Raw genomic sequence first — 55,000 nt, 5'->3', positions numbered from 1 at the left:
TGACGCTATCCGTGAGGAGGTGACCGGCGAACGGCATCAGCTGATCGAGGTGTTGGCCGACCGCATCGCTCGCCGTCTGCTGCGTGACCATCCCCGACTGGAAACTGTCACCGTGCGTGTTCATAAGCCCTTTGCGCCGCTGCCGGGCGTGTTCCGCGACGTATACGCCGAATTGACTCTGCGGCAGGGGGAATGAGCGAGGCGGCCTTTATCGCGTTGGGCGCCAACCTGGGTGAGCCCCTGGCGACGCTCCACCGCGCGCGCGAGCACCTAGCGTCATTGGGGACCCTGACCGGCACGAGTGCGCTTTACCGAACTGTGCCGGTCGGCGGTCCTCCGGGACAACCCGACTATCTCAACGCAGCTGTGCGGCTGCAGACTGAGCTTTCTCCGCAAGAGCTGCTTGCCGCGCTGCACCGCATCGAGGCGCAGGCTGGGCGCGTTCGCCGGGAGCGCTGGGCAGCGCGCACGCTCGATCTCGACCTGATTCTGTACGGGGCGCAGGTCTGCGATACCCCAGGGCTCACGCTGCCCCATCCCCGCGCCTGGGAGCGCGCTTTTGTGCTGGCCCCGCTGGCGGACCTCAGTCCCGCGCTGGTGCACCCCTTAACTGGAGAGACGGTCGCTGGAGCCCTGGCCCGCCTCGGTCTCGCCGGCGTCACACGCGAGGTTGCGGAGTGGTAGTGTCCTCTCTCCAGGCTGCTCGGGGTATCCTGGCTTGACATGAGCGAGTTGACCTCTTCCAAACGTCACGGCGGCCTGGGCCGTACCCTGCTGTGGGTCGCTATCCTGCTGAGCCTGCTGCTGCTGGGCTTCGTGACTGCGCTGACCGTACGGGCCAATCCCTACTACAGTGACCCCGCTGCGAATGGCATCAGCAAGTTCAAGTTCCTAGAAGCCTGCAAGGAAGGGCTCCACGAGGCCCAGCAGCTCACCACCCTCAAGACTGTTCTCCAGCAGGCCGGACAGCTGCAGCCCAACCAGAACCTGGTGGCCGAACTTGCCGCCGAACCGGCCGAGCGGGTGCGCAGTATCCAGACAGTCCCCGGTGGGGGTTGGACCCTGACCACACCCGCCGATATCCGCATCGCGGGACAAAGTGCCCCCTTGGGTCAGCTGCCCGTCGTCTGCACCCACGACAAGGCCCAGGGCCGCACCGACGTGCAGCTGCAACTGCCGGGCGGGCTGTAAGGCCCCTACAGCACGGCGTTCAGACCACTGAGGCACTCCTCTGCGATCGCGCGGGCGAGGGGGTCACGAGTGGAGCGGGCGTAGCTCACGCCCAGGTGCAGGTGGCGCTGCCCGGTTTCCGCTCCCACCAGCGCGAGTGTCTGGTAAAAGGCGAGGTGCGTGTGGGCCAGCAGCACGTCGCGCGTGCGCTCGGGCGGGAGGGTGCGCAGCAGGCTCAGGGCCTCTTCGTAGGCCTCGAGCGCCCGCTCCTGATCCCCCTCGACGGCCCACTCACGACCCAGTTGCAGGTGGCGGGCGGCAGTCAGGTAGGCGGGCCTCATGAACAGGATTCTAGCGTTGCAGGCCGCCTGCCTCGCCTTCCCCGCCCAAAGTGGTCAGGGGAGCGCCGTGCAGCCGGCCCGCGCTGGGTCCTTTACTCGCGCCGGGGTGGACGCGGCCCGCGGTCACCACCCCCGCGGGCGGGGCGGGGCTCGCGGGGAGCGATCTTGCCCTCAAGTTCCGGGCGGATCAGGTCGATTTTGCCACGTTCGTCGATGTTGGCGATTTTCACCCGCAGCTTGTCACCCACCTTGAGAACGTCCTCAACGGCGTTGACGCGCTCTTCGCTGAGCTGAGAGATGTGCAGCATGCCGTCTTGGCCGGGGAACAGGTTGACAAAGGCGCCAAAAGGAGCCGTCTTGACGACGGTGCCCTCGTACTCCTCGCCCACCCGCGCCTCCTTCGTGAGGCCCTCGATTTTCTGCCGCACCGCCTCGGCGGCTCCGCCGTCCGCACTGAAGACGCGGATGGTACCGTCCTCCTCGATGGTCACCTGCGCCCCCATGGCTTCGAGTTCGCGCACCTGCTTGCCCCCGGGCCCGATCACCTTGCCGATCAGTTCGGGATTGATCTTGAGGGTGAGGATGCGCGGCGCGGTCGGAGAGAGTTCGGGCCGCGGCGCGGGCAGCACCTCGGCCATCTTGCTCAGGATATGCAGCCGACCTTCGCGGGCCTGCGCGAGCGCTTCCCGCATGATCGCAGGGGTGATGCCGCCCACCTTGATGTCCATCTGGAGCGCTGTGATGCCCTGGGCGGTGCCGCAGACCTTGAAGTCCATGTCACCCAGCGCGTCTTCCAGGCCCAGGATGTCGGTCAGAATGCGGTACTTTTCGCCCTCCATCACCAGGCCCATCGCCACGCCCGCGACCGGAGCCTTGAGGGGCACACCCGCGTCCATCAGCGAGAGGGTTCCGGCACACACCGTCGCCATGCTGCTCGACCCGTTTGACTCCAGCACCTCGCCCACCACGCGGATCACGTAGGGAAAGTCCTCAAAAGCGGGCAGCACGGCGCGGATCGCCTTTTTGGCCAGGTTGCCGTGGCCCACCTCACGCCGCGACTGCCCGCCCATGCGCTTGACCTCGCCGGTCGAGTACGGCGGGAAGTTGTAGTGCAGCAGGAAGCGGTCGGAGGCCTCACCGGTCAGGTCGTCGACCAGCAGCTCATCGCGCTCGGTGCCCAGCGTGGTGATGCCCAGCACCTGCGTCTCCCCACGGGTGAAGATCGCGCTGCCGTGCGCGCGGGGCAGGGGCCGCACCTCAATCCAGATCGGGCGCACCGTCTTGGAATTGCGGCCGTCGGCGCGCAGGTCCTCTTCCAGGATCAGCCGGCGCAGTTCCTGCTTCTCTACCTTGGCAAAAGCCGCCTTGAGCGCCACGATACTCTCTTCGGCACCCTCGACCTCACCGTCCGGCAAACGCTCCTCGATCAGGCGGTCGCGCAGCGCCTTGAGGTTCGCGCTGCGTTCCTTTTTCTTCACGGTGAGCAGCGCGTCCCGCAGACCTGCCCCCCGCGCGGCCTCGGCCAGCTCCGGCACCAGGTCCGCGCTCAGGTCGCCCTCCGCCAGAACGTTGAGTTTCTCGCGGCCAACCTCCGCGCGCATCCGCTCGATCAGCTCCAGCACGCCCTGCATCTCGCGGTGCGCGAACTCGATCGCTCCCACCAGCGTCTCCTCGTCGACCTCCTGCGCGCCCGCCTCCACCATCAGCACGGCGTCCCGCGTGCCGGCGACCACCAGGTCGAGGCTGGAGCGAATCAGCTGATCGGCGGTGGGGTTGACCACGTACTCACCCCCCACCAGCCCCACGCGCACGCAGGCGGTTGGCCCCTGCCAGGGAACGTCGCTGATGCTGAGGGCGGCCGATGCCCCGATGGCCCCCAGCACATCCGGAAGATTCTGCTGGTCGGCACTCAGGACGGTGATGATCACCTGTGTCTCGTGCCGGTAGCCCTTGGGAAAGAGCGGCCGGATCTGGCGGTCAGTCAGGCGCGCGGAGAGAATCGCTCGCTCGCCGGGGCGGCCCTCGCGGCGGTGGAAGCTTCCCGGAATCTTGCCCACCGCGTAGTGGCGTTCCTCGAACTCCACGGTGAGGGGCAGAAAGTCGAGGGGGCTCGTCTCCTCGCGGGCTTGGGCGGTCACCAGGAGCAGCGTGTCACCGTAGCGCAGCGTGACGCTGCCGCTGACGAGTTTCGCCAGCCGGCCGGTCTCGATGCTCAGCTCGCGTCCGCCCAGCAGCGTGGTGTAGGTCTTGGCAATCACCAAACGATTCTAACGCGCGGGCTGGTCGAAAAATGGATGCAGAAAAGGCCGTTTCGGTGGGTGCGCAGGCCAGAACGTCCGTATGGGTTCCGCGCCTGTGTGAGTGTGGTGCTGGAGCGGGTGACGACGCGCGCGTAGACTCCCCCCATGGCCGCCTTCACCCGTGAAGTTCTCCTCACCTGCCCGCTCGACTGCCCGGATGCCTGCCGCTTAAGGGTCACCCTCAGCCGCGGTGAGGACGGCGTGGAGTGGGCCGTGAAGCTGACGGGCGACCCGAGTCATCCCTATACCAAGGGCTTTGCCTGTGCCAAGACGGTGCACTACCCAGCTCGGCAACACCACCCACAGCGGCCGCTGTACCCGTTGCGGCGGGTGAATCCCAAAACGGACCCCGAGCCCCGCTTTGAGCGCGTGACCTGGGATGAGGCTCTGGACGATATCGCGGCCCGCCTGCAAACCCTGCTGAACACCCGTGGCCCCTCGGCCATCTTGCGCTACAACTACGCGGGCACGATGGGCCTGATGGAGGGTTCACACGCTCACGCCCTGTGGCGTGCGCTGGGCACCCCAGAACTGGACGAGACGATCTGCGCGACCGCGGGTACGGCGGCCTGGGCGCTGGGCTACGGCGCCCGCTACGGCGTCGATCCCCTGGATGTGCCGCATGCTCGCCTGATCGTGCTGTGGGGCATCAACGCCCTCAGCACCCACAGCCACCTCACGCCGCAGATGACCGCTGCCCGTAAGGCGGGAGCGCGCATTCTCCACATCGATCCGTACCGCAACCGCACCAGCCAGTACGCGGATACCCACCTCAAGCTGAAGCCCGGCACCGATGCCGCTCTTGCCCTGGGTGTGATGCACGAGCTCTTCGCGCACGGCTGGACCGACGAGGCGTACATCCGGGAGGCGACGCAGGGCGTGGAGGAGCTGCGCGAGGCGGCGCAGGAGTGGACCCCCGAACGCACCGCCCAGGTCACCGGCCTGAGTGTGGAGGAGGTCCGCGACCTCGCCCACGCCATCGGCACCACCCGGCCGACCTACATCCGGGTGGGCTACGGCATGACCCGGCACGAGCACGGCGGTACCAATCTGCGCGCCGTGACCCTGATTCCGGCTCTGACCGGCGACTGGCGGTACCGGGGCGGAGGCGTGGTGCTGAGCACCAGCGGGGCCTTCCCGCTCAACCGCTCGCGGCTGGGCGGGGCACACTTGATTCGTGAGGACGTGCCGCACGTCAACATGAATGAGCTCGCCAGCGCCCTCGCTCCCGAGGCTGGCCTGGGTGCCCTGATCGTCTACAACACCAACCCGGCCGTGGTGGCGCCCGACACTCAGCGGGTACGGGCCGGGCTGGCGCGGAATGACCTGCTGCTCGTCGTGCTGGAACAGGCGATGACCGAAACGGCGCGGCTGGCGGACTACGTGCTGCCCGCCACCACCTTTATGGAACACCCCGACGTGTACACCAGCTACGGCCACCACTGGCTGGGCTACAACCCCGCCGTGTTGCCGGCACCCGGCGAGGCTCGCCCGAACAGCTGGGTGTTTCAGCAGCTTGCCCGCCGCCTAGGTGTCACCGAGCCCAGCGTGTACTGGACGGTGGACGAGCTGCTGGCCGAACTGCTGAACACCAGTCACCCGTACCTGGCGGGCATCACGCCTGAACGCCTGAAGGCGGAGGGCAGTGTGCGTCTGACGCTCCCCGATCCCTTCTTGCCCTATGCCCACGGCGCGCAGACACCCAGCGGCCGAGTGCAGCTCGCGCCCGCGCCGAGGTACCGCGAACCGCGGGCGGTGCTCAACGCCGAGTATCCCCTGCGCCTGCTGACTCCCCCGGCCCACCACTTCCTCAACAGCACCTACGGCAACCTCCCCAACCTCACCCGCGCCGAGGGAAGCGAACCGCACGTGCTGATCCACCCCGCCGACGCGGAAGCCTACGCCCTGGCCGACGGTGAATACGCCGTGATCAAAAGTGAGGTGGGGCAGGCCACCCGCCGCGTCAAGGTGACGGAGGCGGCTCAGCCCGGCGTCGCCGTCGTGGAGGGGACGTGGTGGGGCCTCAGCGCCCCGGACGGCACCAGCATCAATGCCGTCACCGCGCAGACGCTCACCGATCTGGGCGGGGGAAGCACCTTTCACAACACCCGCGTTCGGGTCGAACCGGTGTTGCCCCAGGAGGAACCCCGCCCGAGCGCCCAGCGTCTGCTGGCCCGCTAGCTTCTCGGGCCCTCCAGCATCCGCGCCCAGCCCTCCGGGTCTTCCCCCACCGTGAGCACCTTGCCGCCGCGCACCAGCGGCAGGCGCAGCAGCTCCGGCGTCTCGAGGATCCGGGCGATGAGGCCTTCCTCGGTGGTGCGGAGGTAGGCGAGGTTGCTGCGCTCGTACGCCTTGCTTCCGGTGTCCAGCAGCGCGTTGAGGCCGAACTTCTGGACAAAGCGGGCGAGTTCGCCACGGGCGATGGGCCTTTGCCCGAGGTCCACGAACTGCACCTTGACCCGCCGCTCCTTGAAAAATCTCTCGGCGGCACGGGTGGCGGCACTTTTCTTGAGGCCGAACATCTGGACTTGTGGGGCGGTCATGCGGCAAGTGTAGCGAGGGGACAGAGCCCAGCAGCCCTGGCTTTCGCGGGCGCCGCTCTCAGCCCTCACGGCCTTCAGTTCGTGTAGAGCCCCAGCCCCTCGTCTGCTTGGCCCACGGGTAGCCCGAGGTGGTCGTAGGCGTGCGCGGTGGCGACGCGCCCACGTGGGGTGCGCTTGATGAAGCCGAGCTGAATGAGGTAGGGCTCGTACACGTCCTCCAGCGTCAGGGCGTCCTCGCTGATGGCGGTGGCGAGCGTATCCACGCCGACTGGGCCGCCTGCAAAGCGGTGAATCAACGTTTCGAGGTACTTCTTGTCACGCTCGTCGAGGCCCGCTGTGTCCAGGCCCAGCCGGTCCAGGGCGTCCTGCGCGCGGGCAAGTTCGATGGTGGTCTCGCCCGCCACGTCGGCATAGTCGCGCACCCGGCGCAGCAGCCGTTTGGCAATGCGCATGGTGCCGCGCGAGCGCGCGCCGATCTCGATGGCCGCTTCCTCGCTCAGCCCGAAGCCCAGCAGGCGGGCATCGCGCAGCAGGTTGATGCCGATTTCCTCCGGCGTGTAGTACTCCAGGTGCTCGATAATCCCGAAGCGTGAGCGCATGGGCGCGGTGATCAGGCCGGGACGGGTCGTTGCGCCCACCAGAGTAAAGCGCGGCAGCGGCAGCTCGATGGTGCGGGCTGCTGGGCCCTGCCCCAGCACGATATCCAGCTTGAAATCCTCCATCGCCGGATAAAGGTGCTCTTCGGCCACTCGGCCCAACCGGTGAATCTCGTCGATAAAGAGCACGTCGCCCTCCTCCAGCGAATTGGTGAGGATGGCGGCGAGGTCCCCGGGCTTTTCGATGGCAGGTCCCGAAGTCACCCGGATATTGACGCCCAATTCGTAGGCGATGATGTGGGCCAGGGTGGTTTTGCCCAGGCCGGGCGGCCCAAAAAGCAGCGTATGATCCAGCGCCTCCCGTCGGCCTTTGGCCGCCTGAAGGTACACGCTGAGCTTCTCTTTGAGCCGCGCCTGGCCCACGTACTCCGCAAGGCTTTTGGGGCGCAGGGCGGCGTCGAGCGATTCGGTCATGGGCCTATATTACGCTATTTCCGAAATCGAGGAGGGAGGGAAGGCAGGGAGGCTGCCTCAGCGGCTGTAGAGGCGCAGCAGGGCCGGTAGGTCGTGCTCGAGAGCCCCCCCGATCACTTCGGCGTTGTTGTACACGCGCACGAAACGGCCCTGCGGGTCCACCACGCTCACCTGGTCGCCGTGGATTCGGGCGGCCACGTTGGCTCCAGCCCGAAGCTCGGTGGTCTGGGCCTCGTGGCCGTGCTGTTCTGTGTGGCCTGTATGGCTTTGCGGGGCAGGTTGCGGCTTGACGTTGGTCACAAACATAACCCGCGCCGCCTCATCGATGGTGGCAGCGTTTCCCGTCAGGCCGGTAAAGGCGGGGTCGAAGCGGTTCAGATAGTCGCGCAGCACCTTTGGGCGGTCATAGTCCGGGTCCACCGTGATCAGTTGCACCTGCACCCGCTCCCGCTGCTCCGGCCTGAGGCCCGCATAGATGTTCTTGAGGGCGGCCAGCGTTGCCGGGCAGACGTCCGGGCAGCGGACAAAGCCGTAGAACACCAGCCGCAGTTTTCCGCCTGAGTCGTTGAGGGTGGTGGCCTGTCCCCGGTCGTCCACCAGCCGGAGCGCAGGCAGCGTGACCGGTGCGTCCAGCGCCGTACCGCCGGTGGGAAGCGGGGCAAAGCTGCGGAAAAGCAGGAGACCTCCCAAAACCGCCGCCAGGGTAAGGAGCGCCGCCGTAAGCCACTTCATGGGATGCAGGCTAGGGGAGGGGAGAGGGGCGGGGTGTCCCTGGAGGCCACCAGCTTCAGCGACCGGCAACAAAGGAAGCGGGGAACGCTTTTGCACGTTCCCCGCTCTGTGACCGGGCTGGAAGCTGGCGCTTCCTCACCAGGCGTAGAAGATCGCCACGATCAGGAGCCACACCACGTCGACAAGGTGCCAGTAGAGGCTGGCCGCCGTGAGCGAGCCGTGATTGTACTTGTCCATCTTGCCGGTTAGGGCCTGGTAGTACGGCAGGGCGATGCCGGTCCCGCCAATCAGGATGTGCAGGCCGTGCAGGCCGACGATGATAAAGAAGCACGACTGCCAGAGGTTCTGTTTCCAGTCGCTCTCGGTGCCAAACAGCGCAAACTCGTAGACCTGGAAGATCATAAAGAGTGCGCCCAGCAGCAGCGTGATAAAGAGGCCCAGCCGGAACCAGGTGTAGCGGCCGTGGTGATGATCCTGCTCGGCCTTGTGGACCACGAAGGAGGAACTCACCAGGATGAGCGTATTCAGCGCGGCCAGCCAGATGGAGGGGCGCAGCGCGGGCGGCTCGGCAGCCCCGATAAGGCGCAGGTACACGTATCCAGCGATCAGCACCCCAAAGAGCCCGACTTCGGAAATGATGAACCAGGCCATTCCCATAAAGCCGTTGTCATACTTCGTGAGGTGATGGTGCTCGACCGGCACCGCGTATTCACGGGTGCCCGCCCACTTGAAGAGAGCGTACAGGAAGAGGGGAATGCTGAGGTACAGCAAGACCGTCGCGATCTGGAAATTCAGACCAGCTTCCCCAAAGGGGCGCAGGCCACCTGCCGGCGTGTAGTTGGTAAACCAGCCGAACGAGAGCCCGTAGCCCATCAGCAGCAGCGAGAGGGCGGTCATGAAGGGCCAGATGGAGTCGACCGGCAGGTGAATGCTCTTCGGATCGAGGGGGATCAACCGCTCGCCGTTCTTCTCCCAGTCGTAGAGGGGCCGCTCCGTCGGGAAAGTGCGGGGGAACTCGTGGGCGAAGTTGTAGGGCGCCGGGGGCGAGGCGGCCGTCCATTCCAGGGTGAAGCCGCCCCAGGGGTTGGGCCCGGCAGTGATGGGCCGCCGCAGGCTCTGGAGCATGTTGTAGACCCAGACAATGCCGCCCGCCAGCAGCGTCAGGGCACCCAGCGTCGAGATGAAGTTCAGCTCGGTCCAGCCAAAGTTGCCCGCCGGGTAGGTGTAGTAGCGGCGGGGCATCCCCAGCAGACCCAGGATGTACTGCGGCAGGAACGTCATCCACGAGCCCACCATGATGAGCCAGAAGTGCCACAGCCCCAGCTTCTCATCCAAGAAGCGCCCGGTCATCTTGGGCCACCAGTAGGCGATGCCTCCAAAGGCCAAGAACGCCGTGCCAAACATCATCACGTTGTGGAAGTGCGCCACCACGTAGTAGGACATGGTGACCTGGTAGTCAAAGGGAATCATGCCCAGCGAGACGCCGGTAATGCCGCCCACCAGGAAGTTGAAGATAAAGCCCACCAACCAGTAGGTCGGTGTTTTCATCAGAATGCGCCCGCCCCACAGGGTCCCGATCAGGTTAAAGATCTTGACGCCGGTGGGGACGGCCACGAGCAGCGTAGCGATGGCAAAGGCGATCTGCCAGGACTCGGGCAGCCCGACCGCAAACATATGGTGGGCCCACACCAGCAGCGAAACCAGCACGATGCCCAGCAGCGAGTACACCATCACCCGGTAGCCGAACAGCGGCTTGCGCGCCATCGTCGAGGCGATCTCCGCACCGATCCCCAGGTAGGGCAGCAGCATCACGTACACAGCGGGGTGCGAATAGAACCAGAAAAACTGCTGCATCAGGATGGGCGTGCCGCCGATGCCGGGGTTGAACATCGAAAGGCCCAGCTTGATTTCCAGGTACGTGACGAGCGCGGCGGCAGTCAGGCCGCCCAGACTCACCAGCTGAAGGAGGCTGGTCGCGAAAATCGACCAGGCAAAGATCGGCATCTTCCACAGGCTCATGCCGGGCGTTCGCAGGTTGATCACGGTGGCCGCGAAGTTCGCACTGCCCAGCAGAGACCCGATCCCGTTGAGGATCACCGCGACCATAAACACGCTCACGCCGGTTTGGTTGGCGTCCACCGAGAGCGGGTAGTAGAAGGTCCAGCCGACGCCCGGCAGCCCCCCATTCCACAGACCCGCCAGCAGCAGGATGAGGCTGAAGACAAACAGCCACACCGCAAAGGTGTTTACGCGCGGCAAGGCCACGTCACGCACGCCAAGTTGCAGCGGAAGGAAGAAGTTCCCGAACCCAAACAGCCCAATCGGGATCAGGAAGAAAAAGATCATGATGCCGGCATGCGCTGTAAGCACCTGGTTATAGGTGTTCCCCACCAGCAGTGTGAGGTCGGGCAGCGCCAATTGCAGGCGAAGGGCGACCGCCAAAAGGCCAGCCAGGCCAAAGGCGAAAATGGACGTCATGATGTACAGCAGGCCGATCTTTTTGTGATCGGTGGTCATCATGTAGTCCTTGATGACCTCCCACGCTCCCCGTTGGGTGGTCACAGCGGTGGGCGGCGGAGCAGGGTGAACTGTCACGGGTTGCCTCCTTGCGCAAGAGTTTCAGTGTCCACGACCGGCACACCACGCCAGTAGTCGGCTTCCTCAGGCAGGCGCAGGCTCCGCAGGTAGGCGGCGATATCGGCGATTTCCTGCGGGGTCAGCCGCCCGCCCTGCTGGACCTTCCCGTTCACGGTGTACGTGCTGCCGTCGTAGGGGGGCATCAGGCTGCCGGGCTTGAGGCGGGGGCTGTTGGCGATCCAGGGAATGAGGAGCTCCCGAGCGCGTTCACCCTCCCACATCCCTGCACCCAGCGTGCGGCGCGTGCCGAAGAAGCTCAGGTCGGGACCCGCCGCACCCGCCGCCGGTGTGCCCTGCACGCGGTGGCAGGCCGAGCAGGCCAGGGCACCCGTCGCGGGCTTGCCCTGCATAAAGAGGTTGTACCCACGCTCCTCGGCACTGCCGGGGGCCGGGGTCGGCGCGCGGTAGGCTCGGGCCGCCGCCAAAAAGGACTCGTACCGGTCAGGCGGCAGCGCAATCACCTTGTAACGCATGTTGGCGTGGCTGGCGCCACACAGCACGTTGCAGTTGCCCTGGTAGACGCCCGGACGGCTGGTGTCGATGGTCCAGGTTTTCTGGGTGCCCGGGGTCGCGTCGCGCTGCCCGCCCAGGTTGGGTGCCCAGAACGCGTGGATGACGTCGCCGCTCGTGATGGTCAGGGCGACTCGCCTTCCCGTGGGCATCACCATCTCGTTGCCGTTCGTCACGTTGCCGCCTGCCGCTGCAGGCGCGCCCGGATAGCCGAAGTTCCACCAGAACTGCTTGCCCAGCACGTCGATCTTTTCGGCATTGGCGGGCACGGGGTTGAGGCGAGCCATCGAGCGCACCGTGAGCACGCTCAGCAGCATCACGATGAGCACGGGCACCACCACCAGGACCGTTTCCAGCCGGTTGTTGCCGTGGAACTGCTGCGGGGCGGCATCGTTATGCTCCTCACGGAAGCGGCGGACAGTGTAGAACAGCGCCCAAGATACCCCTACAAAAATGATGATCGAGAGGGCGATGGCCGGGATGCTCATCCACAGAATCTCGCGGTTGTACGCGGACGCCATGTCGCCGAAGGTCAGCAGCTGCTGAGACTGACAGCCGGTCAGCAGCGTCGCCCCCATACCCAGCAGGCCCGCCTGTGCCAGTCCACGCGGGAGCCTCTTTCGGGGTCCGCGCCAGTGACGGCTATGGTTGGTGTTCAACTTCACTCCTTTCTTTGCCTCCCAGTCTAAAGCGTTGCCTGGAGTTTTGCGCCCCCCAGCGCCGCCCTGCTGCGCGCGTCTTCACGTGCGTTCGACCGATCGGTCAGGCATCTTTAGCATGAGAGCAGATGGGGTGCCGGGCAAGTGTCCTCATCTGCTTTTGGGGAGCGGCTCGGTTTTGGCGGCGGGCAAGGGCCCTCACGCCAGCAGCGCCCGGTCCACGGCTCCAGCCACAAACAGCAGCGCGAGGTAGAGCATGGAGTAGAGGTAGAGCGGCACCGCGACCCGCCGCTCGACCTGCCGCCCGGCCATCACGTGGCGGTAGAGTGCCCACGACCGCTGAAGCAGGGGCCAGCCCAGCGCGAGGGCCGACAGAAAGTAGAGCCAGCTGACCTCTCCCAGAAACACCGGCATCACCGACAGCACCACCGTGTAGATGGCATAGAGGCCGATCTGCGCGACGGTCAGCCGGTCACCGTGCACGACGGGCAGCATGGGAACTCCGACCTCGCGGTACTCCTCCTTGATCATCAGGGCAAGCGCCCAGAAGTGCACCGGTGTCCAGAAGAAGATGATCGCAAAGAGGAACCAGGCGAAGAGGTTGAGGTTGCCGGTGACCGCCGCCCAGCCCACAAGCGGCGGGAAGCATCCGGCAGCGCCTCCCAGCACGATGTTGTGCCAGGTGGTGCGCTTGAGCCACAGGGTGTACACGACCACATAGGTGAGGAAGCCTGCCAGGCTCATCCAGGCGGCGAGCGGCGTGGCCCACACCCACAGCAGCACAAAGGACAGGACCTGCAGGGCCGTTCCGAAAAGAGCTGCGTCACGGGTGGAGATCAGGCCGCTGGAGGTCGGGCGCGCCGCTGTGCGCTTCATCTTCAGGTCGATGTCGCGGTCGATGATCATGTTAAAGACGCCCGCCGACCCGGCCGACATGTAGCCCGCCAACGACACCACGACAAGAAGCCACAGCCCTGGCCAGCCGCGGGCCGCCATAAACATCGCCGTGACGGTGGTCCACAGCAGCAGGCTGATGACTTTGGGCTTGGTCAGGGCCAGGTAGTCGCGCCAGGTGGCCCGCTCGGGGTACGCCGGGCTGGGGGCGCTCGGCGGCGTCATGCGGTCCACGGTCATGCGGCTCCTCCCGTTCGGAGGGCGGTATGACCGCGGCGCAGCGCCGTGAGGGCTTCATAGCTGAGCAGCACCGCCACGAGCCACATAATGCACGCCAGCAGCAGGTGGGTGAGCTGCATCCACGCCGGGGCCTTGAGGGCCACATTCACAAAGCCCGCCAGCATCTGCACGCCAATCACGCCAACCAGCGCCGGGCCCCAGCGGTGCACACCGGGAGACGGCCGCAGGCGGCGCAGCACCCCCACCATCCAGATCAGGTACACGCTGGTCAGGACCGCCAGCAGGGGGTGAATGACGCGCAGGTTCTCGATCAGGGTCGCTGTAGCGCCGAAGTCGCGCCGCACCGTGTCCAGCGGCGTGCCCGGAGCCGGAGCGAACAGCAGGTCGCCCAACGCCGTGACGGCGCCTGCCATGCCCAGCAGCAGGGTTAGCCCCAGGCCCAGCACGATCAGGCCCAGCACGCGCCCCTGCCTCCGCAGCCGCAGCACCGGGCGCCCCGAGGCCCACAGCGCCGTGAGGAGCAGCGCGCCGAGCAGCAGGAAGGTATTGGCCAGATGTACGCCCTGCACCAAGCCGCGGGCCGGGTCGGTCGAATCGGCGGTCAGACCCAGCAGGACCTGAACGCCGCCCACCAGACCTTCGGCCAGGATCAGCAGAAAGCTCAGAACCGCGCCCAGGCGTGCCGCGTGGCCCCTCGGGGTGGTGAGAAAAGCCAGGGCGATCAGCGCGAGCGCCAGCAGGCCACTTGCCCCGCTGGTCAGGCGGTGGCTGAACTCGATGACCGTGTGGAGCTGCGGGCTTTGCGGGACCACCACACCGTTACACAGCGGCCAGTGGTCGCCGCACCCCGCCCCAGCGCCGGTGATTCGCACCACGGCTCCCCACAGGATCACCAGCACGTTGTACGCAAGGGCCCCCCAGGCCAGCCGGGGCAGCCAGCTCCCCGCTGAGGAGCGGGGCACCGTCCAGACACTCCTCATACGGATTCCGTTCGCTTCCCTGACCTCCGCGCCGGATATCCAGGGTTCCACGTCAACCGTTTCAGCGGAGTCCGCATCACTTCACTTCACCGTCCTTCCGACCGCCTAGGGGGTCAGCTTCGTTCCTGCATTCTAGGCAGGCCGGAAGGCTGAAGATTGTCCCCTGCCCAGCCCTACGGACACTCGCCCCGGCTCCTGCCGTCTACAATCCACCCGTGGCGGCGATCATCAACCAGTGGGCGGTCATCACCATCGTTCTCAGCGGCCTCACCCTGCTGGTCGGCGTCTTCTTGATTCGGCGGGGAAACCGCGAGGCGCACATGCGCGCGATGCTGCTTGCCAGTGGGCTGGCCACCCTCTTCCTGGTGCTGTACCTGACGCGTCTGGGCTTGGGGTACGAGAAGCGGTATGTGGGCCCGGCGGAGTGGCGCGGTGCCTACTACTTCCTGCTGATCAGCCACATCATCCTCGCGGCGGTAAACCTTCCGCTGGCGCTGGGTGCCCTTTGGAATGCCTGGAAGGGGTTGCGGGCGGCGGGCAACCTGGAGAGCATCGGCCAGCCGCCCGCCCGCACCTACTTCAACCGGCACCGCGCCTGGGTTCGCTGGACCGTTCCGGTGTGGCTGTATGTGGCGGTGACTGGCTGGATCATCTACCTGGTGTTGGGGCGCTGGGGCGAGGTGATCCACGGGTAGGGGCGCCGCTTCCCGGCACTTGGCTCCGGTGTGCTGACCGCCGCAACCTGGTAGCTTGCCTGCATGAAACGCACTGTCCCCGACCTCCAGAGCGCGCAGGAACCGCTGGTGATGGTCACCGCCTACGATTACCCCGGGGCGCGGCATGCCGAGGCTGCCGGGGTCGACTTGATTTTGGTGGGTGACAGCCTGGGAAACGTGGTGCTGGGCTACGACTCGACTGCACCGGTCACCCTGGACGACATGATTCATCACGCCCGAGCGGTGCGCCGGGGAGCGCCGCAGACGTTCCTGGTCGTGGACCTGCCCTTTGGCACCTACCACACCGGCGTGACCGACGCGATGCGCAGCGCCGTTCGGGTGATTCAGCAGACCGGGGCCGACGCCCTGAAGCTGGAAGGCGCCACGCCCGAGGTGCTGGAGGTTGTGGAGGTGCTCGCTCGCAACGGCATTCCCGTGATGGGTCACGTGGGCCTGATGCCGCAGACGGCTACGGCCCAGGGGGGACTGCGGGTGCAGGGCCGGGACGAGGCGAGTGCCCGCCGTACCCTGGAAGGCGCGCTGGCGCTGGAGGCCGCCGGGGCCTTTGGCGTGGTGCTGGAGGCCATTCCAGCTCGCCTTGCTCGCCTGATCACCGAGCGGCTGCACGTGCCCACCATCGGAATCGGCGCCGGGGTGCACTGCCGGGGGCAAGTTCTGGTGTATCACGACCTCTTGGGCCTCTATGAGGGCGAGGAGAAAAAACTGGCCAAGCGCTACGCCGAACTGGGCCGTGAAGCCCGCGAGGCCATCGCCGCCTACGCCGCCGAGGTGCGTGCCCGCGCCTTTCCAGGCAAAGAACACAGCTTCGTGATGAAAGACGAGGTGCTGGGGAAGCTGTATTGAGGGGCCAGCTTCCAGCAAGGACAAGAAGAAGCGTTCGCTCAGGCTTCGGCGAACGCTTTCTTTGGCTGGAAGCCGGCTGCCCTCTAGTTCCAGCGTCCCCCGCGCTGCTGGCGCACTTCGGGTTCCGGCGCGGCGTACGTTTCCTCGGCGCGTGAGAGCTTGCGGCGGCCGTAGAGACCTTCGAGAATGAACTCGGCGGCGCTCACCCGCGTCGCGTCGTCACTGCTGCTCGCCACCTGGGCGGCAAGGTCGCTGAGGCCAGGCACCTGCCGCGCGGCCCTGAGCGCGCTGGCGGCGTCTCCAGCCTGCGGAAAGCGGAAGACGTTGCCCGCCTCAAACCACTTCTCCAACTCGCGGGTATCGGCACTGGCGCAGCGCCGGGCATACACGGCCCCGGCGGCCTTGCGGATCACGTCGCGGGCCACGTTGTCGGCGCCCTTCAGTTCACCTTCGTACTCCAGTTCAAGCTTGCCGGTGATGGCCGGAAGGCCCGCGTACACGTCGCTGACACGCACCACCGGGGGGTCACCCGCCACCAGCGCTCGGCGCTCGGCATTGGCCGCCGCGAGTTCCATCAGGCTGATGGGAAGGCGCTGCGAAACGCCACTCAGCTTGTCCACGCGGGCGTCCTCGCGGGCCTGAAAGGCAATCTCCTCAATCAGTTCGGCGATAAAGTCGGGGACCGCCACCTCAGGGGCCCGCACCGCCTCCTGCGCAGTGATGTCCATGCCGAGGCGCACGTCTTGCGGGTAGTGGGTGCGAATCTCGGAGCCGATGCGGTCTTTGAGCGGCGTGACGATCTTGCCGCGCGCGGTGTAGTCCTCGGGGTTGGCCGAAAAGACCAGCATCACGTCCAGTTCCAGCCGGATGGGATAGCCTTTGATCTGCACGTCCCCCTCCTGGAGGATGTTAAATAAGGCCACCTGCACCTTGGGCGCGAGGTCCGCAAGCTCGTTGACCGCGAAGATGCCGCGGTTGGCACGCGGCAGCAGCCCGAAGTGCATCGAGCGGGTGTCACTCAGGGAGGTCCCTAGGCGAGCCGCCTTGATGGGGTCCACGTCCCCGATCAGGTCCGCCACCGTCACGTCGGGCGTGGCGAGCTTCTCGACGTAGCGGTCCTCGCGGGGCAGCCAGCGGATGGGCAGGTCTAGACCGTGCGCTTCCAGCATCGCGCGGCCCTCGGCCCCGATGGGGTTGAGGGGATCGTCAGGCATATCCACCCCGTCGATCACCGGCACGTACTCGTCGAGGAGGCCAGTGATCGCGCGCAGAATGCGGCTCTTGGCCTGCCCGCGCAGCCCCAGCAGGATGAAGTTCTGGCGGGCCAGCAGCGCGTTGACGAGCTGCGGAATCACGGTGTCGTCGTAGCCCACGACGCCGGGGAATAACTTTTCGCCGCTGCGCAGCTTGCGCGTCAGGTTGTCACGCACCTCGTCCTGTACGGTCCGCACCTGGCCGTCAAAGGGCGTGCGGCCCGCGTAGTCCGGCGTCTGAAGGAGTTCTCCGAGCGTCCTGGCCCTCACCTGTCCCTGTACGGCTGTCATGGTGCGCGGAACGTAGCACGCCGGGAGGCGCGGGAATGTGCGGCCGGCTGGAGAAGGTGGGCCGGCTTAGGAGGACGGGGCGGCACTGCTCGCGGCCGCCGTCTCGTCCTCCTCCAGCACCTTGTAGGCACAGACGGCGGCCAGCGCGGCCAGTTCGGGCGGCACGTCCCCGGTGTCCAGGTGCACGTCCTTGCCCTCGAAGACGCCTCCGATTCGCCCTGTGAGCCGTCTCCCGTCTAGGCGCAGGTCCACGTCCTTGCCGCTGATTCGCCCGGAGAAACGCCCGGTCACGCGCCTGCCATCCAGGGTGAGGTGAATGTCGTCTCCGTCCACCCGTCCCCCCAGGCGCACGTCCACACGCTGTGGCGTCACGTCCCCTTCTGCGTCGAACCCGGCGAAGGTGCCCCCCACGCGCCCGTCCACGTCCCCCGCGTGCAGCGTGAGCTGAAGGTCCTTGCCCTGGATTCTCCCGCCGATGCGTCCGCGCAGATGCTCGCCGTCCCACCGCGCGTGCAGGTCGTAGCCGTGAACCGTGCCGCCGATGCGTCCCTTCAGTTCGCTCATGCCTGAGGGTACGCGCCCCGGAGGGCAGAAGTTGCCTGGTCGTCTCCTCCCCACCCCCGCGCTATCCTGCCCCCCATGTACCGTGCCGTCATCGGGCTGGAAGTCCACCTGCAACTGCGGACGCGCTCCAAGCTCTTTAGCGCCTGTCCCGCCGACTATCACGGGGCCGAGCCGAACACCTACACCGACCCCCTCACCCTGGGGCTGCCCGGCACGCTGCCCACCCTCAACCGCGAGGCGGTGGACCTCGCGCTGATGTTCGGCCTCGCGCTGAGCTGCGACGTGTCGGGCTGGACCCAGTTTCACCGCAAAAATTACTTTTATCCCGACGCCCCCAAGAATTTCCAGCTCTCGCAGTACGACCGCCCGATTGCGCGGAACGGGTACCTCGACGTGGCGGGCGGACGGGTGCGGATCAAGCGGGCTCACCTCGAGGACGACGCGGGGAAACTCATCCACCCGGCCTACGCGCCCTACAGCCTGCTCGACCTCAACCGAGCCGGGTCGCCCCTCATCGAGATGGTGACCGAAGCGGATATCACGTCGCCCGAGCAGGCCCGTGCCTTTTTGGAGGCGGTGCAGGCGATCGCGCAGGCCCTCGGCGTGTCTGACGCGACGCCCGAGGAGGGCAAGATGCGCTGTGACGTCAACCTCAGCGTTCACCGGCCCGGCGAGCCGTGGGGCACCAAGGTGGAGGTCAAGAACCTCAACTCCTTTCGCAGCGTGGAGCGGGCCATCGCCTACGAGACGGCGCGGCAGACGCGCGTGCTGGCCGCGGGCGGCGTGGTCACCCAGGACACGCTGGGCTGGGACGAGGGCGGCCAGAAGACCTTTGTGATGCGCACCAAGGAGGGCGAGGCGGACTACCGCTACTTCCCCGAACCCGATCTGCCGCCCCTGGAGATCACACCGGACTGGATCAGGCGCGTGCGGGCGCGGATGCCCGAACTCCCCGCGCAGAAGCGGGCACGCTACGTGGCGGCGGGCGTGCGCGAGGGGGACGCACAGACCCTCAGCCTGAATGTCTCTCTCTCCCGCTTCTATGACGAGGCGCTTGCGGCCCAGCCCGCTCCGGACGCTCAGAAGCTCGCCAACTGGCTGCTGACCGACGTGGCCGGGTTGCTCGCTGCGCAGGACATCAGCATCGCGCACTCGGACCTCAAGCCGGCGCATCTTGCCGCGCTGGTGCGCCTGATCGACGCGGGCACGATCAGCGGCCGTGTCGCCAAGGACCTCCTCCCCGACGTGATGACCGGACAGGATCCAGAGGCCCTGGTGCGCGAGCGCGGCCTCACTGTCGTGACCGATACCGCTGCGATCGATGCCGCCATCGACGCCGCGATGGCCGCCGATCCGGCTACGGTGGACAAGGTTCGCGCCGGAAACGCCAAGGCCCTGAATGCCCTCTTCGGCCCGGTGATGAAGGCGACGGGCGGCAAGGCCAAGCCCGAGGTCGTGCGCGAGCGGCTTCAGGCGAAGCTGGGGCTGTGAGGGCCCATGACGCCCGCTCGCTGGCGCTTGGCCGCACTCCTGGCCCTGTGGGTGCAGGTGGCGGTGACGTTCGGCGTGGCCGTCTACGCGCTGCAGAGCGCCAGCTTCTCGGAGAGTGCCTGGCTCAACGCGGTCGAGGCGCTGCTGGCGGGGCTGGTGTTGGGGTGCTGGACGGCGCTGCTGGGGCGCTTCACCCTGGGGCAGGCCGCCGCGCCCACCGACGGAACGTTGAGGGCGCTGCGTTTCTTGTTTCCCTGGCTCACCGCCTACCGGCTGGTGCTGTGGTTTCTGACGTTCTTGAGTGTGTTGGCGGGCGCTGCCCCAGAGGCGAACCCGGTGGCCCTCACGGCGCTCTTGACGGTCTGGGGCGCTGCAATTCTGACGAGCAATGCCGTCTACGGCACCCTGGCCCGCCTGGCTCCTCACCCCGCTGATCTGGCCGGTCGCCGCCGCCTCGCCGACTGGCTCAACCTGGCTGCCGCGCTGAGCCTGGCGATGACCGTCTTCAATCTGGTGCCCATCGCTGGGTTCAGCACGGTGCCCACCCTGGCAGACCGGCTGGTCTATGGCCTCAGCGGCGGCCTGGACGTGGGAGCGACCCTGCTGGCCCTGGGCGCGGTGCAGGCGAGCCGGTGGCCGCCGGGTGATCTGGAGGCCCACTAGGCTCCTGACCTGCCCGGGGGTAGGCCGTGGGGGGAGACGGTCCTCCCCCGCGCCCTGTATGCTGCGTGACGCGCATGACGGAAGGCAAACCTCTTGTGTCGCTGGGCGACCTGGCCTGGGACGTGCTGGCCAAACCCGACACCCTGCTGCTGCCGGGTGGGGACACCACCGGACGCCTAGAACTCTCTGGGGGCGGGTCCGCCGCAAACCTGGCGGTCTGGGCTCGCCGCGCCGGGGCCCCCGCGACCTTCGTGGGCAAGATCGGCCGTGACCGCTTTGGGGCGCTGGCCACCGCCGAGTTGCAGGCCGAGGGCGTGCAGACGGTCCTCACCCTGAGTGACGTGCACCCAACCGGCGTGGTTCTCGCGCTGATTGACCGCCGGGGCCAGCGCGCGATGTTGACCGGGCAGGGGGCCGACTGGGAGCTGCTGCCGGAGGAGCTGCCGCGTGAGGTGCTGCAGACGGCCCGGCACCTGCATCTCACGGCCTGGAGCCTCTTTCGTGATCCGCCGCGCGCCGCTGCGCTGGAAGCGGCGCGCCTCGCCAAGGTGGCCGGAGCCACCCTCAGTCTTGATCCCGGGAGCTTTCAGATGATTCAGCAGCTGGGCCGCGAAACTTTCCTCAGTATCGTCGATGACATCCCCTTCGACCTGATCTTTCCCAATGCCGACGAAGCGCGCGCGATGAGTGGCGAGGCGGAGCCGGCGCGGGCCCTGGCCTGGTTGCGAGGCCGCTATCCGCAGGCGCTGGTCGTGCTCAAGCTCGACGAGGACGGCGCCCTGCTGGAAGGTCCCACACAGCCCCGCACCCACCTTCCGGCCACGTCCGACCGGCTGATCGACGCGACCGGCGCGGGTGACGCCTTTGGGGGAGCCTTTCTGGCCGGGTGGCTCAGGCATGGGGACGCCGCCTACGCCGCGCAGCTGGCGGTGCAGATTGGCGGCTGGGTGGTGTCGCGCTTTGGGGCGCGGCCACCCGCCGACGCTGACCTTCAGGCCCGCCTTGCACCCTTCCTGGCCGCTGGGGGGCGCGCGTGACCCGGCTGCAGGGCAGAGGAGCTCCCCTCTGGCTCAAACTGCTGCTCGGGCTGCTGCTGGTGTTGCTGCTGGCAGCGCTGGCGGCCTTTTGGTATCTGCGCAGCCTCACGCAGCCTGCCGGGGGCGCGCCCTACACCCTGGAGGTCAAACCGGGGGATACGCTCCGGCGGGTGGCCCGGACGCTAGAAGAGCGCGGAATTGTGAAAAATGCGGATGTGCTGCGCTTTGTGATGCGGCAAAACGGCACGGCGGGAAGCCTCAAGGAAGGGCTGTACGACCTCACCGGCGAGATGAACGTCTACCAGGTGGCCGACAAGCTGGCGGGGCCGGCGCGCATTCCCACGGTGAACGCGACCATTCCCGAAGGCTGGCGCATCAAGGACATTCCCCCCATTCTCGCCAAGGCCGGCTTCGACGCGGCGGGCGTCAGGGCGGCCCTCAACGATTCCAGCCTCAGCCCCTACGCGGCTGGCCAGCAGCAGAACCTGGAAGGCTTTGTCTTTCCTGCCACCTACGAGTTTCGGGTGGGCGAGTCGGCCAGAGCGGCCGTACAGGAGATGGTGGAGCGCATGAACGCCGAATTCACCCCAGAAAACGTCGCCAAGGCCAAGGACCTCGGTCTGAGCGTGCGTGACTGGGTGATCCTGGCCAGCATGGTGCAGGCCGAAGCCGCCAACGACGGGGAGATGCCCATCATCGCCGGGGTGTTTTTGAATCGCCTGCGGGACGGCATCGCGCTGGGAAGCGATCCAACCGTAGCCTACGGCCTGGGCAAAGACCTCCCCGAACTCGACCGCAGTGCTGGCGACTTTACCAAGGACACGCCCTACAACACCTACACCCGCCAGGGCCTGCCCGCCGGGCCGATCAACAACCCCGGTCAAGCGGCCCTCCTGAGCGTGCTGAACGCCGAGCGCAAGCTGCCCGACGGCCGTGACGCCCTGTATTTTCTGCACGGTCTGGACGGCAACATCTACGTCAACCACGATTACGCCGCACACCTGCGGGACGTGGCGCGCTACCGCTGAGGCGGCGAGCGGCCCGAACAAGAGCGCGAGATGCCTTCGAGTGAGTTTCTTAGGCGGCGCAACGCCCTGTGGCGGCAGCTGCGGGAGGGTGTGCCGGGGACGCCTGAATTCGAGGAAACGCTGGCCGAGCTTTCACGGCTGATCCACTGGGACCGGCCGCGGGTGTTGGCCGCCCTGGGGTGGAGAGAACCGGACGTCCCTCGGCCCCAAGGAGAACCTTGAGCGGCGCGGAGGTCGTACCGTTCGAGCTGGAGCGGATGTTCCTGGGGGACACACCGCCGCTGTTTCTGCTGGAGATCGTCTTTCGCACGGCGGTGATCTTCCTGTGGCTGGTGTTTTTGCTGCGGGTGACCGGCAAGCGGGGCCTGGCGCAGCTCAGCCCCCTTGAGCTCGCCATCGTGATCGCGCTGGGTTCGGCGGCGGGTGATCCGCTGTTTTACCCGGAGGTGCCGCTGCTGCACGCCATGCTGGTGCTGGGGCTGGTGGTGGGCCTTCAGCGCTTTTTATCGTTCTTGGTGATTCGCAATGAGCGCGTTGAAACCTTTATCGAGGGCCTGCCGGTAGAGCTTGTGCGTGACGGCATGCTGTTTCCCCAGGCCCTGCACCTGGCCAACCTCAGCCGAGAGGATCTTTTTGAGCGTCTGCGCGTCGAGGGCGTTCGGCAGCTCGGTGAGGTGCAGCGGGTGTATTTCGAGCAAGACGGCAACCTCAGCGTCTTTCTCCAGGTGCAGAACGCCCCGCCGGGCTTACCGATTGTGCCGCCTTGGGACTTGGAACCGCCGCCCTCCGTGCTGGCCGGAGCCCTGGTTGCGGGGCCGGTTGCCTGCACCCACTGCGGCGCGGTTCTCCTCACGGCCCCGCCGCCCCTGGAGCCGCTGCCACCCTGCCCGCGCTGTTCCCGCGACACCTGGACACCGGCGACCACCGATCCCTTGGGTGAGCGCAAGAGAAGCGGGGAGTAGCTGCCGGGCGCAGACGGCAAGACGAGGGCACCCCAGTCCCTCCGGAAACAAGAGGACTAGCCCTCTGTCGAGGCGCCGGGCCGCGTGGTCCACACCGGCTCGGGTTCGATGCTCTCGGCAGGAGTCTTGCCGGGCTCAAGCCCGGTGGAGCGTCTTGTCTGAAGGGGCGTGAGCGCCATCCCCTGCGCGCATTCGATCTGACAGGAGAGCCGGGCCTGACCCAACAGCCCTTTTTCGGTGAGCTTGTCGTACTCGGCCACCGTCATGGCGTCCGGCTCGCCCTCTAGAAACTGCACGCGGCAGGTCGTGCAGCGGGCCTGGCCACCGCAGCGGTGCAGGAGATCCACCCCACCGCGCTCCAGCGCCAGCACCAGCCGCTCACCCTCCTGCGCCCTGATGACCCCGTAGCCCTCGACCATGATCTCGACCATACGCCGAGGATGGCACGGAAAGCCCTTCAGGTGGACAGGAACTCCATCAGGAGATTGTTGACCCGCACGGGTTCGTCACGCATGATCCAGTGGCTCGCGCGGGGAAAGCGGATCACCCGCACGTCCGGCACCCAGCGTTCCAGCCCACTGGCCAGTTCGGGGAGCAGCGCCACATCCCGCTCCCCCCACAGGACCAGCGTGGGCACCCGCACCAGCGGGTCCTGTCCCTCCCTCCGAAAGCGGAACAGGGCACGGTAGTAGTTGATCATCCCGGTAGCGGCTCCCGGCTGCGCCCACGCCTCCTCGTATAGGCGGCGGTCCTCCTCCGTGTACGCGGCGGGATTCGTGCCCCGCAGCGCCCACCGGCCGAAACGCCGCAGGAACCGCTCGGGCAGCCACGGAAGCTGGAAAAAGAAGATGTACCAGGACCGGAACCACTGGGCGGGTTTGCGGAAGACGCGCCGGACAGCCGCCGGATGCGGCGCGTTCAGGATCACCAGCCGGTCCACCACCTCCGGCTGCCGGACCGCGAGTGCCCAGGCGATGATGCCGCCCCAGTCGTGCCCCACGACGTGCGCGCGCCCGTACCCCAGCGCGTGGATCAGCGCAGCCACGTCCGCCTGCAGGCGGCCAACCCGGTACGCCGCCACGCCCGGCGGCTTCTCGCTGAGGTTGTAGCCGCGCAGGTCCGGTACAACCACCCGGAAGCCCGCACGTGCCAGCGGCCCAATCTGCCGCTCCCAGGCCCGCCAGAACTCCGGAAAGCCGTGCAGCAGCACCGCGGGCGGCCCGTCCCGCGGTCCTGCCGCCACGTAGTGCAGGCGCACGCCGTTGACCACCACCTGATGTTCGGTGAGCTCCGGCATGGTCAGCCCTCCGCCCGCGCCGTTTCGCGCGGCAGAAGTCGCCAGGCAAGCACGTCCAGCAGGCCGCGCGGCGTGAGCTTTAGCGCTGGAATCACCGAGAGGCCCAGAAAACTCAGGGTGGTGACCGGGTAGGGGAGGGTGCAGCCGAGAAGCCGCGCCGCCGCCGTCACCTTCGCGAGTCCCGCCGCGACCTCCCGGGGGGGCCGGTCGCTCATCAGACCCGCGTAGGGGAGGGGCAGGCTCGCGCGCACCTCGCCTCCGGAGACGACGACCACACCGCCCCCCAGCGCCTCCAGCGCCCGGCCTGCGGCGCGAATGTCGGTGTCGGTGCCGCCCAGCACCGCGACATTGTGCGCGTCGTGCAGGATGCTGATGGCCAGCGCTCCCCCGGTCAGGCCCGTGCCGGAGGTCCAGCAGGCGGCGTGCTCCCCCCGCCCGTAGCGGTCGGCCACGACCAGCCGCGCGTCTCCTGACCCCGGCGCACCGACCCCGGTGGTGATCTGGTCCGGGCACACCTCCATCACCGGCCAGTGGGCGGGGACGTCAAAGGTCGCCGTTTCCCAGCTCGGCCCCAGCGTCACGCCGCCGCCTGGGAGGGGGGGCGTCTCGCTTCCCGCCTGCGCCTCGGTGCCGCCCACGAACGTCTCCAGCACCTCGAACCCCCTGAGGTCGTGCAGCAGCACGAAGTCGGCGCGGTAGCCCGGCGCGACCAGCCCGAGGTCGTGTAGCCCCCAGTACTCGGCGGGATGACAGGTCACGAGTGCAACCGCGTCGGCGGGGTGTAGGCCGCCCGCGACGCAGGCACGCAGCAGCCGGTCGAGGTGGCCGAGTTCCAGCAGCTCGTCCACGCTGACGTCATCACTGACGAGCATGGCGCGGCGGGGGCGTTCGCGCAGCACGGGCAGCAGGGCTTGCAGGTTTTTGGCCGCCGAGCCCTCACGCACCATCAGCCACAGCCCAGCGCGCAGGCGTTCGCGGGCCTCCTGCGGCGTGGTGGCCTCATGGTCGGAGTGGGGACCGGCGGCCGCATAGGCCTGCAGGTCGCGGCCCGACACACCTGCGGCGTGGCCGTCCATGCGCCCGCCCCAGCCTGCCGCGAGCACGTCCCACGCGGTTGCCTCCAGGTTGAGCACCGCGGGGTAATTCATCAGTTCTGCCAACCCCAGCACGCCCGGCAGGCGCAGCGCGGCCGTCACCTGGGCCGCGTCCAGCTCTGCGCCCCCCTGCTCGAAGGGACTGGCGGGCACCGAGGACGGTACCGAGCCGAAGACCCGCAGGCCGGACCTTGCCCCGGCCTCCAGCATCCACCGCAGCCCGCGTGGGCCCAGCACGTTGACGACCTCGTGGGGCTCGGCTACCACCGCTGTCGTGCCCCGTGGCAGCACCGCCTCCGCAAACCGCGCGGGCGTTAGCAGGCTGGACTCGATGTGCACGTGCGCGTCCATAAAGCCGGGCACCAGATAAGCCCTACGTGCCTCCACCGTCCGCGCCGCCCGCACGCCCGAGCCCGCGCCGACGAGCGCTGCCACCCGGCCCCCCGCAACCAGCACGTCTGCCTCAAACACCTCCCGAGTCGCCGGTTGAACCACCTGGGCTCCGCGCACGAGCAGGTCGGCGTCTTCCAGCCCGCGCGCGACGCGCACCAGCCGTTGCCGCGTCTGTCTCTCGTTCTCCGTGTTTTCGGCGGTCATGGCGCAGTCTAGCCGGAGCGCTGGCGTTTGAACACGTCCAGCCCTGGCCCCCGCTCGGCCAGTGCCCGCGCAAAAGCCTGCGCGTCGTTGAGGGGCACAGCGGCCTTTCCGGGCGGGACCGCCTTGTCTCCTGGTGGCCCGCCAAAGCGCCGCGCCCGGAACATGCCCGGATGCTCCTCGAAGACCGCCGTCACGCCCGCAGGCAGCGCTGCGAGGTGGGCCGCAAACGCCTCTTCCTGCGCGAGTTCGGCGTGAGCCGCTCCCTCCCCCAGTTCGGTCAGCAGCCGGTCAATCAGGGCAAACACCCGCGCCGCATAGGCGTCCACCTCCTCGCGGCGCGGCAGATACCCGCGGTGAATCACCCGGTTGCGGAAGTCTGTGCCGAGGGCTTTGGGGGTGAGAAAGTCCGGTGCACGTCCCTCGCGCAGCAGGTACGCCAGCGCCATCATGCCGAGCTGCCGCTCGGACTGACTGGCCACGTGCCGCCAGGTGTCCTCCAGTATCGCCAGGGCCGCCCCGAAGTCTTCCTCTGCCCCAGCGGCCCGCTCCAGCGCGTACGCCCTGACGTAAAACTCGAAAAAGCGTTCGAGTGCCGCCGCGAAACTCGCCACTGCCTCCCGCGCGTAGCCGTCCATCAGCGCCTTGGTCCCCAGGTCGAACAGCACCTCGAACTTGTGCTTGCGCACAAACACACAAAACCGCGTTCCACACCGTGGGCAAGTCACGTCGTGGACGGCGCTGTCAGCGAACTCCACGCGTACCTCACGTGCACAGGCCGGGCAGGGGGTGGGAAAGAACATGGGGGAGCGGGTTACTCCACGTTGCGGGCCTGCACGGTCAGGGTGTAGGGGCCGGTGGGGGGCGTGAAAGAGGTCGTGCCGCGTACCTGCTGCTTGCCCTGAAACTTCAACGTGACCATGCCGACATGCTTTGTCGCATCGTAACTGTAGGTGAAGGGTGTGATCGCGCTGCCCGACGAATCAACGGACGTGAGGTAATCGGAGACCAGATAGCGGTTCATCCCGCTGAAAGCCGTGGTGGTGCTGAAGGCGGTTTTGAAGGCGGAACAGTCGTTCGTGGTGGTCACCGTACAACGGGCGTAATACTCCCGCAGGATCATGACGTTGTTGGCCGCGTTGTCAGCCCAGCTGTCGGGGACTTTATCTTCATCCGTGGCCGGCCATGTCGAACGGGGCTCCATGCGGTAGATCAGCTGGAGAAAAGACTGCTTGTACACCACCGCTGAACCGCTGACCTCCGCCTCTTCAACCGGGACAAGAACAGCCAGGCAAGGCGTTACGGTGTCGCACAGCCCGCTGTTGGGAGCCGAAGCGGCGTTGACCGTGAAGCCGCTTGTGCGAACAGCCAGAGCCGACCGTACCCGGTCCCCCACGTACCCGGTCACGTCGTTCAGCTCGCTCAGGCGCTGCGACAGGGCATTGGTCCGCGTGGAGATGCTGAGGGTGGAAGTCTGCCAGTTGGTGACGAGGGCAAAGACAATGCCGATGATGGCCATCGCCACCAATAGTTCCACCAACGTGAGGCCTGCGTCCCGGCGCTTCACGACGGCCTCCCGAAGTCTAGGATGAAGGTCCGCGTGGGCTGGCTGGTATGGGTGCAGGTCAGGGTAACCCGCTTGATGATGACGGTTCCGGTGGAACTGGTCTGCACATTCGTTACCGTACGCTCACAGCTGTAGCTGTTCACGCTGCTGCCAGACGGGGCGGCAGGCAGGGAGGCTGTCGCCGCTGCATCGAAGCTGACCGTGGTGGAAAAGCTGGACCGGATACCCTCCAGATACTGTTTGGCCCCGATGGTCACCGCCTGATCGGCCCGTGTTTGGCTATTGAGTTTAAAGATGGTCGGGAACATCGCTAAGACGGCAACAGACACGATGGCAAAGATCGTGATGGCCACCAGCACTTCAATGAGGGTCAGGCCCTGCTGCCTCTTATTCATTTGATGATCACCTTGCCGAAGATGCTGGTTACCCGGACGGTGCGCGCGAGGTCAGTGTTGGCCGCCCACCTGACCACAAAGGTATCCGGAGCGCCGTCCGTCGTTCCGTAGGGCGGCGTAAAGTTCATGGAACTGGCGCCAGTACTCAAGGTCAGGGTCGTGCCCGGCGGCAGGGTGTACGTCCGGGTTCTGATCAGTGTCCCGGCGGTGGTCGAGCAGATGGGACCGCTGTATTCCTTCACCTGATACTGAGTGTTGCTGGCAGCGGTCGAGACGAGCGAAATCTGCCAGCAGGCATTTGCCCGTTTGGCTCCTGTACGGGTGGCCGCCACTGCCTGCCCGAACTCCTGCGCGCCTTGCAGCACAGCAGAACTGGCACGCCAACGGGCATAGTGCGCGATGCCAACCGCGATCAGAATGCCGATGATGGCCATGACGGTCAGCAGCTCGGTGAGGGTAAAGCCCTGGCGCTTCAACGCTGCCTCCAGGTACCGGGGACGGCTGTAAAGGTGAGGGGCGAGAGGAGTGATCCGGCTTCCAGCAGGGCTCCCCGGTCATAGACGATCTTGCCGTTGCCTTGGCCGGTGCCGGCAACCTGGGTATCGCAGGAGTTGCCGGGACCACTCCCGGTGCCGCTGCTCGGGTTGGGCACACACTCGGTGCCGTACACGACCTCGGTGGCTCCTTCCGCAATAACGGCTCCCTTAATCGCGGAATTCCCCTGCTGATTGTAGTCCCCCATCACATAGACGATGCCTCGAAAGCCTTCATTACAGGTGCCGTTTACGGTCAGGTTTCCCTTAACGATCAGGACGCCGCTGCCACATAGATCTTGTCGGCCGTTGAGATTGATGTTGCCGTTAACAAGGGTAAGGCCGCTGACGTTGCCGTCGAAGCTGCTGACGGGGGTGAGCCAGCCTTGGTAGGGGCTGACATTCAGCATCTCGTTTTTGGTCTGGCCGAAGGTGTGTGTAAACAGGTCGGTTGTCTCTGTATCAGCCGCAGGATTGAAAGGATTCAGGTTGCGCAGTCGCAGGTCATTCTGAGAGACACCGTTGGTGACCTGGGATTGTCCGTCAACCCTGTAGCCAGAAGCGACGCCATGAACGTCGCGTCGGATGGGCGTGCCTTCTGCTATCGTTGTTGTGCTCGGACCCAAGGCGCTGGTTTTTTCGGTCCACTTAACCGAAATGGTCTTGGCGCTATTGTCCACGCTTTCGACCTGTCCCTTCATCCCCCCTAGAAACACCTCGGAACCGGTTATGAAGAAGGTAGGATCGGAAACATTAACCGTGCTGCTTTGATGAAGTGTCTGGGTAAAGGGGGCGGTAACGGCAGAGTCAATCCGCTCGATATTAGTACGATTGACGATTGTCGTGGCGGGAAAATTGTCCGTTAAAGTCTTGATAGTAGCCTCATTGCCCTGTACGCCCTGAACCTTATAGGTGAGAGACCCCATCTTTATATAATCTCCGGCGGCAAGAAGAGGGTCAGCATTGCCCAGAACGGAGGAGACACGGACGGTGAAGGTCGGTGCTGTGAGAGAGGCGGCGATGGTGACGCCGCCGGGTTGGTCCACCTGGGCAACAAGGACGGTACCGGAGGAATTCAGGCCATTTTCACCCTCGATGCGTGCCCCACCCTTCACGTCGACATTCGGGTAAGAGACCAGGGGCGCATCCGCACGGATGTTGTAAGCCGGGACGTAGTCAAGGTGGTAGTTTTGGAGGACAATTTTCCTGGCTGTATCCGAGGTGCCCTGAGCCACCAGGCTTAGCGTCCCGTCGCTGCCCTTGCTCTCAAAACTGAGGGTGGCTTGCTGTCCCGTCCCTGCCGTGTAGCTACCAAGCTCGTGGACCTCGAGCCAGGCGTTGATCTGCTCCGGAGTCACGCTGCCGCGTAGCCTCTGGTTGCGGGGCAGACTGTCCGTCTTGGCCTTGAACCGAACTTCAAAGGTATTCAGCCCGCTCTCCGCCGCCAGCAGCGCCTGGTACGCCGCCCGCTCGTTTACCCCGCCGCCGCGTGCGCCGAGAGCGAGGGTAGCGGTAGTACTCACGACGATGGCCAGGATGATGGCCGTAAAGAGCAGGACCACCACCAGGGCGATGCCTTCTTCCCGGCGCTGCTCGCCGAGACGCACGATGCGGACGGTCATGGGTTCACTGTAGGCACGCCTCCGGGCGGGCAACACACCCAAGTGGGGGACGAGCAAACGCCCCCATCCGGGTGTGTCGTGTTGGCATGTTCTAGGGCAGCGCCTTGTTGGGCGGCGCGATGACGTAGCTCAAGCCGCCGCTGTGCGAGAGCCACTGCCGTTCAAAGGCCGCGCGGGGATAGGTGCGGCGCACAGCCGCGTCGGTGGGCGCCGCAGGGTCATTCAGAACGGGGTTCCCTTGGGCGTCGAAGCCAACGAGGACCATCAGGTGTCCGTCACTGGCGGTGAGGGGCGCGCCGGGCAGTTCGCCTTTTTTCCAGCCCAGGCTGACGGCGAGAGGAACCCCCGCCGCCGTATACCGCTCGGCTTCTGCGAGGCTGGGAAGGCGTGTGAGAAAAGCGCGCAGGCCGTGCGCTCCGGCATAGGCGGTGTTAAAGGGCCAGTTGCCCGTGCCGCCGTAGGCCCGGTCAAAGGTGCCCTCCGCCGCCTGCGGGACCGGCACGTTCACGCCGTATGCCGCGAGGATCATGGCGACGCTGGTAGGGCTGCACCAGACCTCGCCGCCGCCTGCGTAGAGCATCTGCGACCGCTGAGGCACATTCACCAGCTTGCCCCAGGCCGCTCGGTTTCCCGGTTGTCCCAGCCCAGCCATACGTTGCGCGCGGTCCGCGGTGTTCAAGGCCAGCAGGCGAACACTTGTGCCCGCGCCGCGCAGCGTGACCCGGTACTGGTACGTGGTGGCTTTGGCGTTCAGACGCAGCGTGTCGGTCAGAACTTGCCCCGTGACGTCCTTTTGTCCGTTCAGGCTGCTGCGGCCCGCGCCGCTCTGCCAGGTTCCAAAAGAAAACCAGCGGCTCCAGTCCCCGCCGGTTCGCGTCCGCACTTCCACCGTGACGCTACCCTTGCCCGGAGTCACGGCGTTCCACGACGGCACGAGTTCGTCGAACGCCGGAACCTTGACGGGCTGGCCCGTCAGCGTGCCGCTGGTTGCGCCCGGGGCAAGGGTCAGGGCGTCACCGCGCAGCGTCACACCCCGCAGCTCCGCGCTCGCCCAGTCGCTCGCGCGCTCGTGAATCACCGTGGTCGAATTCGGGTACGTCATGGTCAGGGCCTCTGCGCCGCCCATCAGGAGCAGCGCCGTCAGGAGAGCGGCACGCATGGAGGGAATTGTGCCGCTTGGTCAGGGGGAGCGGGTGAGATGGCATGCGGGAACAGCGGAGCCTGCGGTGTGTTGTTTGGGGCCCCTTCGCTCGGGTTCGTCCTCGAACCCTACATTCGCGTCAGAGCCCCTGCAGGTACAGAAAGGCCTCGGGCAGCGCCTCGCGCCACGTCACCCAGTTGTGGCCGCTGGGGTACTCACGGTACTGGTGGGCGACCCCTCCGTCGGCCAGGGCGGCGGCCATACGGCGGTTGGGGGCGGTCAGCCATTCCAGCGTGCCCGTGTCCAGGCTCACCCTCAGGTGCCGTGGGGGGGCCGCCTCGAGCTGCTCGCGCAGCCACTCGCCCGCCGTGGTCGTGTTCACGCTGCCGTCCGGGTCCTGGGCGCCGGGCCGAGCAATCAAGGCTCCGGAGTGGCTGACCACCCGCGAGAACAGCTCCGGATGGCGGCTTCCCAGGAACAGCGAGATCAGACCACCCAGCGAAGCCCCCCACAGCCCCCGCTCGCCTACGGTCACGTGCTCGCCCTCCACGCGGGGGAAAACCTCCTCGCGCAGAAAGTCCAGGTACCGGTCATTGAGGTAATACTCGGTGCTGCGGTCACCCGGTTCCACAAACACCAGCACCGCGCCTGTAGCCAGGCCCGCCTCTACCGCCCGGTCCATCACCTCGCCCAGCTTGCCCGTGCGGTAAAAGGCCACGCCGTCCTGCACGTAGTACACCGGTGTGGGCCGGCTGTGGTCGTGCCCGTGCGGGGTATAGACGATCACGCGGCGGGTGCCGGGAAAGACGGTCCCTTCCCAGGACAGGCGGTGCGCCGTGCCTTTGTGTGTGGCGTCGGGCCGCAGCCACAGCGGGTGCCGCGCGTACTCGCCGACCACCACCGCCCGCGGGTACGGCCACCACGGGTTCAGGGAACGCTGCGGGTTCTCCGGGTCCGCGAACGCCTCGCCTGCCGCGTCAAGCCAGGCGTATTCCACCCAGGCGCCGCGCGGCAGCGTGAGCGTGAGGGGCTCGCTCGGGCGCACCGGCAGCGGCGGCTTTTTGCGCCAGTCCGTGAAGTCGCCTACAAGCGCTGCCGCGCCCGCCGGGGGAAAGAAAGTCACCTGTTGCCCCTGCACCAAAACGGCCATACGGGGGATTGTACGGGCTGGAGCCTACGCCTTGCCGCTCAGCTCTGCGGCCCTGACCAGGCCCTTCATGGCGCCGTAGGGGCGGTATTGCTCGCGCAGCTCACGTTTGAGGAACTTGCCCGTCGCACCGATGGGGATGCTCTCGGCGACCAGGGTCGCGTCGGGCAGCCACCACTTGGCGAACCGGGGAGCCAGGAACTCGGTGAGCTCCTCGTGCGTGAGCTGCTGGCCAGGGCGCAGCACCACAACCGCCAGGGGCCGTTCGTCCCACTTGGGGTCGTCCATCGCGATCACCGCGGCCTGGGCAACGGCGGGGTGAGCCATAATCGCGTTTTCCAGGTCCACGGAGCTGATCCACTCGCCGCCCGACTTGATCAGGTCTTTGGCGCGGTCCTGGATGTGCATAAAGCCTCGCTCATCCAGCGTCGCGATGTCTCCCGTATCGAACCACAGTTCGCCGTCCAGAGTCAGGAAGTTGCCGGTGCCCTCCCCCTTGAAGTAGCTGCTGGCGATCCACGGTCCCCGGATGATCAGGCGGCCCATCGTCTTCCCGTCGTGTGGCAGGCGCTCGCCCTCTTCCGAGAGGAGATCAAGCTGAACCAGCGGCACCGGACGGCCCTGCTTGGCCCGCAACCGGTAGCCCTCGTCACTCGTCTCTGGGATACCGGGGGGGACGGTGCTCGCGGTGCCCAAGGGGTGCGTTTCGGTCATGCCCCAGGCGTGGGCAAGCCGCAAGCCATGACGCTCCTCGAACGCCCGAATCAGGCTCTCCGGCGCGGCGCTGCCCCCCACCACCAGGCGCTCCAGGTGCGAGAGGTCGTATGGGTGCCCCTCGGCCTTCGCTCGGTCGAGTTCGGCCAGCAGGCCCATCCAGATCGTGGGCACACCCGCTGTGATCGTCACCGCCTCGTCCTGCAGGAGTCCGGCGAGGCTGCGCCCGTCACTAAAGATCCCCGCGAACACCTGTTTCGCGCCGTACATCGCGCAGGTGTACGGCAGCCCCCAGGCGTTCACGTGGAACATGGGCACCACCGGCAACACGCTGTCCTGCTCGCCCACATTCAGCGCGTCCTTGGGAGCGCTTGCCAGCGAGTGCAGGATCGTCGAGCGGTGGGTATACAGCACACCTTTGGGGTTTCCGGTTGTGCCGCTCGTGTAGCACATGCCCGCCGCGTCCGTTTCATTGATCTGGGGGTAACGTGCAAGCGGCTCATGACGCGTCACCCAGTCGTCGTACTCCTGAGCTCCCTCGACGGGCTGCGGGGTCGGCCCCAGCACCAACACGTGTTCCAGCCGCGGGCAGGCCGCCCGCAGCGCGGGAATCAGCCCTGCAAAGACGTTCTCCACCAGCAGCACCCGGTCTTCGGCGTGGTTTAGAATCCAGGCGATCTGCTCCGCGTGCAGGCGGATGTTGACCGTGTGCAGCACGAAGCCCGCGCTCGGCACGCCCAGGTACGCTTCCAGGTGCCGAAACGAGTTCACGGCGAGCGTCGCCACCCGCTCTCCCGGCGCGAGCCCCAGCGCCTGCAGGCCCGCCCCCAGCCGCAGCGCCCGGTCAGCCACCTCCCCGTAGGTCGTGCGGTGCTTGACCGGGAGAGGCTGGCCCGCCTCGTCTCGGCCCCCGGGCAGCAGGCTCACGATCTCCCGCTCTCTGAAGAGCGTGCGCACGCGCTCCAGGATAAAGGGCAGGGTCAGCGGAACATCCATCATATTGCCTTGCATGGGTGACCTCCAGGGGAAGGTGAGACGCGTACAGCACGCCGCGTGAGGACGCGCCGCCAGAGCCGAAGCCTGAGTGTGGGGGCATTCTAGAACACCGAGCGAGCACAGCGTATTTTCAGGCTGCCGGAGGGCGGGTAACGGTTAACCTGTTAGGCTGCGCGATATGAAGGGAAGAACCAACTCACCTCACTGGTATCCACTTCTTCAGGCATACTCGGAACGTGCCGCGCCTGTGTACACCCAGCTCTCTGAAGAGACGCTGAGCCCCGAACAGCGTGAGCAACACAGGATTGTGGGCAAGTCCTTCTTCAAGTGGGCGAGGGACATTCTGCCCATCGTGCAGCACAACCGTCTCATCCTCTCGGTCACCGGTGACTATCCCCAGTACCCATTCCTGATCCTGACTGCCGATCCACCGGGTCTGCTGGCCATGCGGACATTGGTGCAACCACATCTGCGAGTTTTTCTGCTGCCCCGTCAGGATTGGGAAAGGTTACCGGCGGTTGCCCGGCCACCCGCCAAGGCGGCCATCCACTACTGGTCGTACTTCGAGACACCTGCAGGAGAGCTTGCGCGTACAGCCCAGCTGCGCTTCCTAGAGGTTCCCCCGCAGGAAATGGTCCTGCACCGGGTAGGCCACCGTTTCAATGAGAAGGCGGGACAGGAAACTTGGCATCTATGGCAGCGAAGAGAGGGGCAGTATATGCTGTTGATGGAGGACTTCCAGAAAGTTATTCGTTAGGCTGGCATTTTGTGGAGTGCCACAGCTGCAGGGAGAGGGCGGCTCCTGCCTACGGGCCGCCCTGAGCTCTGTTCTGAGTTGGCCAGTGGGCTGCCTATCTTCTGGACCTTTTTCCAAGCAGTTTCATAGGGCAGTCAGTTCTGGCTATTCCTGGGAAGTCTTCAGGATCTAAAACTCGACACCATCCCAAGTGAGGGTTGCAGCCGGATTCTCCAGGCTCATTTGGCCATAGGTTTCGGCATAGACCTCAACGGTATCGCTCTTAACAGGCTTAAACAGGAAGGTAAAGGGCGTCGTTGGCGTGATTCGTCCTTCTGCATAGATGGTACCATTGCGCCGCTTGACCATTACGGGGATAGAGGCAGGACATTCTCCACCGTCCCTCACGATTTGAGCACGTACGACAATATCCGTATTGGGGACGTAATCGAACTTCAGGGTGCAGGTATCCGAGATGGCACGCCACGACTGATGGAAGTTGAGGTAGCGGTCAAGTACGGTCACCTCTGTCGTGGCCTTCTCGCCGCTGATTCCTGTGGCGGTTACCGTGACGCGGCCTGGACGACTCCAGAGGATGAACGAACCGTCCTGCTTGATGGTTAGCAGATCAGTGTTGCTGCTCTTCCAGCCTGAGCGGCTATCAAGCGGCTTGTTGGCGCTGAGTTGTCCCACCATCCCGCGCGCGAGTCGTAGGTTCGGGGGGCTGATGGTCAGTGGGTTCTTTACGGTGATCTGCGCTGTGGCTTTTTTTGTCTCGTCAGTTTTCGAGATAACGGTGATCGTTGTCTGTCCTTCACCTACTGCCGTCACAGTTCCGCCTGGTGACACGGTAGCGACCGAAGCGTTCTCCGTTCGCCACTCCACATCCTCGCTGGCCCCGTTCAGTACGGACACCCGCACCTTCAGTGCCACCTGCTGGCCCTGGAGGACCTCTACGGAGGTGGGCGAAACTTCAACGCTTTGCACGGATGGTGTAGGAGCAGGGGTAGGCGTGGGTACAGGTGACGGCGTCGGGGTAGGTGTGGGTGCAGGTGACGGCGTCGGGGAAGGCGTGGGTGCAGGAGCAGTAACCGCTACCCTGATTTCGGCTTTGTAGTCTCCAAATCTGACAGTCACGACAGCTTGTCCGGCAGCACGGGCGATCAACTGTCCCCCTGCTCCAATGGCCACAACCTGGGCGTCACTCGTCTCCCAGCGGAGCTCCCCTTTCACCGGGGTCATCGTGTTGTCCTTCCAGATGGCCTCAATAGCAGGCTGGTTCACTTCACCCACGTTCGCTGTCCAAACGGCCGGGGTTGCGGCGAGGGCCACGATCACGTTGGAAGGTTGTTGGGGTTGAGTCACTGGAGGAGCCGGTGCGGGCCCCGGGGGAGTGGCAGCGGAGGGTACGGGTACACCATTACAGCCGACGAGGAGCAAGGTGGTGACCAGCAGAAACCTCTTCATTCTCTTTACTTTATGCAAACTTTTAGAGCCTTCCATGAAGAAACTAGCAATGTTACTCATATTACATACTTCTGTTTTGTCTTCCTGCAGAGAGGAGCCGAGAAAGGTTGCTGTGCCGCTCGTAGATGGCAGGGAAATAGCCCATAACAAGAAAGGGAACGCGTGCGCGTTCCCTTTGCGAGGAGCTTGAACTTTAGCGAACGGAGGTCGGCTCGGCGCTGGTCGCGCTGTAGGTGGTGCCGCTCGCCACGCCCCGCGTGACCCACACGTAGTTGGTGGAGTACAGGTTGTTGCCCGTATTGGGGTTTGTCGTCGGCACAGCCGGGGAAACCGAGACGTTCTCGTGAACGACGAAGAACGCAGCACCGGGGGGCAGCGCACGGGTGATGTTGAGCACCTGCTCGCCACCCGCGTTGCTGGTGATGGTGTAGTCCGCGCCCTGGTTAAGCTGGACCGCCGTCGCGTTGTTGTAATCGGACACCACAGCACCGGTGACTGGGTCACGCTGCGGCGTAGGATCGAAGTACACGCGGGTGGCGGTTGGGTTGTTGAACAGGCCGTCACCCGGGTTGACGCTACCATCACCACTCGGGTCACCATCCACGACACCCGTCTGCGCACCGAAGGCGTACGAGATGGTGCTGTTGCCCACCGTTTCGTTGGACGCGACTTCGTTGGACAGAACGCTCACGTAGGTGGTGCGGCCGTCGGCGTTGGCACCGTTGTTGCGGGTGATCGGGTCGACCGTGTCGGTGAGCTGCGTCTGGAGCGCGACGTTGGTCTGCACGAACACGCAGTCGCGGGCGCTGTTGGGCGTGAAGTTGGGGTTGAACGTGGGCACGAAGGTCGCCACGTTGCAGTAGGTACCGCCCGCACCCAGCGGGATGGTGCTGTTCACCGTGAGAACCAGGGTGCCATTCGCAGGGATGGTGACGTTGCCAGTGCTGACCGCGTTGTTGGCGGAGGTCACCGCAACGGCGGGGTTGCCATTCACACTGTAGGTGGCCCCACTGAAGGTCACGTAGCCGTTGTTGCTGTTGTTGAAGCCCAGCGTGTCGTTGACGTTGACCGTGATGGGGGTGTAGGTCGAGGGGTTGCGGACCGTGATGGTGCTCGTGTACCCCTGACCCGGGCGCAGGACACGCGGGTTGTTGGTCTTGGTGATGGTGGGCGTGACGACCACAAGGCAGGCCTCGTTGGAGGTCGGGGCAGTGCCGAAGCTAACTTCGCCGGTGGTTGCCACGTCGCAGTACTGGCCGTCCGCGCTGGCCTGCACGTTGAAGGTAAAGGTCTGGGAATCGCCGGGAGCCAGGATGATCGGCGTCGCGGGATCCCAGGTGATGCTGTCGCCCGTGACCACACCACCCGCGCTGGGGTTGCTGACACTGTAGTTGGGGTCGTTGGTGGTGGGAGGAACGGGAGCCCCATTCACGCGGCTGAGGAATTCGCTCACGCCATCGAAGGTGCCGGTTGCGTTGCCGTTGTTCCGGACGGTGATGGTGACCGGGACGCTCTGGCCAGCAGAAGCCACGGCCGTGGTCGCGCCGTTTGCAAAGGTCTTGGTGATGGTGAACTGCGGCGCGGTAAAGATCGCACAGGCCTCATCAGCAAGGTTGACATTGTCGAAGGCGCCGAAGAAGGGCGAGTTGTAGCTGGTGATGACGCCGGTGTCGCAGTACGCACCAGGAGCGTCGGCATCAACCGTGAAGCGGAAGATGCGGGCTTCACCTTCGTCCAGCTCGTCGATGGTGTAGTCGAAGCCGTCGGCCCCCTCAGCCACCGGGATGCTGTCAACGACAGTGCCATTCTCGTCAAGGACCTGTACCGTGCCGCCAACGATGGCGTAATCGTCGGCGTTCCCCAGATTGAGCAGGTCGCTGACGTCAATATCCGTCGCAATGCCGCCGTTGTTACGGACCTCGATGTCCAGGGTGACCGTTCCACCGGTGACAGATACGACGCCGTTGTTGTCACCGTCGCTATCGGTAACGATGCGCTTGTCGATCGTCAGCTCGGGGCGCGGCGCGAAGTACTTGTTCAGGACGGCCTTGTCGATCTCGATGCCGTCGATAAAGGCCACGGCCACCACTTCCGCCGCTGCGTAGTCGCGGTTGGCGAACAGGGTGGTCCAGGTGAGGCCGTTGACGTTGGCGCTGGTCACGCCGGTGGCGTTGTTCAGCGGGTAGGTGTTGTTGCTGGCCGGGAAGGGCAGGTTGCTGCCACCCACGTAGTTGGTGATGGTGTCGGCCTGCTTGGCGTTCGCGCTGATGGAGAGGGGCTGCGCTACGCTAGGGGGCGTGATGCCGCCCGTGAAGCCCGTGTCGTTGCCGCCGTCGTCGGCTGCACCAAAGATCACGGCTCCCTCACTGCCAGCGAGGAAGGCGGCCAGAGCTGCCTGCTGCTCGGGCGTCAGCTCATCCCCTTCGTCAACGTCCTCGAACAGCTCCGCGTAGTCGGGGGCACCCGTAATGTTCCAGCGCACCGTCGCGCCCGCAACCGGGTACACGTTGCCGTCGGCGGCACGGTAGCCCACGTAAGCTACGGCGAGGTTCTGGGTACGGTCGGGGGCGACTTCGATCTGCTCACCGGCAGAGGGCGTGCCGCTGATCGCGTTGGCATCGCTCACAGTCACGCCTCCGGCCTCGTCTTCCAGCCAGGCGTTAAACACAAAGCGGCTGGCGTCGCCGTTCCGGAGGGCTTCCAGGTCAGCGGCGGGGATGGCCGTCAGGGCACCGTTCGCACCGATGTAGTAGACGCCACGGCTGGGGGTGGTACTGGGGTTCTGGGTGAGGTTGGGGGCGGTCACCTGGGTGTTTTGACCCGCCACAATGGTGAAGTTGGCCGTCTGGCTGACGTAGCCTTCGCGCGAGAAGGTCACCGTGTAGTTGCCGGGAGCCAGGGCGCTGTAGCTGCTGGGAGCAACGTCCGTACCCGCGCTGTTACGCACAACGGCGGTCACCGTGTCCGGCTTCACGATGGTCAGGCTGCCCGTAGTGACGGGATTCTGCGTCTCAGGGGGAGTGGTCACGTTCGGGCCGCCACTGCACGACGCCAGCGTCAGCACACCCGTCAGGGCCAGCAAAGCGATGTTCTTATTCATACTTCCTCCGTTGAGGGGGATTTTCCATCCTGCTTGCTGTCCTCTTGTGTCTGCTGCGTGTGTGGAGTGGACCGGAGGCCAGTTGCCGAGTTTCCTGCTCCTGTCCGCTCTGTCGCAACCCACGACATAGGGGGCACGTTAAGCGAGGATGTGAATCCTTAGGTGAGTATAGGAATGCCCTCAGGGGGTGTCAACAATGTTTGTTCGCTACAGACGTCAAATTTCCTTCATGAGTTGTAAGAAACCCATCAGCTGATACGTCCTGGGGCGAGCTATTTCCCGCTGCCCACGGGAATTTCCTGTGAGAAAGAGGCCGAGCGCAGGCACGGGCGGTTCCCGTTCTACCGTTAGAAAACCTAACAGAGGCTCCCCAAAGGCAGCCTCTCGGAGATGAGCCCTCTGGGGGCCCTCCATCCTGTTAAGGTATTCCAACTTTATTCTCATCCTCAGGGGAGGAGTTCGAGCTTCTGCATTTTTCGTGTGTCTGTTACGGGGAGCCACGGACGAGGAGTACTTTATCCCCATTCAGGTCTTCCCCAGGAGATACAGTTCTAGAATCTGCACCGCTGCGGCCTCGTCCTCGTCGGCGGCGCCCAGGGCGCGGGCACGCTGGGTGGTGAAGCGTTCGTCCTGGTACTCGACTCGGTACCCCTGTTCCGCCAGCACCCGGCCAAAGGCCCGCACCCGGTCGGCGCTGGGGCTTGGGGCTCCGTCCGTGCGCAGCGGCAGCCCCAGCAGCAGCAGTTCGGCGCCGGTCTCCTCCACCTTCAGGCGTACAGCCTTGAGGTCCAGCGGCAGCCTTTTGCGGGGCACGCTGCCCCGTCCGAACGCGAGGCGACCGGCATTCACCGCAAAGCCGATCCGTGACTTGCTCACGTCCAGCGCCAGGATGAGGGGCAGGGAAGAGGCGGGAGCGGTCATGGGTGCAGTGTAGAGGGCAGGCGCCGGGCGAACGCGGTACGCTTCCCGCATGACCAGCGAACCCGTGATCCTTGTCGAACACCGCGCCGGGGTCCGTACCCTCATCCTCAACCGTCCGGATCGGCTGAATGCGGCCAATGACGCCCTGCTCCTGACGCTCACCGCTGAACTTGAGGCGGCGGACGCGGATCCCAGCGTGCGGGTGGTTGTTTTGACGGGGGCAGGACGCGGCTTTTGTGCCGGTCAGGACCTCGGGGACGTGTCTGGCCGCGACATGACCTTTACGGAGCACCTCCACCGCACGTATAACCCCCTGATCCGCACCATTCGTGGGTTGGGCAAGCCCGTCATCACCGCCGTGAATGGCGTGGCCGCGGGGGCGGGGGCCAGCCTGGCCCTCTCCGGTGATCTCCGGCTGTGGGCAGAGTCGGCCCTTCTCATTGAGGTGTTTTCCAATATCGCGCTCGTTCCCGATTCTGGCAGCACGTGGTTCCTGCCCCGGTTGGTCGGCTACCACCGCGCCTTTGAGCTCATGGCCCTCGCCGAGCGCGTGAATGCCGAGGAGGGCCTGCGCCTGGGCCTGTGCGAGCATGTCTATCCCGACGCCACCTTCCGCGAAGAGGTGCAGGCCTACGCCGAACGGCTCGCCGCGCGCCCCGCCCATGCCCTCAAGCTCACCAAGCAGGCGCTGAATGCCGCTCTGACCAGCACGCTGGATGAGGCGCTCGACCGGGAAGCCGAGCTTCAGCAGCTCGCCGGGGACCACTGGGAACACGAGGAGGGCGTGACGGCCTTTAGGCAGAAGCGCCCGCCGCAGTTCGTGCGGGGAGAATAGAGGGGGAGAGGCTCCCCATACCGTTGCGGCGACAGTGCCCGCCCGCTCACCGCCTGTAAGCCCCCGCACCGTCTTTTGCCTCAAGCCGGGTCAGCATCGTGCATGTTGCTCAAGGGAGCGTGGCTCAGGATGGGAGGCGTGTCTCTCCTGCTGTCAGCGGCAGCGCTCGCGCACTACGCACCCGCCTTGCCAGACAGCGTCATTGCCAGGCCTGCGCGGCAGTTCGGGTTGCCGTTCGGGGGAGCGCCGGGGCCAGACACCTGGCTGCTGGGACAGGGGTACGGGAACACGACGGGCGCGTACCGGCAGCGGCGGAGCACCTACGGGAACCTCCAGGGGCTCCACGCGGGGCTGGATTTCAGCGCCCCCTGCGGGACGCCCGTCCTCGCCATCGGGGACGGAGTGGTGGCGGAGGTGGACGGTCCGCACGGCAGCCCGCCCCATAACGTAGTGATCGACCACGCGGGGAACCTCAGCAGCCTGTACGGACACCTGCGGGTGCGGTCGGGGCTGCGGGTGGGGCAGCGGGTGAAGCGCGGGGAGCCCATCGGGGAGAGCGGCGACTCGCAGGGAACGTGCGTGAGCGCGCCTCACCTGCACCTCGAACTGCGCGACCGCTCGCACCAGCGCCTCTTTAACCCGGTGCCCTACATCGCGGCAGACTGGGACTCGCTCGCCTTGGCAGGCAGTTTTGGCCGGGGCTACGAGTACGACCTCGCGGCTCCCCGCAAATGGCAGACGCCGGAATCACAGCCGGAAGTGCGCCGGGGTGGTCCCCTCCTCAACGAGTTTCCGCGGCCCTGGCCGCCTGCGCCGGGAGGAGCACGGTGAGGCGGGTTTTGGCCCTGACCCTCGCCCTGGGGACTTCGGTCCTTGCGGCAACCCTGCCCTCCCGCGCCGTGCTGAGTGGCGCCTGCTGTCCGGGGGCGGTGTGGACGCCGGACTCGCGGGCGCTGCTGTTCCTGGACGGACCACCTGCGCGCGCCTCGACCGGCATCTACCAGGTGCCCGCCGCGGGCGGGCCGGTCACCCGGCGGTTTTCCAGCGTCGCCTTTTTCTCGCCGCGCCTGCTGTGGGCCGTGCGGCCCGGCTCGGGGGCGAGCACCACCGTGGAGCGCCTGGCAGACGGTCGGAAGTTTACCCTGCCGACGTACGGTGCGGACGTGATCTGGAACCGTGCCGAAACGCAGCTGGCCTACACGCGCACGGACACGACCGGCAACTTTGACCGCCGCACGACACGGGTCTTTGTGGCGGACGTTTTCGGGGCCCCCCGCTCGGTCGCGACCGTGTTCGGTGGGGGGGTCGTCGGGTGGGTGAATGACCGCACCCTTCTGCTGACCGGCAAGCGCAACCCGGCGGACCGGGACCGTGACCTCTTCACCCTGGACACCCGCACGGGGGCGCGGGGCACCCTCGCTTCCGCCCTCTCCTTTCGCGGGCTCAGCCTGAGCCCGGATGGGGCGTGGGTGGCCTACTACGTCGCCTTTGACTCGCCCGCCCGCAACGGCCTGTGGCTGCGGCCTGCGGCGGGCGGCGCGGCCAGGAAGCTCACCCCGTTCGGCGCCTACCGCTGGCGCGACGAGCGTCGTCTTCTCCTGATCCCCCTTATGCCCGATGGCAGCCCACATGTTCTGCGCGAGTACGACGTGCGGGCGAATGCCTGGCGTACCCTTGGTGACCTGGGCGACCAGGTGCGCCAGGGTGACTGGTCGGTCAGCCCCGACGGACGCAGGCTGGCGTACCTCAGCGCGCGGGACGGAAACGTGCGGGTGGTGGAGCTGCCGAAGGAAGGCGCCAGGGAGTAGGTCTGAGGGTTGGGCCCCTCACGTCAGAAACAGCCGGTATGCCGCGTTCTCCGTCATGTCCTGCGCCGGGTAGCCCAGCCCCGCCAGGAAAGCGGCGAACTCGGGCAGGTCGGTGTCTGGGACTTGGATGCCCGCGAGGACGCGGCCGTGAGCGCTGCCGTGGTTGCGGTAGTGAAAGAGGCTGATGTTCCAGCGGCCATGCAGGTGCGTGAGGAACTCCAGCAGCGCCCCGGGCCGCTCGGGGAAGGTAAAGGCGTACACCCGTTCGTCGGTCGCCTCGGGGGCACGGCCGCCCACCATGTGCCGCACGTGGACCTTGGCGAGTTCGTCCCCCGAGAGGTCGGTCACGGCGTACCCTTGGGCGCTGAGGGCCTGCACGAGTTCAGTTCGTTCGGCCGGGTGCCGGAGCTGCACCCCGACAAAGATGCGGGCCTCGTTGCGGGGCGCGTAGCGGTAGTTGAATTCGGTGATGGCGCGGGGACCAACCACCTCGATAAAGGCGCGAAAGGCCCCGGGCCGCTCGGGGATGGTGACGGCCAAGACCGCTTCCCGCTGCTCGCCGATCTCGGCGCGTTCGGCCACGTGGCGCAGGCGGTCAAAGTTCAGGTTGGCGCCGCTGGTCACGGCGATCAGGGTTTCTCCCCGCAGGCCGCGTTCCCCCACGTACCGCTTCAGGCCCGCCACGGCGAGTGCTCCGGCGGGCTCCATCACCGCGCGGGTGTCGTCAAACACGTCCTTGATGGCGGCGCACACCTCGTCGGTGTTCACGGTGATCCAGTCGTCCACGTAGCGGCGAGTCAGGTCAAAGGTGTAGCGGCCCACCTGCCGCACGGCCACCCCGTCCACAAAGATGCCCACCTGCGACAGGCTCACCCGTTCCCCTGCCTGAAGACTCTGGTACATCGCGTCGCTGTCGTCCGGCTCCACGCCCACGACGCGGAGGTCGGGCCGCAGCGCCTTGAGCACGGCCGCGACGCCCGCGATCAGGCCACCGCCGCCCACGGGCACAAACACCGTGTACGCGCCCGGCGTGTCCACCTGCCGCAGCAGTTCCAGCGCGACCGTGCCTTGCCCGGCCAGCACGTACGGGTCGTCGTAGGGGTGAATGAAGGTGAGGCCGCGTTCGCGCTGGAGGGCATAGGCGTGGGTCTCGGCGTCGCTGAAGGAGTCCCCGCAGAGGATCACCTCTGCACCCCGGCGGCGGCACGCCTGCACCTTGATCTCGGGCGTGGTCGCGGGCATCACGATCACCGCCCGCACGCCGAGCTGCGCCGCAGCAAAGGCCACCCCCTGCGCGTGGTTGCCCGCCGAGGCGCAGATCACGCCCCGAGCTGCCTCCTGCGGCGTGAGCTGGCTCATGCGGTTAAAGGCGCCGCGCAGCTTGAAAGAAAAGATGGGCTGCTGGTCTTCGCGCTTGAGCCACACCGCGTTGCCGGTGCGGGCGGTGAGCCCCGGCGCGGCGCTGAGGGGCGTTTCAACCGCCGCGCGGTAGACCTTGCTGGTCAGCGCCAGGCGCAGCACGTCCTGTGCGCTGAGGGTGCCCGGCTTGAACTCCTGTGTGTGCGTCATGGGTTCCCCGCTCTCCCAGAAAAAGCCCCCGCGGTGGGTGCGGGGAGCGTGCAGCGCGCAGGCTGGAAGCGTTACTCCCCAAACCTGCGAATAATTCGCGCCGCCTTCATGGGAGCAGGATAGGTGGGGGGCGGCGAGGGGGAGGGTGGTGTGGGTAGACAAATGGGGGCAGGGGAAGCGGCGCTGCGCTGGGCAAGAGTCGTCCCGGACGGTAGAAGCTTGGCGGCCTCGCCCATGTTTCTGCCTGGAAAGCAGAGCGGGAAGGCGGGAATGGTGGGAAGGGCGTGACAGAGATGGGAGGGGGTGGCCGCCGCCAGGCTACCCCGACCGTCCCCACGGCCGCCCTCCTCTACCGGCCACCGTTGCGGCGAGGTCATAGGCCACGGCGAGGCCCAGCGTGTCCGCCAGCGGTCCACCGAGGAGGAGGTGAACGCCTTCGGTGAGTTGCTGGTGGAGGGGCGGCGTATCTGTTCGTCCGTGCGGCAGGGCCAGCCACGCGCCGGGCACGTCCGCGAGGCTATGGCCGACTTCGAGCGCCTCCGAGGCGAGGGGGGGAAGGGCGTCCATCAAGCGGATCAGGTCTTCGAGCGTTTCCCGGCGCAGGCCGACGGGCACGCCGGTGAGGCGGCCGCCCGTCGGGAGGTACCCGTGCGGGTCGCGGTGGTGGATGGGCGGAATCAGGGTGAAGCCGCCGTGCTGCGGACGCAGGGTGAGGCCGCCCGCACGCAGGACGGGCGTCGCGTCGTCACTGGGCGTGTTCAGTCGGGGCGTCTGCCGGTAGGCGCGGCCGTGCGCTGTGTGAAGGCCCAGGTCGTGTTCAGCGGCGTGCGGGCCTTCGGCGCCCATCGCCACGATCACCACCTCCGCCCGCAGCTCGCGCGTCTCGTGCGTGACGATCTGGTGGGTGTTCGTGACGGTCAGGCGGTCGAGCCTCAGGCCGCCGGGCACGAGGTGCGCGTGGGTATTGAGCAGGAGGTCGGCCCCCGCCCGCACCGCTTCCTGCCCGCAGGCGAGGGCGAGTGCGCCGGGGCGAAAGGTCACGGCCGCCTCATCCAGCTCGGCCCAGGGCAGGGCCTGCGGATTGAGCAGGGGGGCGGCCTCCGGAAAGCGGGTCAGGACGGCGGGTGTAGGAACACGGCCTGGTCCCTCCTCCCCGTGCAGGCTCAGCAGGGGGCGCGGCTGGAACTGCACGGTTCCGAAGCCTCCTGCCACCTGGGCCCGCACCCACGCCGCCTCCGCCTCGCGTCCGCTCGGCACGTCCAAGGTGGTCCACACTCCCGGAGCGAGAATCGTGGCTCCTTCCTCGTTCGGGAGGCCCCCCCGCTCGACGAGCAGGAGACGCAGCCCCGGCGCGAGCTGCCGCAGAAACAGCGCGCAGGCTGTGCCCAGGCGCCCTGCCCCCACGACCACCACGTCGTACGCCTCCTCCGTGAATGTCTGCCCGACGTGGGCCCAAACCCGCCCGCTGCCTCCGGTCATGGGTGCATGATGCCGCGTGAAGGAGGCTGAGGGCTGCCCGCTGAACGCTCTCCCTCTCACCTTCCTGTCAGGCGGCATACAGAGGTGCCCCCGTATACTCGCGGGGCACATGCGCACACTGATGTTGATGCTGGCGCTCTCTGCGGGCGCACTTCCCGTGGCCCGGGGGCTGAATGTCCGGGTGCTTGTGGCCAGCGGCCCGGAGGTGACGGTGCGCCTGCCGGTGACGCCGCTGAACCCGCCGGCCTCGCCCCTCGCGCCTGCTCCGGTGGTGGTGCCGCAGCCCTTCAGCGAGAACACCTGGACCGTGGGCGTGCGCGGCGGCGTGCTCACACTGAACGGGCAAGACGCGGGGAGCACCACGCTGTACCTGCCGCCCAGTCCCGGAAGCATGGTGACCATTGCGGGCAAGACCTACCGCGGCGGTGTGCTGCTGCGTGCGGCGCAGGGGAGCGTGCAGGCGATCAACGTGGTCGACGTGGAGGACTACCTGCGTGGCGTTGTCCCCGCCGAGATGCCGCCGAGCTGGCCTGCCGCTGCGCTGGCCGCTCAGGCGGTGATCGCCCGGACGTACGTGGCGGCGCGGGTCAACCCCGCCCAGCCCTACGACACCTGCGCGACCGAGAGCTGCCAGGTGTACCGCGGCGTCGCCGCCGAACAGGCGAGTGCGGACGCCGCGATTCAGGCCACCGCCGGACAGGTCGTCGCCTACGGGGGCAAGCCCGCCAGCACGTACTTTTCCAGCGATTCCGGGGGCTACACCGCGTCGAGCGCGGAGGTGTGGGGCCGCGACCTGCCCTACCTCCCCGCCAAGGCCGACCCGTACTCGGCGGGTGGTCCCCGCGCCCGCTGGCGGCTGGAAGTGGCTGCGGCGCAGGTGCAGGCCGCGGCTGCCCGTTTTCGGGTACGGGTCGGCACGCTGCGGGACGTGCGCGTAACTCGGACCAGTGAGTCCGGGCGGGCACAGGAGGTCACCCTGACGGGCAGCGGGGGCACAGCGCGCCTGACCGGTACGGATGCGGGCAGCTTCGTGCGGGCGCTGGGAGCGGCGAGCAGCCGCGCAACCCTCAGCGGTCCGGTCGGCCCCACGACGCCGCTGGTGGTGGAGGGCTCAGGAGCAGGGCATGGCGTGGGCCTCTCGCAGTACGGGGCGCTGGGGCTGGCCCGGCAGGGACAGGACCACCTGCACATCCTGGGCTTTTATTATCCGGGCACGGCGCTGAGCCTGCTCGCTGAGGCTCCTGGTACGGGCCGACCCGTGCTGGCGCAGCTGCGGCCGCTGCCCACGCGCCCGGCTCTCCTCGCGCTGACGGGGCGTCATGGCGAGTAGGAATGTCGGGAGGCGGCGGCGGGCGCTGGTGGCGCTGTCCTCGCTGGTGGGGCTCTGCGCACTCGGGGACGCGGCGGCCCGGACCGTGCGGATCGTGCAGGCGCAGGCGCTCGAACTGCGCCGCCTGGACGGGCAGGAACTCGTCATCATCAGCGGGGGCGAGGCGGGCACGCCCGTCGAGCTGCGGGTGGATGACGATCTGGTGCGCGCAGCGCGGGTCGAGTACAACCGCACCCGCCGCACGCTGACGCTCGTGGGGGCAGCCACCTACCGCACCGCCAAGGACGGCCAGACCCTGCAGGGTGAAAACCTGGTCGTGGACCTCGCGGCAGAACAGCTGACCGGCGAGGACGTCCTGATCAGCGACGGCGACATCGAGATTCGCGGCAGCGAGGTGGAACGCATCCCCGGGCAACTGCGCGCGACGGGCGGCTACTTCACCCCCTGCGCGAAGTGCGGCCGCACCCCCAATGACTACGCCTTCCGCGCCGAGCGGCTGATCGTGTATCCCGGTGACCGGCTGGTCGCGTACCGAGCGCAGTTCCTGCTGGTCGACGTGCCGGTGCTGTACCTGCCCGTCGTGGTGATTCCGCTCAATGACCCCGAGCGGCAGCCGCGCCTGGCGGTGGGCCAGAGCAGCCCGGACGGCCTGACCGTCGAGGCGGACCTGCCCTTTTCCATCGGTGCGAGCACGCTGGGCACCACCCTGCTGCGCTACTACGAGAACCGTGACCCCAGCCTTGGCCTGGGCGTGGCGCTGCGGTCCTACGCGCCGCTGCCCTTTGTGGACCGGGTGAACCTCTATACGCTGGCGAATCCCAAACCGTTTGCCGCGGACGGCACCCGCTCGGTGGGGTACGACGTGGACCTTGACTTCAGCGTGCGGGGCCGCGTGCCCCTCGCGCTGGCCGTGCGCGACCTGGACTACCGCCTGAACGTGAATCGGCGCGATATCGGCCGCTCCCCGACGGATCCCGAACGGGGCGTGACCCGGGTGGACTTCAGCGCGAACGTCGAGTACCCCCTCTTCAGCGCGCAGCTCAACTACCTCGACCGCTACGGCCCGGAACCGAGGGCGGCCCTCACGACGCCCCTCAGGCAACCGGAAGTCGTGGTGGATCCCAAGCCCTACACCCAGGGGAACTTCAGCGCCGACTTCAAGGTCACGGCGGGCCTGTATACCGCGCAGAGTAATCCCCTCTCGCGCAGCGCCTCCCTGCAGGGGGTCAACATCACGACCACCCGGCTGGAAGAACAGCACACCCTGACGTACAGCGCGCAGCCGTGGCGGAACGCAGACCTCACGCTGCGCAATACCTTTACCGGGCGGTACTACGGGACCGGGGCACGGACGGTGCAGCTCGACCTGGGCGCGCAGCTCACGCAGCGGTTCAACGTCACGAACACCTTCACGGTCCGCTCCAACTACCTCCGGATCGAGGGGACCAGTCCCTTCGCGTTCGACGCCCTGCGTGGGCGGGTGCTGAGTGCGCCCCTGACCCTGGAGCTGAACACCGTGCCGGTGCCGGACGTGACCTTTGGCGTCTCGTACACCCGCGACCTGTTCTTGCCCTGGAATCAGCAGGCCCCCGCCACCTTCCGCCTCAACGTGAACCGGGCGCCGGTCAACCTCACGTACAACCTGTCACACAATTTCGCCACCCAGGAGCTGGAGAGCACCTCCTTTAACCTCACCCTGGGGGACGGTGGGCGCTCGGCCACGCCGGTCACGCCCCGTCCCGGCGAGCCGCTGCCCTTTCGCGTCACCTGGCCCGCGCCCAACCTCACCCTCACGGCGAGCGGCGGGTACACCCGCACCGAGGGCTTCCAGCCCTTCACCGTCCGCGCGACCGTCACCGGAGACAACCGCGCGAACAACTTCAGCGTGTACGCCACCCACGATATCCAGACGCCGAGATTGCGGGCCGTGGGGGTGGAATTCAGCGGGGTAGGGCGCACGGATACCGTGCTCAACCCCATCAGTTTCACCGGGCGCGAAAACCTCAACCTGCTCACGCCACGCCTCACGGGCAGCTACAGCCTGACCTGGCGCAGCCTGTACACCGTCTCGCACGCGCATGACCTCGCGCTGGAACAGGCCGAGACCGTGAAGGAAAGCGGCACCATGAGCTTCAGCGTGGGCACCGCCGCGGGCCGCGCGACGAACTGGCAACTCACCTACGGCGGCCCGTACGACCTGCGGCGGGGCGGCTTCACGCGGCCCACGGTGACGGGCAACCTCACCGCCTCCCGCCCGGGGCAGCGCCTGGCCCTCTCGGCGGTGGTGAATACGCCCGGCCTTGACCAGCCGCGCACCGAGCTCGCCCGCGCGGACGTGAATGCCGAGTGGCAGTTTGGGACGCGGGTGGCCCTCTCTGGCCGCGCCGCCTACACCCGCAGCCGCACGGGCACCTATCCGGGCGACATCGCGACCGACACCCTGATTCTTGATCCGCTGCGGGTTGGGATCGCCCTGGGCAACGGGCCCCGACCCGGCGCGTACCTCACCGGCAGCCTGCGGCAGACCTTGACCTGGCGGGACGGCGAGCGGCTGAACCCCGCGCCCCTTGCGCCGGTGATCGGTCTCACCATCGACCGCTGCTGCTGGGCGCTTCAGGCGGAGATCGACCTCAGCCTTCAGCGCTACCGCCTCGGCATCAGCCTGCCCGGCAGCACCCAGTATCCCCTCTTCGAGTACGGCACGGGGGGCCTGAATGTGCCCCTGCTGCCCGGCACGCTCAACCCCGGTAACCGCTGATCCCCGGAGGTCCCCCATGAACCGCCTGCCTCTCCTGCCCTTCGCCGCCCTGCTCCTCGCCGCCTGCACCGGCACCGAGGAGGGCACGCTCCCCGTTCGCCTCGCAGTCCTGACGGACGGGGGAGCGACCCTGCGGGCCGTCACCACCCGCGGCACCGGCGTGCAGCCCGTCCCGGTCCCCGACGACCCCGACCCCATCAGCGTGAATGGCGGCGTGGCCCTCGGCACGCTGCCCGGCGGCAAGCGGTTTGCCCTCACCCTGACGGGGGGCATCGAGAGCCGCGCCGTGAACCTGGCGGACCCACAGCCCTTTGCCGCGCCCTTTGACGTTCCCGGCTTCAGCCCGCCCTGTCTGAAGACGACGGTCCTGAATGCCCAGCGTGACCGCCTCCTCACCCTCAGCGAGTGCGAGAACGGGCGGCAGCAACTCGCCCTGTACCGCACGGACGGAACGCTGGTCTGGCGCGCTCTTCCGCCCGTCGCGTATGTCCCCACCGATCCCGACGCGCCCCCGACGCGCCTTGCCCTGACCCGCACGAATAACGTGGATATCGCCATTGTGGCCCGCCCCGCTCTGGGCGGCGGGAGCGAGGTGCTGCGCGTGGCGTCGGAAACGGGGAGGGAGGTGGCCGACGTCAGCGACCCGGTTCCCACCCCGGCCATCCGCGACCTCGCCCCCGCGAGTAGCGGCGTGATCTATGCCGCCACCGACGCGGGCATTCAGCCCCTGACGGAGACCGGGGTGCCCAACGCGCAGGCGGCGCTCGCGGCCTTTGGAACAGGGCGGGTAGACCGGATCTGGACCTCGGTGGGCAGTGGCGTTGGCGGCAGCCTGATCGCTGCCTGGCGCGACACCGCCCTGAGCGGCGGGGGCAGCGAGCCCCTGCGCCTTTGGGACGCTGCGGGCGGCCGCACGAGCGCCGTGACCGTCGTCAATGTGGCCGAGCTGCGCGACGTGACCTTTGCTCCGGACGGCAACCTCTATGCCCTCACCCGCACGGCCCTCACCAGCTACGACGTCCTCTTCGGCCTCAGCCAGGGCAACTGGCGTGCGACGACGCTCCTCTACAACCTCAGCGGTGGCCAGGCGGTGACCTGGCTGGTGCCGTGAGAGGCTGCCCTCACGCCCGAGCGCCCAGAACCGTCAGCAGCGCTCCCGGCACCGCGCCCCGCGCGCCCAGCAGCGGAAGGCCGCCGCGCACGAGCAGTGTAAGCACCGCCCCATCCGCCGAGCGAAAGCCCAGGGCGGTGCGGGTGCCGCGGGCAACGCCGTCGTGCCACCACACGCCGCGGGTCTGGAACCAGCCGGGCGCCACACCGGTGAGGTGCGGGGGCAGGCCGGGCGGACGGATGACGGCCTGCTCGTCCGTTCCGGCCCGGCCTTCGAGGTGGGCCTGGCCGAAGGCGAGGAGGTCCGCGGCGGTGCCGAAGAGGCCCCCCGCGCCCACAAGCGGTCCGAAGCCCGTCACGCCCTCCCCGAAGAGGGTGGCGGCGGGCGTGACCAGGCGGGCCGGGTGAGGGGAGAGGGTGACATTCTCTAGGCCCAGCGGGCCCGTCACGTACCGCCTGAGCGCTCGCCCGTAGCCCGCCGCGCTGGGCTCCTCGCCCGCTGCGTGCGCGAGGGCGAGCGCGAGGACACCTGCCCCCAGGTTGGAGTAGGTGAAGCGTCCGGCCAAGCGGGCGTTGGCCCAGCGCCGCGCACTCGCCAGGGCCGCCGCTGCGCTCATGCCGCCGTACGGGTCCTGGAAGCGGGTAAAGGTGGTGAGGGCCGCTCGCGCGGGATGGGGCGGCAGCCCTGCCGTGTGGGTCGCGAGTGCCCGCACCGTCACAAAGGGTGGAAAGCCGCGCAGGGGACCGCCCAGGACCGCCAGGGGGAGGTCCCACGCCAGCCGCCCCTCCCGCACGAGGGCCGCCGCGAGGGCCGCGGTAAAGGGCTTGGTCACGCTGGCGAGCTCGAAGATCCCCCCTGCGGGCACGCCTCCCAGCCCGGCGAGGGCCACCCTTTCCCCTCGGGCCGCCCCCAGCAGGCCGCCTTGCCGCAGCGCGGCCTGCAGCAGCGGCCGGGCCGCACGCAGGTCCTGGCCCAGCACGTCCGCGACCTCCCCAAGGGCGCGGCGCAGGGGATCACGGCGAAACATGCCCCAGGGTAGCGCCCTGGTCCTGCTACGCTCAGGCATGACCGCACCCCGCGCCGCGAAAAAACCCCTGACCCATGACCTGCACGGCGAGTCCCGTCCCGACGATTACCACTGGCTCAAGACCCAGGGCAGGGCGGACCCCGAGGTGCTTGCCTACCTGAGAGCCGAGAATGCCTACCTGGACGGGGTGATGGCGCCGCTGCGGGAGACGCAGGAGGCGATCTACACAGAACTCCTCTCGCACGTGCAGGAAGACGACGATCAGCCGCCCGTCCGCGAGGGAGACTGGCTGCACTTCACCCGCACCGTGGCGGGCAAGGCCCATCCCATCTTCCTGCGCCGTCCGGCAGCCGGAGGAGACGAGGAGGTGCTCCTTGACCTCAACGCGCTGAAGGAGGAAGAAGGCCATACCAACGTCTGGGTGTACGCGACCCGCCCCAGCCCGGACGGGCGCTTCTGGGCCTACCTGCTGGACACCACTGGGCAGGAGGTGTTCGAGCTGCGGGTGCTCGACACGCGGACGGGGCGGCTGGCCGAAGAACCCCTCAGGGCCGTGGGGGGCTGGACCCTCGAGTGGACCGCGGACGGCACGGGGCTGATCTATGCCACCGACGACGCGACCCAGCGCCCCTACCGCATCTGGCGGCACACCCTGGGTCAGGCGCAGGCTTCGGACGACCTGCTGTGGCAGGAAGATGACCCGACCTTCCGGGTGGGGGCAAGCCTCGCAGAAAACGGCGGGTCCATCCTGATCGGCAGCGAGGCGGGGATCACCTCCGAATGGCACGCGCTGGACGCCCGCGACCCACAGGCCCGGCCCCGCCCCATCCTGCCCCGTGAGCCCGGGGTGGAATACGCCGTGACCGATGGTGGTGACCACTGGCTCGCCCTCACCAACCAGGGCGGTGCCACCGAGTTCCGCTTGGTGCGCCTGCCGAAAACGGCGGGACTCACCTGGGCGGACGCCGAGGCGGTGATGCCCTACGACCCCGGGCGGCACCTGACGGAAATGCACCTGTTCCGTGGCCACCTCCTGGTGTCCGGGCGAGAGGGCGGCTTCACCCGTTTGTGGGTGCTGCCCCGCACGCCGGAGGGCTACGGCCCGGCCCGGCGCGTCGAGTTTCCGGAGGAGAGCTACACCGTTCGCATTGGACCCAACCACGTCTTTGAGACGACCTCCGCCCGCATCCTCTACACCAGCCTCACCCGGCCCACGGAACACCTCGACCTCGATCTGAATACCCTTCAGACCACGCTCGTCAAAGCCACGCCCGTCCCGAACTACGACCCCGCGCAGTACGTGGCCGAGCAGGTGTGGGCCACCGCAGAGGATGGCGAGCGGGTACCGGTCAGCCTGGTGCGCCGCCGGGATACCGCGCCTCCCGCGCCCACGCTGCTGTACGGCTACGGCAGCTACGGCATTGCCCTGGACCCCGGGTTCAGCCTGACCCGCCTCCCCCTCCTTGACCGTGGGTGGGTGTGGGCGGTCGCGCACATCCGCGGCGGCAGCGAACTGGGCCGCCGTTGGTACGACGCGGGCAGGCTGGCGCACAAGATGAACACCTTCACGGACTTCATCGCCGCCGCCGAACACCTCCAGAAGAGCGGTGTGGCCTCGGACCTGGTGGCGATGGGCCGCAGCGCGGGCGGTCTGCTGATGGGCGCCGTGTTGAACCTGCGCCCGGAGCTCTTTCGAGCGGCCTTTGTCGGCGTGCCCTTTGTGGACGTGCTGTCCACCATGCTGGATAGCAGCCTTCCCCTCACCACGAACGAGTACGACGAGTGGGGCAACCCGAGCGAGCCCGAGGCCTACGCCACCATGCGCGCCTACAGCCCCTACGACAATCTTCAGGCCCGCGTGTACCCGAACCTGTTCGTCTCGACCGGCCTCAACGACCCCCGCGTTGCCTACTGGGAACCCGCCAAGTACGTCGCCCGCCTGCGCGACCTCGCCCAGCCCGGCAGCGGCGTGATCGTCCTCAAGACGAACCTGGGCGCTGGACACGGCGGCTCCAGCGGCCGCTACGACGCCCTCAACGAACTCGCCGAGGAGTACGCCTTCGCGCTCGCGGCGGTGGAGGGGAAGTTGGAGGGCAATAAAAAAGCCGCCACTTCGGGCGGTGATGGTTAAAAGATAGCGTGGAATGCAGGCCGTGTCAAATTATGCATGCGGATGGTGTTGTGGGGAGCCTCTCACGCCCACTTCAGCGGCACCTCCACCTCCACCGTGCCGACCTCCCGCCCCGCCCAGTTGTGCAGCACGCGAGGGGCAAGGGCGCGCAGCTCCTCCGTGACGGGCCCCCCCAGCGCCGCCAGCACGGCAAGCGCGACATGGGGCCGAGCCCGCTCGCCGCCGTCTTGCACCTTAAAGGCGACACCCAAGGGGCCGTGCGGCGTCTGGCGGAGCGCCATCCCGTAAAAGGCTTCCGCCCCCATCTTGGCGGCGAGGCCTGGAACAAGCGGCATCAGCGTGGTGTCGAGCCGCCCGGGACCAGCGATCAGAAAGGGGTGGGCCGTCATCGCCCGAAAGACCCGCTCGAGCGCGGGGGCCAGTGTCCCGGTGGGGGCGGCCAGCCGCGCAAAGATGCGGGCTGCCCCATGCAGCGGCAGGGCGAAGGCAGGAACGCTACACCCGTCCGTTCCTCCACGAACGTCGTCCAGAGGTACGCCGCCGAGTTCGGCGTGCAATTCTCGGATTCGCACCTGAAGCGGGTGTTCGGGCTCGGTATACCCCTCACGCGGCCAACCGTTGCGCAGGCAGGCAAGGAGCATGCCCGCGTGCTTCCCGGAACAGTTGTGGTGTAGCGGTGTGGG

Annotated in this window: 49 protein-coding genes (2 of these 49 only partly in view); 20 read left to right on the top strand and 29 right to left on the bottom strand. The window is 67.1% G+C overall.

Annotated features, from left to right (window positions below; translation table 11 throughout):
- The 3 genes in view from folB to EI73_RS07185 are tightly spaced (at most 39 nt apart) and all read left to right on the top strand, a layout consistent with a single transcriptional unit that may run on beyond the window.
- On the top strand, nt 1-196 hold the 3' portion of the coding sequence (gene folB / locus EI73_RS07195) for a dihydroneopterin aldolase (RefSeq protein WP_034385524.1). Its footprint begins 164 nt before the window's first position; only the last 196 of its 360 coding nucleotides appear in the window; the start codon falls outside the window, past its left edge; it ends in the stop codon at nt 194-196.
- The gene (folK, locus tag EI73_RS07190; protein ID WP_034385522.1) at nt 193-684 is read left to right on the top strand and encodes a 2-amino-4-hydroxy-6-hydroxymethyldihydropteridine diphosphokinase; all 492 of its coding nucleotides are present in this window, start codon (nt 193-195) and stop codon (nt 682-684) included. The genes folB and folK overlap by 4 nt, the downstream gene beginning before the upstream one ends.
- Before the next feature lie 39 nt (nt 685-723).
- Nucleotides 724-1,191: a hypothetical protein gene (locus EI73_RS07185; protein WP_034385521.1), complete on the top strand. Its 468-nt coding sequence runs from the start codon at nt 724-726 to the stop codon at nt 1,189-1,191.
- A 5-nt stretch (nt 1,192-1,196) separates the two neighbouring features.
- Here EI73_RS07185 and EI73_RS07180 read toward each other — a convergent pair whose 3' ends face one another.
- Both EI73_RS07180 and pnp read right to left on the bottom strand, forming a co-directional pair.
- On the bottom strand, nt 1,197-1,511 hold the full coding sequence (locus EI73_RS07180) for a hypothetical protein (RefSeq protein WP_034385520.1): 315 nt from the start codon (nt 1,509-1,511) through the stop codon (nt 1,197-1,199).
- 92 nt (nt 1,512-1,603) lie between these two features.
- Entirely contained in the window at nt 1,604-3,769 is a 2,166-nt protein-coding gene (pnp, locus tag EI73_RS07175; protein WP_034387887.1) for a polyribonucleotide nucleotidyltransferase, read from the bottom strand.
- A gap of 147 nt (nt 3,770-3,916) precedes the next feature.
- Here pnp and EI73_RS07170 point away from each other — a divergent pair, with 147 nt between their 5' ends.
- The gene (locus EI73_RS07170; protein ID WP_034385518.1) at nt 3,917-5,992 is read left to right on the top strand and encodes a molybdopterin oxidoreductase family protein; all 2,076 of its coding nucleotides are present in this window, start codon (nt 3,917-3,919) and stop codon (nt 5,990-5,992) included.
- Here the strand turns inward: EI73_RS07170 and EI73_RS07165 are convergent.
- The 7 genes from EI73_RS07165 to EI73_RS07135 all read right to left on the bottom strand — a co-directional run bounded on the left by EI73_RS07165 (nt 5,989) and on the right by EI73_RS07135 (nt 14,076).
- Nucleotides 5,989-6,354 carry an ArsC/Spx/MgsR family protein gene (locus EI73_RS07165; RefSeq protein ID WP_197050750.1) on the bottom strand — a complete coding sequence of 122 codons (366 nt, stop codon included), beginning with the start codon at nt 6,352-6,354 and terminating at the stop codon, nt 5,989-5,991. The genes EI73_RS07170 and EI73_RS07165 overlap by 4 nt on opposite strands.
- A 74-nt stretch (nt 6,355-6,428) precedes the next feature.
- Nucleotides 6,429-7,424, bottom strand: coding sequence for a Holliday junction branch migration DNA helicase RuvB (gene ruvB / locus EI73_RS07160; RefSeq protein WP_034385515.1), 996 nt, complete (start codon nt 7,422-7,424; stop codon nt 6,429-6,431).
- A gap of 57 nt (nt 7,425-7,481) precedes the next feature.
- On the bottom strand, nt 7,482-8,156 hold the full coding sequence (locus tag EI73_RS07155; RefSeq protein WP_034385514.1) for an SCO family protein: 675 nt from the start codon (nt 8,154-8,156) through the stop codon (nt 7,482-7,484).
- A gap of 135 nt (nt 8,157-8,291) precedes the next feature.
- Complete coding sequence (locus EI73_RS07150) at nt 8,292-10,751, bottom strand: cbb3-type cytochrome c oxidase subunit I (RefSeq protein ID WP_034385512.1); 2,460 nt, start codon at nt 10,749-10,751, stop codon at nt 8,292-8,294.
- Nucleotides 10,748-11,962, bottom strand: coding sequence for a cytochrome c oxidase subunit II (gene coxB / locus EI73_RS07145; protein WP_369699456.1), 1,215 nt, complete (start codon nt 11,960-11,962; stop codon nt 10,748-10,750). The genes EI73_RS07150 and coxB overlap by 4 nt, the downstream gene beginning before the upstream one ends.
- 198 nt (nt 11,963-12,160) lie before the next feature.
- The gene (locus tag EI73_RS07140; protein ID WP_197050749.1) at nt 12,161-13,096 is read right to left on the bottom strand and encodes a heme o synthase; all 936 of its coding nucleotides are present in this window, start codon (nt 13,094-13,096) and stop codon (nt 12,161-12,163) included.
- Nucleotides 13,093-14,076 carry a COX15/CtaA family protein gene (locus EI73_RS07135; protein ID WP_034385509.1) on the bottom strand — a complete coding sequence of 328 codons (984 nt, stop codon included), beginning with the start codon at nt 14,074-14,076 and terminating at the stop codon, nt 13,093-13,095. The genes EI73_RS07140 and EI73_RS07135 overlap by 4 nt, the downstream gene beginning before the upstream one ends.
- A gap of 215 nt (nt 14,077-14,291) precedes the next feature.
- Here EI73_RS07135 and EI73_RS07130 point away from each other — a divergent pair, with 215 nt between their 5' ends.
- A complete protein-coding gene (locus EI73_RS07130) occupies nt 14,292-14,771 on the top strand; it encodes a DUF420 domain-containing protein (RefSeq protein ID WP_034385507.1) in 480 nt (159 codons plus the stop codon).
- A 63-nt stretch (nt 14,772-14,834) separates the two neighbouring features.
- On the top strand, nt 14,835-15,656 hold the full coding sequence (gene panB, locus EI73_RS07125; protein WP_034385504.1) for a 3-methyl-2-oxobutanoate hydroxymethyltransferase: 822 nt from the start codon (nt 14,835-14,837) through the stop codon (nt 15,654-15,656).
- Nucleotides 15,657-15,739: 83 nt separating this feature from the next.
- Here panB and EI73_RS07120 read toward each other — a convergent pair whose 3' ends face one another.
- Together EI73_RS07120 and EI73_RS07115 are read right to left on the bottom strand one after the other, a co-directional pair.
- Nucleotides 15,740-17,200, bottom strand: coding sequence for an ATP-binding protein (locus EI73_RS07120; RefSeq protein WP_034385501.1), 1,461 nt, complete (start codon nt 17,198-17,200; stop codon nt 15,740-15,742).
- Nucleotides 17,201-17,266: 66 nt separating this feature from the next.
- The gene (locus EI73_RS07115) at nt 17,267-17,764 is read right to left on the bottom strand and encodes a hypothetical protein (RefSeq protein WP_034385499.1); all 498 of its coding nucleotides are present in this window, start codon (nt 17,762-17,764) and stop codon (nt 17,267-17,269) included.
- A 75-nt stretch (nt 17,765-17,839) separates the two neighbouring features.
- On the opposite strand from EI73_RS07115, the gene gatB reads away from it, so the two are divergent.
- From gatB to EI73_RS07090, 6 genes are all read left to right on the top strand, one after another.
- Nucleotides 17,840-19,255, top strand: a complete 1,416-nt coding sequence (gatB, locus tag EI73_RS07110) for an Asp-tRNA(Asn)/Glu-tRNA(Gln) amidotransferase subunit GatB (RefSeq protein ID WP_034385496.1) — start codon at nt 17,840-17,842, stop codon at nt 19,253-19,255.
- 6 nt (nt 19,256-19,261) lie between these two features.
- The gene (locus EI73_RS07105) at nt 19,262-19,918 is read left to right on the top strand and encodes a hypothetical protein (protein ID WP_034385494.1); all 657 of its coding nucleotides are present in this window, start codon (nt 19,262-19,264) and stop codon (nt 19,916-19,918) included.
- A 74-nt stretch (nt 19,919-19,992) separates the two neighbouring features.
- Nucleotides 19,993-20,955, top strand: coding sequence for a carbohydrate kinase family protein (locus tag EI73_RS07100; RefSeq protein WP_034387882.1), 963 nt, complete (start codon nt 19,993-19,995; stop codon nt 20,953-20,955).
- Entirely contained in the window at nt 20,952-21,983 is a 1,032-nt protein-coding gene (gene mltG / locus EI73_RS07095) for an endolytic transglycosylase MltG (RefSeq protein WP_034385491.1), read from the top strand. Before EI73_RS07100 ends, mltG begins: the two co-directional genes overlap by 4 nt.
- 30 nt (nt 21,984-22,013) lie before the next feature.
- A complete protein-coding gene (locus tag EI73_RS15900) occupies nt 22,014-22,205 on the top strand; it encodes a hypothetical protein (protein WP_081908979.1) in 192 nt (63 codons plus the stop codon).
- Nucleotides 22,202-22,945: a DUF421 domain-containing protein gene (locus EI73_RS07090; RefSeq protein WP_034385489.1), complete on the top strand. Its 744-nt coding sequence runs from the start codon at nt 22,202-22,204 to the stop codon at nt 22,943-22,945. The genes EI73_RS15900 and EI73_RS07090 overlap by 4 nt, the downstream gene beginning before the upstream one ends.
- Nucleotides 22,946-23,001: 56 nt before the next feature.
- Here EI73_RS07090 and EI73_RS07085 read toward each other — a convergent pair whose 3' ends face one another.
- The 11 genes from EI73_RS07085 to EI73_RS07035 form a co-directional block, all read right to left on the bottom strand.
- On the bottom strand, nt 23,002-23,376 hold the full coding sequence (locus tag EI73_RS07085) for a 2Fe-2S iron-sulfur cluster-binding protein (protein WP_034385486.1): 375 nt from the start codon (nt 23,374-23,376) through the stop codon (nt 23,002-23,004).
- A gap of 26 nt (nt 23,377-23,402) precedes the next feature.
- Nucleotides 23,403-24,242 carry an alpha/beta fold hydrolase gene (locus EI73_RS07080; RefSeq protein WP_051935439.1) on the bottom strand — a complete coding sequence of 280 codons (840 nt, stop codon included), beginning with the start codon at nt 24,240-24,242 and terminating at the stop codon, nt 23,403-23,405.
- Nucleotides 24,243-24,244: 2 nt separating this feature from the next.
- Nucleotides 24,245-25,933, bottom strand: a complete 1,689-nt coding sequence (locus EI73_RS07075) for an adenine deaminase (protein ID WP_034385483.1) — start codon at nt 25,931-25,933, stop codon at nt 24,245-24,247.
- Between the two features lie 8 nt (nt 25,934-25,941).
- Nucleotides 25,942-26,733, bottom strand: a complete 792-nt coding sequence (locus EI73_RS07070; protein WP_034385482.1) for a hypothetical protein — start codon at nt 26,731-26,733, stop codon at nt 25,942-25,944.
- An 11-nt stretch (nt 26,734-26,744) separates the two neighbouring features.
- A complete protein-coding gene (locus EI73_RS07065; RefSeq protein ID WP_034385480.1) occupies nt 26,745-27,497 on the bottom strand; it encodes a type II secretion system protein J in 753 nt (250 codons plus the stop codon).
- Nucleotides 27,494-27,892 (bottom strand): prepilin-type N-terminal cleavage/methylation domain-containing protein, encoded by a 399-nt coding sequence (locus tag EI73_RS07060; protein WP_034385477.1) that lies wholly within the window; start codon nt 27,890-27,892, stop codon nt 27,494-27,496. Before EI73_RS07060 ends, EI73_RS07065 begins: the two co-directional genes overlap by 4 nt.
- Nucleotides 27,889-28,368, bottom strand: a complete 480-nt coding sequence (locus EI73_RS07055; RefSeq protein WP_034385475.1) for a Tfp pilus assembly protein FimT/FimU — start codon at nt 28,366-28,368, stop codon at nt 27,889-27,891. The genes EI73_RS07060 and EI73_RS07055 overlap by 4 nt, the downstream gene beginning before the upstream one ends.
- Nucleotides 28,365-30,047 (bottom strand): pilus assembly PilX N-terminal domain-containing protein, encoded by a 1,683-nt coding sequence (locus tag EI73_RS07050; RefSeq protein ID WP_034385473.1) that lies wholly within the window; start codon nt 30,045-30,047, stop codon nt 28,365-28,367. Before EI73_RS07050 ends, EI73_RS07055 begins: the two co-directional genes overlap by 4 nt.
- 91 nt (nt 30,048-30,138) lie before the next feature.
- Complete coding sequence (locus EI73_RS07045) at nt 30,139-31,206, bottom strand: peptidase C39 family protein (RefSeq protein ID WP_034385471.1); 1,068 nt, start codon at nt 31,204-31,206, stop codon at nt 30,139-30,141.
- Nucleotides 31,207-31,327: 121 nt separating this feature from the next.
- On the bottom strand, nt 31,328-32,338 hold the full coding sequence (locus tag EI73_RS07040) for an esterase family protein (protein ID WP_034385469.1): 1,011 nt from the start codon (nt 32,336-32,338) through the stop codon (nt 31,328-31,330).
- 24 nt (nt 32,339-32,362) lie between these two features.
- Nucleotides 32,363-34,060 carry a long-chain fatty acid--CoA ligase gene (locus tag EI73_RS07035; protein WP_034385467.1) on the bottom strand — a complete coding sequence of 566 codons (1,698 nt, stop codon included), beginning with the start codon at nt 34,058-34,060 and terminating at the stop codon, nt 32,363-32,365.
- 163 nt (nt 34,061-34,223) lie between these two features.
- Between EI73_RS07035 and EI73_RS07030 the strand changes: the two genes are divergently transcribed.
- Complete coding sequence (locus EI73_RS07030) at nt 34,224-34,802, top strand: hypothetical protein (RefSeq protein ID WP_156103478.1); 579 nt, start codon at nt 34,224-34,226, stop codon at nt 34,800-34,802.
- Between the two features lie 168 nt (nt 34,803-34,970).
- Here EI73_RS07030 and EI73_RS16520 read toward each other — a convergent pair whose 3' ends face one another.
- The 3 genes from EI73_RS16520 to ruvX form a co-directional block, all read right to left on the bottom strand.
- Nucleotides 34,971-36,119, bottom strand: a complete 1,149-nt coding sequence (locus tag EI73_RS16520) for an Ig-like domain-containing protein (RefSeq protein ID WP_197050748.1) — start codon at nt 36,117-36,119, stop codon at nt 34,971-34,973.
- 322 nt (nt 36,120-36,441) lie between these two features.
- The gene (locus tag EI73_RS16515; RefSeq protein ID WP_034385461.1) at nt 36,442-39,348 is read right to left on the bottom strand and encodes a phage tail tube protein; all 2,907 of its coding nucleotides are present in this window, start codon (nt 39,346-39,348) and stop codon (nt 36,442-36,444) included.
- Nucleotides 39,349-39,873: 525 nt separating this feature from the next.
- Entirely contained in the window at nt 39,874-40,269 is a 396-nt protein-coding gene (gene ruvX, locus EI73_RS07015; protein ID WP_034385460.1) for a Holliday junction resolvase RuvX, read from the bottom strand.
- Nucleotides 40,270-40,318: 49 nt separating this feature from the next.
- Here ruvX and EI73_RS07010 point away from each other — a divergent pair, with 49 nt between their 5' ends.
- The 3 genes from EI73_RS07010 to EI73_RS07000 all read left to right on the top strand — a co-directional run bounded on the left by EI73_RS07010 (nt 40,319) and on the right by EI73_RS07000 (nt 42,912).
- Nucleotides 40,319-41,104, top strand: coding sequence for an enoyl-CoA hydratase-related protein (locus tag EI73_RS07010; RefSeq protein WP_034385458.1), 786 nt, complete (start codon nt 40,319-40,321; stop codon nt 41,102-41,104).
- 129 nt (nt 41,105-41,233) lie between these two features.
- Nucleotides 41,234-41,935, top strand: a complete 702-nt coding sequence (locus EI73_RS07005) for a M23 family metallopeptidase (RefSeq protein ID WP_034387879.1) — start codon at nt 41,234-41,236, stop codon at nt 41,933-41,935.
- Nucleotides 41,932-42,912 (top strand): PD40 domain-containing protein, encoded by a 981-nt coding sequence (locus EI73_RS07000; protein WP_034385455.1) that lies wholly within the window; start codon nt 41,932-41,934, stop codon nt 42,910-42,912. The genes EI73_RS07005 and EI73_RS07000 overlap by 4 nt, the downstream gene beginning before the upstream one ends.
- A gap of 18 nt (nt 42,913-42,930) precedes the next feature.
- On the opposite strand, the gene ilvA is transcribed toward EI73_RS07000, so the two are convergent.
- Complete coding sequence (gene ilvA, locus EI73_RS06995; RefSeq protein WP_034385453.1) at nt 42,931-44,481, bottom strand: threonine ammonia-lyase, biosynthetic; 1,551 nt, start codon at nt 44,479-44,481, stop codon at nt 42,931-42,933.
- Between the two features lie 318 nt (nt 44,482-44,799).
- Nucleotides 44,800-45,960, bottom strand: a complete 1,161-nt coding sequence (locus EI73_RS06990) for an FAD-dependent oxidoreductase (protein WP_034385451.1) — start codon at nt 45,958-45,960, stop codon at nt 44,800-44,802.
- Nucleotides 45,961-46,069: 109 nt separating this feature from the next.
- Here EI73_RS06990 and EI73_RS06985 point away from each other — a divergent pair, with 109 nt between their 5' ends.
- Genes EI73_RS06985 through EI73_RS06975 form a run of 3 tightly spaced genes read left to right on the top strand, consistent with a single transcriptional unit; the run spans nt 46,070 to nt 51,159 of the window.
- Nucleotides 46,070-47,290 carry a SpoIID/LytB domain-containing protein gene (locus EI73_RS06985; RefSeq protein ID WP_034385448.1) on the top strand — a complete coding sequence of 407 codons (1,221 nt, stop codon included), beginning with the start codon at nt 46,070-46,072 and terminating at the stop codon, nt 47,288-47,290.
- On the top strand, nt 47,280-50,048 hold the full coding sequence (locus tag EI73_RS06980; protein WP_034385445.1) for an autotransporter outer membrane beta-barrel domain-containing protein: 2,769 nt from the start codon (nt 47,280-47,282) through the stop codon (nt 50,046-50,048). The genes EI73_RS06985 and EI73_RS06980 overlap by 11 nt, the downstream gene beginning before the upstream one ends.
- 16 nt (nt 50,049-50,064) lie before the next feature.
- Nucleotides 50,065-51,159: a hypothetical protein gene (locus EI73_RS06975; protein WP_034385442.1), complete on the top strand. Its 1,095-nt coding sequence runs from the start codon at nt 50,065-50,067 to the stop codon at nt 51,157-51,159.
- A 10-nt stretch (nt 51,160-51,169) separates the two neighbouring features.
- Here EI73_RS06975 and EI73_RS06970 read toward each other — a convergent pair whose 3' ends face one another.
- Entirely contained in the window at nt 51,170-52,186 is a 1,017-nt protein-coding gene (locus EI73_RS06970) for a serine hydrolase (RefSeq protein ID WP_034385439.1), read from the bottom strand.
- Nucleotides 52,187-52,223: 37 nt separating this feature from the next.
- Between EI73_RS06970 and EI73_RS06965 the strand changes: the two genes are divergently transcribed.
- Nucleotides 52,224-54,317, top strand: a complete 2,094-nt coding sequence (locus EI73_RS06965; protein ID WP_034385436.1) for a S9 family peptidase — start codon at nt 52,224-52,226, stop codon at nt 54,315-54,317.
- 62 nt (nt 54,318-54,379) lie between these two features.
- Here EI73_RS06965 and EI73_RS06960 read toward each other — a convergent pair whose 3' ends face one another.
- Nucleotides 54,380-55,000 carry the 3' portion of an asparaginase gene (locus tag EI73_RS06960; protein WP_034385434.1) on the bottom strand. The gene runs 369 nt beyond the window's last position, so the window shows 621 of its 990 coding nt (coding positions 370-990); its start codon lies beyond the right edge, outside the window — the gene reads right to left on this strand; its stop codon occupies nt 54,380-54,382.

It is taken from the genome of Deinococcus sp. YIM 77859 (assembly GCF_000745175.1).
Taxonomy (GTDB): domain Bacteria; phylum Deinococcota; class Deinococci; order Deinococcales; family Deinococcaceae; genus Deinococcus.
The sequence above is the reverse complement of the archived record's forward strand: the minus strand, read 5'-3'. Positions and strand labels throughout refer to the sequence as shown.

What these genes read in the sequence shown, in the direction of transcription:
- folK (WP_034385522.1), top strand. Translation starts at nt 193, where the DNA reads ATGAGCGAGGCGGCCTTTATCGCGTTGGGCGCCAACCTGGGTGAGCCC.
- EI73_RS07185 (WP_034385521.1), top strand. Translation starts at nt 724, where the DNA reads ATGAGCGAGTTGACCTCTTCCAAACGTCACGGCGGCCTGGGCCGTACC.
- EI73_RS07180 (WP_034385520.1), bottom strand. Translation starts at nt 1,511, where the DNA reads ATGAGGCCCGCCTACCTGACTGCCGCCCGCCACCTGCAACTGGGTCGT.
- EI73_RS07170 (WP_034385518.1), top strand. Translation starts at nt 3,917, where the DNA reads ATGGCCGCCTTCACCCGTGAAGTTCTCCTCACCTGCCCGCTCGACTGC.
- EI73_RS07165 (WP_197050750.1), bottom strand. Translation starts at nt 6,354, where the DNA reads ATGACCGCCCCACAAGTCCAGATGTTCGGCCTCAAGAAAAGTGCCGCC.
- ruvB (WP_034385515.1), bottom strand. Translation starts at nt 7,424, where the DNA reads ATGACCGAATCGCTCGACGCCGCCCTGCGCCCCAAAAGCCTTGCGGAG.
- EI73_RS07155 (WP_034385514.1), bottom strand. Translation starts at nt 8,156, where the DNA reads ATGAAGTGGCTTACGGCGGCGCTCCTTACCCTGGCGGCGGTTTTGGGA.
- EI73_RS07140 (WP_197050749.1), bottom strand. Translation starts at nt 13,096, where the DNA reads ATGACCGTGGACCGCATGACGCCGCCGAGCGCCCCCAGCCCGGCGTAC.
- EI73_RS07135 (WP_034385509.1), bottom strand. Translation starts at nt 14,076, where the DNA reads ATGAGGAGTGTCTGGACGGTGCCCCGCTCCTCAGCGGGGAGCTGGCTG.
- panB (WP_034385504.1), top strand. Translation starts at nt 14,835, where the DNA reads ATGAAACGCACTGTCCCCGACCTCCAGAGCGCGCAGGAACCGCTGGTG.
- EI73_RS07120 (WP_034385501.1), bottom strand. Translation starts at nt 17,200, where the DNA reads ATGACAGCCGTACAGGGACAGGTGAGGGCCAGGACGCTCGGAGAACTC.
- EI73_RS07115 (WP_034385499.1), bottom strand. Translation starts at nt 17,764, where the DNA reads ATGAGCGAACTGAAGGGACGCATCGGCGGCACGGTTCACGGCTACGAC.
- gatB (WP_034385496.1), top strand. Translation starts at nt 17,840, where the DNA reads ATGTACCGTGCCGTCATCGGGCTGGAAGTCCACCTGCAACTGCGGACG.
- EI73_RS07105 (WP_034385494.1), top strand. Translation starts at nt 19,262, where the DNA reads ATGACGCCCGCTCGCTGGCGCTTGGCCGCACTCCTGGCCCTGTGGGTG.
- EI73_RS07100 (WP_034387882.1), top strand. Translation starts at nt 19,993, where the DNA reads ATGACGGAAGGCAAACCTCTTGTGTCGCTGGGCGACCTGGCCTGGGAC.
- EI73_RS15900 (WP_081908979.1), top strand. Translation starts at nt 22,014, where the DNA reads ATGCCTTCGAGTGAGTTTCTTAGGCGGCGCAACGCCCTGTGGCGGCAG.
- EI73_RS07085 (WP_034385486.1), bottom strand. Translation starts at nt 23,376, where the DNA reads ATGGTCGAGATCATGGTCGAGGGCTACGGGGTCATCAGGGCGCAGGAG.
- EI73_RS07080 (WP_051935439.1), bottom strand. Translation starts at nt 24,242, where the DNA reads ATGCCGGAGCTCACCGAACATCAGGTGGTGGTCAACGGCGTGCGCCTG.
- EI73_RS07075 (WP_034385483.1), bottom strand. Translation starts at nt 25,933, where the DNA reads ATGACCGCCGAAAACACGGAGAACGAGAGACAGACGCGGCAACGGCTG.
- EI73_RS07070 (WP_034385482.1), bottom strand. Translation starts at nt 26,733, where the DNA reads ATGTTCTTTCCCACCCCCTGCCCGGCCTGTGCACGTGAGGTACGCGTG.
- EI73_RS07060 (WP_034385477.1), bottom strand. Translation starts at nt 27,892, where the DNA reads ATGAATAAGAGGCAGCAGGGCCTGACCCTCATTGAAGTGCTGGTGGCC.
- EI73_RS07050 (WP_034385473.1), bottom strand. Translation starts at nt 30,047, where the DNA reads ATGACCGTCCGCATCGTGCGTCTCGGCGAGCAGCGCCGGGAAGAAGGC.
- EI73_RS07045 (WP_034385471.1), bottom strand. Translation starts at nt 31,206, where the DNA reads ATGCGTGCCGCTCTCCTGACGGCGCTGCTCCTGATGGGCGGCGCAGAG.
- EI73_RS07040 (WP_034385469.1), bottom strand. Translation starts at nt 32,338, where the DNA reads ATGGCCGTTTTGGTGCAGGGGCAACAGGTGACTTTCTTTCCCCCGGCG.
- EI73_RS07035 (WP_034385467.1), bottom strand. Translation starts at nt 34,060, where the DNA reads ATGCAAGGCAATATGATGGATGTTCCGCTGACCCTGCCCTTTATCCTG.
- EI73_RS07030 (WP_156103478.1), top strand. Translation starts at nt 34,224, where the DNA reads ATGAAGGGAAGAACCAACTCACCTCACTGGTATCCACTTCTTCAGGCA.
- EI73_RS16515 (WP_034385461.1), bottom strand. Translation starts at nt 39,348, where the DNA reads ATGAATAAGAACATCGCTTTGCTGGCCCTGACGGGTGTGCTGACGCTG.
- ruvX (WP_034385460.1), bottom strand. Translation starts at nt 40,269, where the DNA reads ATGACCGCTCCCGCCTCTTCCCTGCCCCTCATCCTGGCGCTGGACGTG.
- EI73_RS07010 (WP_034385458.1), top strand. Translation starts at nt 40,319, where the DNA reads ATGACCAGCGAACCCGTGATCCTTGTCGAACACCGCGCCGGGGTCCGT.
- EI73_RS07005 (WP_034387879.1), top strand. Translation starts at nt 41,234, where the DNA reads ATGGGAGGCGTGTCTCTCCTGCTGTCAGCGGCAGCGCTCGCGCACTAC.
- ilvA (WP_034385453.1), bottom strand. Translation starts at nt 44,481, where the DNA reads ATGACGCACACACAGGAGTTCAAGCCGGGCACCCTCAGCGCACAGGAC.
- EI73_RS06990 (WP_034385451.1), bottom strand. Translation starts at nt 45,960, where the DNA reads ATGACCGGAGGCAGCGGGCGGGTTTGGGCCCACGTCGGGCAGACATTC.
- EI73_RS06985 (WP_034385448.1), top strand. Translation starts at nt 46,070, where the DNA reads ATGCGCACACTGATGTTGATGCTGGCGCTCTCTGCGGGCGCACTTCCC.
- EI73_RS06980 (WP_034385445.1), top strand. Translation starts at nt 47,280, where the DNA reads ATGGCGAGTAGGAATGTCGGGAGGCGGCGGCGGGCGCTGGTGGCGCTG.
- EI73_RS06975 (WP_034385442.1), top strand. Translation starts at nt 50,065, where the DNA reads ATGAACCGCCTGCCTCTCCTGCCCTTCGCCGCCCTGCTCCTCGCCGCC.
- EI73_RS06970 (WP_034385439.1), bottom strand. Translation starts at nt 52,186, where the DNA reads ATGTTTCGCCGTGATCCCCTGCGCCGCGCCCTTGGGGAGGTCGCGGAC.
- EI73_RS06965 (WP_034385436.1), top strand. Translation starts at nt 52,224, where the DNA reads ATGACCGCACCCCGCGCCGCGAAAAAACCCCTGACCCATGACCTGCAC.